The sequence below is a fragment of the Paenibacillus sp. VTT E-133280 genome, from assembly GCF_002264385.1.
GTDB classification, from domain to species: domain Bacteria; phylum Bacillota; class Bacilli; order Paenibacillales; family Paenibacillaceae; genus Paenibacillus_AQ; species Paenibacillus_AQ nitricinens.
Window position 1 is genome coordinate 57,672 of record NZ_NFUX01000006.1, and the last position, 57,671, is coordinate 115,342.

Sequence of the window (57,671 nt, forward strand, 5' to 3'; positions counted from 1 at the left end):
TGCATCTAATGCAATCAAATATACCGCCTATGTTATGCTGTTTTTCGGATTCTTGTATTTCCTGATTGCTTACTTGGCACCTATGTTGGAACAATAATGTGATGGATATGATTTTATTAGAAAACGCTTACGGCTAATCACTCTCATGGGAGTAGTGATTAGCCGTTTTTATTTCCATGAGAGTGCTTTGTTCGTCCAGGCTATTGCTGTAGGCGACCATATGCCATTCATTTTGGAATGTAGCCAAGCTATGGCCTCTTCTCTATCGCCTTCAAATGAGGAAAGACCGTTATCTTCCGTCCAGTGGCTTACAGTCTCAAACGAGGTACTGCTCCAGCCATTTTTCTCACCTTCTGCATTTTGGCGTTCTTTTACACCTGAAATAACGATGTCCAGCGATGCCTGAAGCTCCGTAACTGCATTATCGAATGCCGTCTTCTTTTCCTTAACCTTCATATCAGCTTCAGCACGAAGGATGCGTGTATCAATCCCTTGACGTTCACGGATAATTTGCAGTAAAGTTACTGCTTCTCTGCTGGCCAATCCGTCATTATAACGTTCTTCTATAGATTTTGTACTTCCAACAGCTGCCACAAATGCTGGAAACCACCCGCTAGAGACCAAGATCGCTTTTTTCTTAATAAACTTGCCGTATCCAGCCAGTCCTTCCCCGGGAAACCTTACACGCCATGACCAAGGATCTAGCTCTGTTCCTGTATGCCAATTTTCTGCTTTCGTTAATCCGTTTAAAGATGGGTGATCAGGAATCAGGTTTGCAAGCGGTAAAATCCCAACCTTGGCAACAATGCCTACAGCTTCCTCAAAAGTGGTGACACTACCTTCTTCATATCCCTCATGCATCACTACATCATCTCCTTATGTACTCCATTATTTTGATTTCATATTTCCAATCCCAGCAATGAATGTACCGATGAGGCGAGATAAACTTACATTAGTATCAAGCGCCATTCCGAAACCGCCTTTTTGTTCCAAAGAGGCGAAGCCATGCAAAATGCTTCGTAACCCGCGGACTGCATGAATTTCACCCTCCTCACCTAACTGATAATCCTTCATCACTTGAATGATAAGCTTCAGTATATGTTCACTTGCTGCTTCTAGCTCCGTATTGGCCTGTTCAGGCGCTCGCAGCGTGGTCTCATATAAACCAGGGCGACTTCTAGCAAAGTCCACGTACGCTCGCCCCATCGCCTGTACAGCATCATCTCTACTAAGTCCTTTAGCTGCGCTAATCATGGCCGTAGAAAGCTCACCTAGTCCATAAATTGCTAGTTGTGTACGCAAATCCTGTAGCCCGTTAATGTGATTGTATAGCGACGGAGATCGAACACCTAGTTTATTAGCCAATGCAGCTAAAGTTACGGTCTCGATTCCTTCATGATCGGCAATTTCTGCTGCTGCAATAACTAGCATACGACGATCTAATCCCGCTCTAGGTGACATTTAATTCCTACTTCCTTGATTCATTTGTGCTTTGTGTATGGCATTCTCCATGGTTTGAACTGGATTTCTAAGCAAGTCTCCATGTCCAGTGGCCAGTATAGTCGGAGAAGCCTCTAGAAGCTTAATGGCACTTTTTAAGGCTTGATCTTTATTCCAGGTGGCCATAGCCGGAAACGGAAACCAAGGAATTACGGTTCCTGAAACTGCGGTTCCCCGGAAGGTTTGAAAAGCATCGCCAACAATAACAGCTTTGCTTCGTGAATCAATAAAAGACATAGAGCCAGGGGTATGACCGGGAGTTAGAATGGCTGTCAACGAACCAATGACATCGCCATCATAGAGTAATACATCTGGTCTTGTTGTTACCTTATCGGGTACACTTCCCTTAATAGGGGTCTGAGGTTCTCCCTCACGAAGGGAACGATCTCCGCTTAATAAAGAGGAATCCCTTTCTGAAATGTACACCTGAGCCTCTGGAAGCTGCTTTTTTAGTTCATCCAGTGCACCAACATGATCACCATGAGCATGCGTTAATACAATACGAGTAATCTTCTTATTTAACTTTGCTGAAGTATCCATAATTCCCTTTACACTAAACGGCATGGCCGCATCGATCAAAGTTAATTCATTTTCTTCCTCTATGATGTAACAATTCACAGGAAACACTTTTGGCATCCAAGTCAGCTGTAATAAATGACCTTCACGAGTTACTCTCATCATTATCCCTCCACAAAACTAATGGTATTAGCTTAAATATAAACTAATGGTATTAGTTTTGCAATAGCGATTTATCCATTCCTCTACCCACTATCATAAACCCGTATGTACTAATCTTCTGACCTTCTGAGATAATCCGCTCATCCTTAATCCTTGTCCCTCTCACCTTAATCCTCCCAAAAAATATCGTTTAATGATCTATCCAATGCCTTGCAGATCGCTAAGCATAACTTAAGTGTCGGGTTATAGTTTCCAGCTTCAATTAGGCCAATCGTCTGCCTTGTAACCCCTACTAATTCCGCTAACTGTTCTTGGGAAAGATCTTTTTCTACACGAGCCAGTTTCATCTTGATGTTCTTGTTCTCCCCCACGCTTTTCCCTCCTTATACAGATTGTTTCATTACACTAAATTGTAATCTATACTAATCATTATGCACAGTATATATTGCTATAAACATTTTCGAAACTTCTTCAACTCAACTTTACTCATCCTCGATTCATCTTTACTCGACTTTCCTTATCTTTTCCCTGCCTCTTCCCTAGAGATTCTAAGCAAGAAAAAAAGCACCCCAATGGATGCTTTAAACGATTACTATTCAAATCCCTTATAGTCTTCTCTATTCCACTACATCGTTCTCTGGATAGCTATCAACGATCTTCAGTAGTTCAGAAGCATCCGTGCGTGGACGGCTGTCTGGCACAGTCTCGGGGTATCCAGCATGGATCATAGCTATAATCTTCTCTCCTGGCTTCACACCAATTTTGTTACGGAATTCAGGATTATTGATATAAGGATCGGTCTTCCAAATCGTTCCCACGCCTTGCTCCCAAGCAGCTAGCTGGAAGTTCTGCACAAGTGCTGACGCTGCTGCAAAATCCTCATCCCACTCTCTCTGCCGAGGATCTTCAGGCATCACCACAATTAACGTTAAGGGAATATTTGAGATATATTCTTTGCGCTTGGCAGCCACTTCAGGATCAGCTATGGCACGTTTCACGAAGGCAAATGCTGCTTCAGCCAAGAACTTTGTACCTTCACCTTGAAAAGCAATGAATCTCCACGGCTCACGAACCCCATGATTAGGCGCCCATACCGCTACATTTAACAGTTCCTCTAATAGTCCTTGTGGCAGTGGATCTTTTTGAAAAAGTTTAATAGAGCGCCGTTCTTTAATTAGTTCTGCTACGCTATTCTTTTGAGTCGATTGAGTTTGTGTCATAAGATCCACTCCCTATAGTAATAATGATAATCATTATCATTATCATTAATGATACAGTATCGATCTGCCTTTTGCAAATAATAGAAAAAAAACACCGTTCCCTAAAGAACGATGTTAAAAGGCCTCAGCCGAAACGGCCCATGATGTATTCTTGTGTCATTTGATTCTCAGGATTAGTAAAGACCTTATCCGTTTTATCATATTCTATAAGGGATCCAAGATAAAAATAGGCCGTATAATCAGAGATCCGTGCAGCCTGCTGCATGTTGTGCGTTACGATTACGATGCGAAGCTCTTCTTTTAACTCCTTGATGAGCTCCTCTACTTTACCAGTGGAAACCGGATCTAGTGCGGATGCGGGTTCGTCCAAGAGCAGAATTTGTGGGTTAACCGACAACGCCCTTGCAATACATAAGCGCTGCTGTTGTCCACCGGATAGAGCCAATGCTGAATCTTTTAACCGGTCCTTCACTTCGTCCCACAAGGCTGCTTTGCGAAGGCTGCTCTCTACGATCTCATCGAGTGCTTTTTTCCCTTTAATTCCATGATACTTAGGACCAAAAGCGATGTTATCATAAATGGATTTGTAGAACGGATTCGGCTTCTGCCACACCATACCAATCTTCTGACGCAGTTTGATAACGTCTGTGCCCGGAGCATTAATATCCACTCCATCAATCCAGATGCTTCCTTTGGTGGTTGATCCGGAGATTTCGTCATTCATCCGATTCAGTGAACGAAGAAAGGTTGATTTACCGCAGCCGGATGGGCCGATCAGTGCAGTAACCGTATTTTCAGCAAAAGGAAGACTAATCCCCTTTACTGCCTCATATGTTCCATAAAAAATACTCAGGTCCTCGGTTTGAAAAGATTCTCGCACTGCTGTTGCCGACGTTCCCATCGATTACTCCTCCTACATCTCTACTTTATTTTTAGGAATTAGTTCATTCTTTTTGAAGCTGTAAGCTTACGATAAATAAATCTTCCGAAATAACGTGCTGCCAAGTTGAAGATCAACACCATAATTACAAGTACTGCTGAAGCTCCCGCAGCAATTTGCGCGGCATCAGGAGCAAGGCCTTCACTATTTACCTTCCAGATATGAACAGCCAGTGTTTCAGCTGGACGGAAAGGATTCAGTGGTGAGTTCGGACTAAGTGGATTCCAGTTAGTGAAATCTAATCTTGGGCTACTCATTCCTGCAGTGAACATCAACGCGGCTGCTTCCCCAAAGACACGGCCAGCGGACAAAATAGTACCGGTAATAATCGTTGGTAATGCTACTGGAAACAACACAGAGGTTACGATTTTCCACTTGGACAATCCTAGTGCAAAACCTGCCTCTTTTTGTTGCTTCGGAACACTACGGAAAGCTTGCTCAGTAATCCGAACCATCAGCGGTAGATTAAAGACCGTCAATGCCAGTGCTCCCGAGATTAAGGAAAAGCCAAGATTAAAATAGTTAACAATCAGCAATAGACCAAACAAGCCGACTACGATTGAAGGGAACGAAGATAATACTTCAACAATTAAGCGAATAAAGCCGGTGATTTTTCCTGGACGAGCATATTCAGCCATATAAATACCGGCACCCAGTCCAAGCGGTACTGTAATTATTAGCGTGAGTACCAAAAGGAATAAGGAGTTGAATAACTGAGGACCAATTCCTCCACCTGCTCGAATTTTTTGTGGTGCAGAGAATAGAAAATCCCAACTAATGTGACTAAGGCCTCGAAAGAGGATATATCCTAATAGACCAACCAGAATAGCTACGATGAGCAATGCGAAAAACACAATAAGGCTTGTGGCAATTTTATTTACGGTTCTCGGCTTCAAATTTTATTTCTCCTTTCAAGCAGTCTCACAAAGAAGACAAATACAAAGGTCATCAGCATAAGAACCAGTGCCATACTCCACAGAGCATTATTGTGCGCAGAACCCATGGTTGTGTTCCCCATTCCAAGCGTGATTACACTCGTCAAGGTAGAAGCTGATTCAAAGAGTGATTTTGGTACGAATGGCGCATTCCCGATAACCATCTGTACAGCAAGGGCTTCACCGAATGCACGTGCCATCCCCAGGACAATACCAGTCATAATAGCAGGAAACGTTGTCGGAATAATCACTCGAGAGATCGTCTGCCACCGGGTGGCACCAAGCGCATAGGAGGATTCCTTTAAATTTTGCGGCAATGAAGCCAGCGCGTCTGCAGCCACGCTTGTAATCGTCGGAAGAATCATGACCGAGAGCACAAGCGCGCCTGCAGCTACCCCGATGCCTTGACCAGGCAGGTTGTTGCGTAGAAACGGTACAATAACACTTAATCCGATGAAACCATAAACAACTGAAGGGATACCTGCCAACAGCTCGATTACGGGCTGAAGCAATTTTTTGCCCCATCCTGGGACAATCTCCGTCATAAACAGCGCAGCGCAAAGGCTAAGTGGACTAGCAATCAATGCTGCAAGTAGAGTAACTAAGAAGGATCCCGTGATAAACGGAAATGCACCAAAGGATGGCGTATCTGCTTCAGGTGACCACTTTGTTCCGAACAGAAAATCTGTAACGCTAACATCGCCACTTGTGAAAGTTGAAATCCCTTTAGACGCCACAAAATATACCATCGATACAATGATTGTTATCAATAGCAGTACACAGAAGGACATATATGTACGTCCCACAAAATCTTCAATATGATGTTTCTCGATGCGTGAGTTCTTTATTTTCACCCTCAATTGCTCCCTCTTTCTAAAGTGAAAAGAGAGGCAGATGTATCCGCCTCTAATCACTTGAGATTCTAATCCTTACAAATTACTTAGAAGTGAATTACTTAGCTGTAACATTTCCTGCAACGTCACGAGTAACTTGCATTTTTACTGCTGGAATGTATCCAAGCTCAACAACTTCACCTGTTTGTACTTCGTCTGTCAAGAAAAAGTCAAGGAATGCTTTTACAGTTTCATTTGGTTCGCCGTTTGTGTACATGTGCTCGTAAGCCCATACTGGATATTTACCAGAAACAACATTGTCTACAGATGCTTCTACACCATCAAGGCTAAGTGTTTTGATTGAATCATCAAGGTATGAAAGAGCCAGATAACCGATAGCCCCTGGAGTTTCTCCGATCATTTTCTTAACAGTACCGGAGGAATCTTCTTGAATCGATCCTGGGATATCTTCCGTTTTAGTTCCAAGTGCAAAGCTTTCAAAGGTTGCGCGAGTACCGGAGCTGCCTGGACGGTTGATGATTTGGATTTTTTGATCCGCTCCGCCAACTTCTTTCCAGTTTGTAACCTTACCTGTGAAAATATCGATAAGCTGTTGCTTAGTCAAGCTGTCTACACCAGCATCCGGATGAGTTACTGCTGCGATCGCTACTACTGCTACTTGATGATCTACAAGAGCTGCTGCTTTTTCTGCATCTGCATCCTTTAGTTTTTCTTCTGCGAATACGTCAGAGTTACCGATATCTACTTGTTTCTCAGCTACTTGAGTAAGACCAGTACCACTGCCGCCGCCTTGAACTTGAATGTCCACGCCAGCATTTTTATCCATGAAATTCTCTGCTACCAGCTCAACCAATGGTTGTAGTGCTGTTGAACCTGATGCTAGAATAGAACCACTTATTTTAGCGCCGCTACCTTCATTTGTAGCTGCAGCGTTTCCTCCCGTGTTGTTTGCCCCACCATTACCGCAGGCCGAAAGTGCCAGTACGCTTGTTAAAGCCAAAGTCATAACCCAAGATTTTTTGAATTGCATTGTTTTGTCTCCTCCTAAATGTTTTGTTAGCACGGCTTCCGCATACAGTTCATATGGAACTGGCTTCGAAAGCTTTAACATGGTGTTGTGGAGCTTTGGCCCCCATATGCTTGTTTACTGTAAAAGTGCATTGTACGCATATGTTATTGTTGTTGTCCGGAGCTTCTTGGCCCCTCTGACTCTTCTTATTCTAGAGCTCGTTCGTTAGAGAAACTTCTTAACTTTGTAAAGCCAACGATAAAAATACCAATAGAAACTATATATATGTATAGATTTAATCTATAATGGAGATATAATTTGTTATCCAACTTAGCATTGTGCGGAGGAAAGTCATGAATATTATGAAGTTAAAGATCGTTATTCTACTTGAAAAATATAAGAAAGTAACCGATGTAGCTGCTGAATTGGGCCTTAAACAACCCACTGTATCTTTTCATATGAAGAATTTAGAGAATGAATTTGGAACTCCTTTATTCCTGTATCGAAGTGGAAGAGTCCTGCTCACAGATGCGGGTAGAGCCCTTTATCAATATGCGCTCAAGATTGTCTCACTTACGGCCGAAGCTGAACGTACTGTTAAACAGTTTTCTTCCCCAACACATGGTACTTTGAAGCTGGAAGCAAGTTATATACCTGCAACTTATATTTTACCTAAAGCGCTAATCCAATTCATGAAACAATATCCTGGTATTAATAATTCGATGACGATCCAAAGTGATACTTTGTTAAAGGAACGACTCCGAAGCCGAGAAATTCAAATGGCTATTTTACACACTTCAGATTGGCATGATGAATCCTTTAACTTTCAGCTGATTGTCCGCGACGAGCCTGTGCTGATTTTTGCCCCTAGTCACCCTTTTGCAACTATAGAGAAGCTAACACCAGAACAGATCGCGCTTGAGCCTTGGATTCAGTATGAGGGTGGTTCTTGTTTACGGGGATTTGCGGATCAATGGGCAGAAATAAATCATATTCGCTTGTGGAACCGATCCGAGTTAAATTCACCTGAATCCCTAAAGAAGTTAGTTAGCGAGGGAGATGGCGTAGGCATTTGTTCTAGAGTCAGCATTGAAGCAGAACTTGCATTAGGTCGTCTTTGTTATGCTCCTCTACCGGGAGTTTTGCCTGAGAGCGGCGGTTTTGTACTGGCTTGGCGAAAAGATCATATATTAACACCCTTACAGCAGTCTTTTGCGGAAATATTAAACAACGTTTAGACCTTATATTTTATATTAAAAGGGAGCACCCAAAGCCATTACGGACTTGAGCACTCCCTTTTTTAGGCTTATTCTATAAACGGAAACATTAACTTCTCATTCTCACTTGTGTACATATTTTCCTTCGTAATGAATTCGGAGCCTGTATCCATAACAGGAGCTACTTTGTGGCCTGAAACGGCTTCAAGTGCAGTTTTCACAGCCAAGTACCCCATAGTAAAAGGTTTTTGAATCACCGTCCCCAGCATAATTTCATTCTCCAGCAATTGAACCTCACTACTGGAATTGTCGAACCCCACCAGCTTCACTTTGTCTTTTAAGCCCATATCCATAATTGCCAGTCCCGCACCTAATGTAGAGGGCTCATTGAGACCAATGATTCCCTTTAGTTGTGGCTGATTCCTTAGAAGATCAACAGTTAATTGATATGCCTTCTTCGAAGAACCGTTACTGTAAAGGGTATCCTGCACAAGATTAACTCCATTCTGAGATAAAGCATCCCTAACCCCTCTCTCTCTCTCGATAGCTGTAGCGGAGCCTTGTACAAAATTCATAATGGCGACTAGATCGTCGCTATGAATATTTTCAATCAACCTCTGCGCTGCTTTTCGGCCTGCTTCATAATTATCTGTGGCGATAAAACTCTCCGATACACCGCCGTTCAGTCCCGAGTCTACCGTAATAAGCGTGATACCCGCAGCTTTAATCTGCTCTGCAACCGGAACAAGACGATAATAGTCGGTAGCAGCCAAAATAATGGCATCAGGCTTCTCCTCAATCGCCTGTTCTAGTATTTGAATCTGCTTATCCACATCTAACTCGGTATCTGTTCCTACCGTATGGACATCTGCACCGAATTCCTTGGCAGCAGTTGCCACACCTTGTTTCATTACCTCCCAGAATTCAATGCTGGTATCGATAGTCTTAGGAACGTAGATAATGGTTCTGACTTTTGGATCAAGTTCATTCGTAAACATACGATAACCTACCCACCCGAGCGCTACAATAAAGAATAACAGTAGAGCAGACAGGCCTATTTTTGACCAAAGTGAACTCATGGACTCTCCTCCTCATAGAGCGCAGGAATTCTTAAAGTGACCGTCGTCCCTTCTTCCATTTCACTTGCAAAAGACAAACCGTAATGGTCCCCGAAATAAAGCTGAATGCGATGGTTTACATTCGCGACGCCTACCCCACTGCCAATCCTGTAATCTGGCTTTTGAAGCAGTAACTTCCCCATCTGATCTGGATTCATACCGACACCATTGTCAATAATTTGAATAGTAATATCTTTTTGCTCTCTTTTGCCTTTAATCAGGATGTGACCTTGCTCAGGATTATGCTTTATCCCATGATAAATCGCATTTTCAACTAAGGGTTGAAGGACCATTTTCAAAATACTGCATTCAAGAATGTCTTCATCCACTTCTATCGAATATGTGAATTTATGGCGATAGCGCATGTTCTGAATCGTTAGATAGTGCCGAATATGTTCTAGTTCTCTAGCGATCGGGATCAGCTCCTCGCCCTCACCAATCGTAGAACGTAGCAGCTTCGATAATGAAGAGGTCATTTCGACTACCTCCTCCATCTTACCGGTCTCTGCCATCCAAATAATCGAGTCCAGCGTATTATACAAAAAGTGGGGCTTAATCTGTGCTTGTAAGGCCTTAAGCTCACTCACACGCTTCATCTCTTGCTCCATGACGATCTGACTCATCAGCTCTTTAATCTTCAGGATCATCAGGTTAAAGGTACGGGCTAGCTTACCGATTTCGTTCGTGCTCTCAATCTCCACGCGAATGTCGAACTCACCGCGTTCAGCCTTTTTCATATTCATTTCTAAATTCTTGAGCGGTTTGGTTAATGCGTAGGACAGCAGCACAGAAATTGCCATAGCACAGATCAGACTTACGGCTCCCCACAAGGCGGCGGTCCCTTGCATCTGCTGTTTGTTAGCAACCAGATCATCTGGATAAGTGACCCCTACAATCTTCCAGCCAAAGCTAGTGGTATCCACGGTGTACAGTTTCTGTTCGTTCCCTGCTTTCACCGTAACTGACCCGTTCTTAATCCCAAGAACAGTATCCAATTGCTCAAACTTGAGCTGCGAATAAATCAACTGCTGTTGAGGATGATAAACTAAACTCCCTGACGGATCTACGATAAATACATAACCGCGTTTTCCCAGTTCGATTTGTTTGCACAGATTGTTGATTACGCTGTAATTAAGATCTACGAGTAGCACACCCTGTCGATCTGCTTCCATTTTAGAAAAAGAATCGGAAAGCTTTCTACTGATCGACACTACCCAACGGTATTCATTCTGAAATAAGTGCTGCACATGTGAAGAGGAGACAGCCACTCCCGTCTGGTTCAATGCTTGCTGATACCACTCTTGAGCAATCAACTCGGGAAGCGGTTTCAAAACTGCATCCAGTCGATCTGAAACGGTTATCCCTTCCGAGCTTGCATACACAATTGAAGAAATATCCGAGCGGGATTGGACTACAGATCGTAGATATTGGCTAGCTAATTGCTTATCCTTGGTCTCCCCTTCTTGTCCAGAACTCGAACCTCTTACATATTTCTCAAGATCACTGCTAGTTAACACCAGAGCAGCAATGCTCTCCATGTTGCTAATATAATTCTCGATGTTCAGTTTTACTTGTTCTATTAATTGTGAGGTATAGGCTACGGAATTCCCCATGACGGCTGCTGAGGAGAGTCGATATGAAGTATAGGTAAGTACTATAGTGGTGCAGAGGATAAGAAGCGAAAAAGAAATCGCGATATTATTATGAATACTTCGACTTCGGAAGAAACGATGAGGTTTCATAGAAGAAGATTCTCCTTCTGTCGCTGTCGATATTCCTTAGGTGTGATCCCAACATTTCGTTTAAAAATAACACTGAAATACTGAGGATCAGCATAGCCCACTCTAGCAGCGATATCATAAGTCTTCAGCTGTGTGATGGTAAGCAGTTCTTTAGCTTTTTCCAAACGGAGGCGAGTCAAATACTCAATAAAAGTCTCACCAGTATGCTGTTTAAACGTTGCACTGAAATAACTGATGCTCATAAAAATATGGCTACATAACTCATTGAGTGAAAAACTGTCATTATAATAATTCTCCCGGATATAAGCTTCCGCGGCTTTCATCTGAGAAGCCCTTACCGTAGTTCTTTGTTCCGATAGCTTGAGGATCAGCTCATGGCAAGTTCTCTCCAAATAATTCCTCGCTTCCTCTAAAGTCTTTAGAGCAGCAACTTCTGCGAACATATTATGCGAAACAAGCTCAGTATTGGGGAATCCAATATCGGCCACATAATTCATTAGAGAAACGAGCATCTGGTAAATGATACTGCGGCAACCTTCTATAGAAGAGCTATTGCTCTTTAATTCCTGAAACCATTGTGAGAGAACCTCTGAGATCGCTGATGCTTTCCCTGTCTTCAACGCGGATATAAATTGCTTTTCCCAAGAAGTGAAGTGCGCTTGATCCAACCCTTTGCCAAACTCAAGATCCTGAATGGAGATCACCTTATCGATGCCTAAAAGATAACGATATTCTAAGGATGAAATCGCTTCCTGGAAGGATTGTGGAATTTGTTGCATGCTAGCGTATTTTCTACCGATGCCGATGGTGGCGGTCAGCTTCAAATACTTATTCAAGCTGGTCTGAACCTGATCCGCGAGAAGCTGTGTTGTAACTTCAATTGCTTCTGAATCTCCTGATAATATCGCAGCGAGTTTACCATCTCTAGTCTGAAACACCACCCCGCACTGCCCCTTCTCAAGTTGCTCCTGCACAATGTTAAATGCAGCAAAACGTAGTAGCTCAGCATCAGAAGCAATGTCCTGGCTTCGACTCTCCATTTCTATCTCGATTACGATTGCAAGGTAAACCGCGCCCTGAAGCTGTATATGAAAATAATTCATTTTATTCTCGATCTCATCGTTCTTCATTCGAGTCGTAACCAGTTTCTCCAGAAAACGTTCGCGCAGTAAAGGTAAGCTCTGATTTAATTGCATGCGAAGCTTAGCGATATTGGCCTTTTGTAAATACTCTTCATCCAAATCCTGCTTCATTTTGCTTAGAAATTCTGCAAACTCACGAGCATTAATTGGTTTTAACAAATATTCTGTCACCTTCAAGGTTATTGCCTGTTTGGCGTAATCGAAGTCTTCATATCCAGTTACGATAATGACCTTCATGTCGCGGTACCGTTCCATAACAGCTTTTGCCAGTCCTAAACCATCCATAAAGGGCATGCAAATATCTGTAATAATCACATCTGGTCGAAACTGCTCGATCGCATCAAGGGCATCTCTGCCGTTATCGAAATCTCCAACGAGCTCAAAACCATAATTATTCCAAGATATCTTCTGTTTAATCGCTTCCCGAACCTCATCTTCATCATCAACCAGAATAATCTTATACATCCAACACCTCCTCAGCTATGAACTTATCGATCGCTTACATGTAAATGTTTACCTTTTTAAATAAGGATAATAGAGGTTACCTCTTTAAGGCAACCTCTATTATTAATAGCTTCTATTCGTATAGCAGAGGTTTGATCTCATCGGAATCCATATTGTTCTTATCGTACCAATGAAACCCGGTGTCAATATTCTTTTCAACGGTTTCCCCTTTAATCGCCTGCACAGCCGCCTTCACCGCTTGATAACCAATCCCAATAGGGTCCTGTGTAACCGCGCCAGCCACAACACCACTACGAATGGCATCCATTAACTGTTTACCAGAGTCAAATCCGATGACCACAATCTTTCCACCCATCTGCAATTCATTTACGGCATTAGCCACACCTACCGCAGAGCCTTCGTTTGAGCCATAGATCCCTTTAAGATCCGGATTGGCCTGCATCATCGCTTTTGCAAGATCCGTGGACTTCAACTGGTCTCCACCGCCATATTGCGGCTCTAACACTTCAATATCTGGATATTTCGCTTTCATTTGTTCTAAGAAACCATCACGACGTTGTTGACCTGTGCTGCTTGTTTGGTCATGTACGACTAGACCTACTTTACCTTTCTTGCCAATCAACTCCGCCATTTTATCAGCTGCTAAAGCGGCGGCTGCTTTATTGTCCGTCGCTGCTGTTGCTACAGGGATATCGCTGTCTACTCCAGAGTCAAACCCAATGATGGGGATATTGTTTTCCTTTGCCTTTTCCAGATATGGAATCGCTGCTTTGCTGTCCAGAGCCGCTAAAGCGATTGCTGCAGGTTTCTTGTCTAGCGCCGTCTGCAACATTTCAATTTGTTTATCTACCTGACTCTCGTTTTCAGGGCCTTCAAACGTAATCTCGACATTAAACTCCTTGGCAGCCTTCTCGGCTCCTTGCTTCACCGCTTGCCAGAATTGATGCTGGAAGCCTTTTGAAATGACTGGGATATAGGGTTTGTCTGAACCGGATGCACTCTTTTTGCTATCACTGTTGTTACAAGCACCAAGTAAGGTAGTAGCCAGTAACAAACTGGCAAGCATAATAATCCCTTTTCGACGTTGTTTCATTTAAATCTTCCCCCTCGTCATTTGCTTTGTATATCACTCCGTATGGAGATAATACCTCTTTCATTGCTTCCGTCTGCGAAGAATATCAGCATACACTGCGATGATGATGACAACACCGACAATGACTGTCCGCCATTCCTGAGCAACGGACATAATTTGTAAGCCATTCGTAAGTACACTCATAATCAGCGCACCGATAATCGTACCTAGAATAGATCCTACGCCTCCACTTAAAGATGTACCTCCTATGACGACGGCTGCTATAGCCTCTAGTTCATAACCAGTACCAAGTGACGGCTGAGCTGAATTAAGTCGTGAGGCCATCAGGATACCAGCGATTCCACTGAAGATCCCTGTGATGGTGTAGATTACAATCTTCCATTTGACCGTATTTACACCGGATAAGCGAGTCGCTTCTTCATTGCTGCCAAGCGCAAAATTATAACGTCCAATAATGGTCTTCGACAATATGATGCTTGCGATAATTCCGAGCAATAAGAAGATAATGATGGTATTCGGAATGCCTGGGATCATCTTACCCATAGCAATCTTGGCAAAGATCGGATCATCATTGAAATAAATAGGCTTTGCGCCCGTTATGACCAGTGATAATCCTTTAGTGATCATCATGATCGCCAGCGTAGCAATGAAAGGTGGAATATTCATTTTCGCCACCATTAAACCGCTGATAAAGCCACATAGTGCACCAGCTAGAATCCCGCCTACAATACCGAGTGGAACGGGTAGACCCCAGAATGTAATGAAGACGCCAACCATCACGGAAGAGAAGGTCATCACCGTACCCAAAGCAAGATCGATCCCACCTGTAATAATTACAAAGGTTGCGCCTAGAGCTAATACTCCAATTACAGCAGTAGAGACCAGAATTCCAACTAGATTAGAGAATTGAAAAAAGTTACTTGAGGCTACTGAAAATACGATGACCAATATGATCAAACTTGCGAATGCCAATAATTTTTGTTTGAACCCTGATTGCGCCCCGGTTTGCTTCGAGCCGATAGGTTGGCTTATCCCTTGATCTGCGATCTTCATGACCTTGACACCTCCGATAAACTCTTGAACGATTATGAACGCATCGTCGCATATTTCATAATTGCTTCTTGCGATGCTTCTTCTGCGGTTAGTTCTCCGGTTATACGTCCTTCACACATGACAATAATGCGATGGCTCATTCTTAGAATCTCTGGGAGATCTGAAGAGACTATAATGATCGCTTTTCCTTCGCTGGCCAGCTGATCAAGCAACTTATAGATCTCACTTTTCGCCCCTACATCAATTCCACGTGTCGGTTCGTCGAAAATCAGCACATCGCAGTCTCTCGTCAACCATTTACCGATAACCACTTTTTGCTGATTACCACCGGATAAGAATTTGACTTTTTGACTTATACTTGGTGTCTTGGTTGCTAGTGCTTCCGCATGCTGCTCCGCTGTCTTTCGCATCTCGCGATCCCTCATCCATCCGAAGGCATTGCGGAACTTATAGAAGGAAGCCATCGCATTATTCATGCTAATGTCCATCTCTACAAGCAGTCCGTAGCGTTTGCGATCTTCGGACAAATAGCCAATACCCTGCTGCACTGCTTGATGAGGATGTCGTATACGTACCGTATTTCCATGCAGCTTAATCTCACCTTTATCGATAGGATCAGCCCCAAATACGGCGCGAACAACCTCAGTACGTCCAGCTCCCATTAATCCTGCGAAACCCAGAATCTCACCCTTATTCAGATGAAAGCTGATATCCTTCAACAACTGCCCGCTAGAAAGATTTTGAACCTCCAGAACGACTTGCTGCGTCTGTTTGGAAATCGTCGGCTTTGACGTTTGATAGAGTTCTCTACCGACCATCATGCTAATAATCTGATCAATGGTTATTGAATCCGTCCGAACAGTATCCACGTAACAACCATCCCGCATGACTGTAATGCGATCTGTGATCCGTTTCAACTCATCCATGCGGTGAGAAATGTATATAATACCTACACCTTCTTCTCGTAATTGCTCAATCATACGGAATAACTCGTTAATTTCCGTATCTGTCAACGCTGCAGTTGGTTCATCCATAATCAGTACCTCCGCATTGAAAGACAAAGCTTTTGCGATTTCAACCATTTGCTGATTAGCAACTGTCAGATCTGAGACCAAAGTCTTCGGATCCAGTTTTAGATTCATCTGATCAAACAGTTCCTGCACCTTACGATTAAGCTCCAGATCATCAACGAACCATTTCAGTGCCTTACGCGGCTCACGACCAATAAATATATTTTGGGCCACTGTAAGATGCGGCATTAGATTCAGTTCCTGATGGATAATACTAATCCCAAGTTCCTGCGCAGCGCGAGTATTGGCAATCTCCACCTCAGATCCCTTGTACCACATCTGCCCCGCATCCTTGGAATAGACTCCTGTTGCAATCTTCATTAATGTAGATTTTCCTGCGCCATTTTCACCAACTAATGCATGCACTTCCCCACGCTTCAGCTCAAATTGACATTGATTCAATGCGTGAACACCGGGGAAAAATTTATCAATCCCCGCCATTCGTAGTAATAATTCGTCCATTTCATCTCCACCTCAAATCCTTTAGGAGTGCTTTTTTATTGAAGTAATCGCTTTCAATATTGAATGTAAAATTATTGTATTGCCTATAGGCTTCAAATGTAATGGAATATTCTCCGCAAAAAAGTTTAAAATTTTATGTTTTAAAGCAAGCAAAAAAGACTGCACCGTCTTTTCATGGACGATGCAGTCTTTTATAAGAATTATTAATTCAACCCTTTCCAGCCACCAAGGTGTACGTCTTTGGGATTCCTTTATCAAAAACATCCGAGGATAGATTGGGCTCTTCGGCCAATTGGCGGATCACAAGTCCAGAACTAGCAGCGGCTGTAACGATTTCTCCAAGCGTCCAGCGGCGCCAATAGACAACGCTATGTTCCTGTTCGCCTACAGGTTTGCCTGTGGAAGGCAAATACTTGGAATACGAGACCTTCTTTTCTTCCAATGTTGTATCGAAATAATCCCCACTAACTTTGTGCTTGCGAATCTTAGCCGTAGATCCCTTCGAGGTTATAAGCTTAGTTGTCACTGGATGGAAATCACGCAGAACAAAAATCCCGCCAGGAGAAAGTAAACGACGGACGGTTTCCATAAACGGTGCAAGATCGGTAAAGTAGTGCATGATTCCTAACTCAGCAAATACGATGTCATATGAACCATCTAGGACGTGATCTGGAAGCTTAAGAACATCTGATACGATGTAGGTAAGCTGAACACCCGCTTCTTGTGCGAGATCAGCGGCATAACGCGCATTTGCTTCCGAGAAATCGGCAACGGTTACGTCCGCTCCAAGTAAAGACAAAGCGACGGCCTTCATGCCATTTGATCCCATGAGATTCATCATCTTTTTACCCTTTACTTCTCCAAAATAAGAAGAGAGCGGGTACAGCTTCGCACTTGGTTCCTTGATTAATTTGGCTGCTGCTTCTGAAGGTGTACCAAATCGAATAACCCAAGCTGTGTATGTGTCTTCGTTCCATAGTTCCTCACTGGTTGGCCCTGTGCCTTTTCCAGAAGGTAGTTCTACATTGTGATCTTGTTCTTCCATTCCTTGTGACCCCTTTATGATTAAAATATCTGTTATGAAGCATTCTGAATGGCATCTGCCACCCGAATAGTTTTCTTTCTTCCAGCGTACAAATATACACCGAGTCCAAACATGACTAAAAGTCCACCAGCCCATTGCAGCGCTGTTAATTGTTCACCTAAGAGCAGAAAAGCTAGGATGCTAGCACCCACGGGTTCTCCTAAGATGTTCATGGATACCGTAGTTGCGGATACATACTGAAGTAGCCAATTAAATAAAATATGCCCAAATACCGTGGGTACCACAGCTAGCAATATGAAAATCCCCCACTCATTCGCAGGATAATTAAAGAAGGAAATCCCCATGAACAGATTGTATATGGCAAACACGCCAGCTGCTGACAAGAAGACTATCAAGCTATACAAATAGGAAGGCATACGCACCACTAGCTTTTGACCGATAAGCATATGCACAGCTACCGCTACAGTACCTCCAACCGATAACAAATCGCCTTTAAGATTATCCGCAGAGATTCCAATATCTCCCCAGCCGATAAATATTACACCACCAATAGCAATACTCAGTCCCAGAATAGCAGACGCAGCCGTTTTTTCCTTATACAAAAAATAAACGCCCAGCATAATAAATACGGGCTCCAGCGCCATGATCATCGTTGAACTAGCTACCGAAGTATACTTCAAAGAGCCCATCCAAAGCAAAAAATGTAGAGCAAGCATAGTGCCTGAGAGCACTAACATGATCCAGTCCTTTTTACGAAGCGCAACCGCTGCTCCACTATATGGTCGTGCAAAAGGCAACATCAATAGCGAGGTGAATAACAGCCGATACATGCCTTGAATAGACGCTGGTGCTGCAGACCATTTAATAAAAATAGCAGAAAATGAGATGGCCACAATCCCAATCAACATTAATATTGGAATAGGAAATGGCGGTTTTTTAAGATTCACATGGTACGCGTCCTTTCAATATCTAAAGTCACTTATGTTAATTTAACGCAGACCGTAAAAAAATGCATCTATTTTCATTAGATTTCACTAAAAAAAGCATAAGCCACGTCATTTCTGACGAGAGCTCATGCTTCTATAAGGTTACGGCTTTAGAACAACCTTGATACAATTCTCTTTTTTCTCACTAAAAACGTCATAGCCATGCTCTGCTTTACTGATTGGCAGGCGATGCGTAATGATATCTGTAGGATCAAATTTATTCTCTTTAATCATCTTATAAAGCAAAGGCATATAGTGAATAACTGGGGCTTGTCCCATCTTTAAAGTAATATTACGTTCAAATAGATGACCCAGCGGGAACATATTGTAATTAAGCCCATAAACCCCTACCAGCTGAATGGTTCCGAATTTACGCACAATATCCGAGGCCATCCTAAATGCGCTGAGTGAGCCGCCTTGTAGCTTTAGTGTGGTTTCCACTTTTTCCAAAGCAGATATTTTGGCATCCAAACCTACGCAATCAATAACTACGTCTGCTCCCCCATGAGTAATCTCCTTCAAATGCGCCTCAATATCCTTGATCTCTTCAAAATTATAAATTTCAACCTTATTGGTTTGCTTCGCATGCTGCAGCCTGTAACCAACATGGTCAACAGCTATGACTCTAGAAGCACCTTTCATCCAGGCGAATTTTTGAGTTAACAGACCAACAGGTCCACAGCCAAGAACAATAACTGTATCCCCTGGCTTCACGCCTCCGCTTTCTACTCCCCACCAGGCTGTAGGTACAATATCTGATAAGAAAAGAATTTTCTCATCTTCCATTTCTGCATCCTCAGGAACCACAAAGGGGCCGAAATTACCATAAGGTACCCGCAGCAACTCGGACTGCCCTCCAGCAAAGCCACCATAAGTATCAGAATAACCTAGGTAACCACCTGTGTCCTTAGCATCATTAGAATTGTCACATTGGCTCTCCATCTCATGCTGGCAAAAGAAACACTGACCACAGGCCACATTAAAGGGAATAATGACACGATCGCCTTTCTTGACTTTAGTTACGTCAGGGCCAATTTCTTCAACAATCCCCATAGGCTCATGACCGATAATATAATCATCATGCATACCTGGAATCTCACCGTTATAAATGTGTAGATCTGAGCCACAAATCGCTGTAGTTGTAATCCGAACGATAATATCGTCCTTTTTCTCAAGCTTCGGATCAGCTACCTCTTTAACCTTAACTTTTTTCTTCCCTTGGTAGGTTAGTGCCTTCATACTGTTCATCCGCTCCTTTAGAGTATGGCAAAGGGTGTAACGATAACATCATCTATGTTATAACCCTAAGACCTATCTTCTTATCCATGAAGAAGCGGGGAATACATCATAAGCGCATAATTATCGGTTACATCTTCATCTCCAATTAGGTCGCCGGTACGTGTATATACTTTTCGACTAATCTTGTTACTGCGTATATAGCCTCCCCAAGGTTCTAGACTAATTCGATGATCACTTTCGTACACTTCATATTTATAAAGGGATTGCTCCTCGCATCTCCATTCCCCATGTAAATGGCTGTCATCCAGCCAGAGCTTTAATTGATAGGCTTGATTCGTATTATTCTTCACTTGAAGGTCCAAATAATTATAAGAACAGGTGGCCCCGCTTCCAAATGGCTGTGTACGCTGTTCATCTGGAAAAACATCATAGCTGTGCCGATGCCGTTCCGTAACCGTAAGAGGTGTATGCAGTGTCATCCAGTAGATCAGATTGGACAGCTGGCATAAGCCTCCGCCAACCCCGGAATGGAACCCACCATAATGCAGCACCATTCCCTCCAGATACCCTTTTCGCTTCGTGGGCTTTCCAATGCTTCTCCAGTAAGAAAAAGTCTCCCCCGGCCGCACCATAAGTCCATCCAGTTTCGCTATCGCCAGACGTAAATTGGTTATTTTATTGTATTGAAGCACCATATCTACATTCCGTAGACTTCTTAATAACGGTGTAGCATGAGTCATCACTTCATTAGATAAAACTTCACTAGTGCGTTGCTTCGCCACCTTGCTGCGGCTAGTACACCATTTCAGATATCTTTTGTAAATAAAATATCGCTTTCCGGCAAATAGTCTAAGTCGAGAACGCTGAATAGGTTTCATGGCAGCCTGAGAGGTATTCATCTAGAACTGAACCTCGCTTTCAGCTCGTAACTGGGCGAATCTCCCTCCAAGCAGTGCATTATGATGCTTAACGATCTGTTCACTATTCAGCATTTTGTTATCAAAGGTGCTATGAGCGTCTGAAACCAATACACTTTTATAGCCCATGCTGTATGCGCGTCTTATCGTCGTATCTAGACAGAACTCACTTTGCATTCCACAAATCACCAGATTCGTGATCCCCAGCTTCTGTAGCTCATCTTGCAGTACGGTTCGGTGAAAAGCATCCCAAGTAGGCTTCTCCACAATAACTTCGCCTTCCTGCGGTGTGATACGATGACTAATCTGCCACGTGGGCGTTCCTTTTGTATATTCCTCATCTTCTGTATGTTGGGCATAAACAATTGGAGTGCCTGCCACCCTAGCTTTGTGCTGAAGGGAAATAATTCTCTCCATCACCCCCTCTTCATCGTACAGCTTTTGATCAGGGTAGGAGAACATAGCTTCTTGAACATCAATAATTAATAGTGCAGTTGAATTTTCCAAGTGGATAACCTCCTAGAGCTTTTACAAAAATAATACCAGATTATGGGACACTCTATCTACCTATTTAAAGACTCCAATCAACAAAAAAAGGGCATCTGCTAAGCAGACACCCTCATCATTACAATCCTTTTTACTTACCGCGTTTATTATGCCAGATCAAAGCATGCAACTGTGGAAGTACTCGCACTCTATTCATTTCTGAATCCATGATCACTTTATTAAACAGCCACTCCAGCCTTCCCAAAAGTCGAGCAGAAATGTCTCCTTCTTCAGTGACATCATCATTCCCAGGCTGCAGGAAGAGCGGCACATTGGGATATCGCTGGTGAACGTCTTTTGCATAATCAAAATCCTTGTCATCAAACACAACGACTTTCAGGCTATGTGTAGAACGGCCCCGATTCTCCATCTTACGCATGATGGTATCTAGCATCTCCCAATTTGTCGTCATCCCTGAGCTTGGTGGTTTCGGACTGATGGTCAGCACATCCACATCATTGAACCAGTCCTGCCATTTACTGCCCTGAGTTTCTATAGCCGCTTGTTTCCCTCGCTCATGAAGCTGGTTAATAAAAGTGCCCATCCCATCACCAATTAAAGCAGGATTACCGCCGGAAATCGTAACACAGTCGAAATTATCTCCAGCTATAGCTAAAAGTTCATTCATAATTTCATCCGAGGTCATCATACGAACCTTGTCTTTCGCCGTGCCATCCCAAGTGAAGGAGGAGTCACACCAGCCACAGCGATAATCGCAGCCATAGGTGCGGACAAACATCGTCTTTACACCAATCACCGCACCTTCCCCTTGAATGGTCGGACCAAACATTTCAATTACGGGAATCTTACTCACAGTCACAGCCTCCATACAAGCGGTAAGATGGCCCATCCTCAGGGATATCTTCAGCCAGTACCTCTGCCCAGGAGGTTGGTGTCTCCCACAGCTTTACAGCGTAGAGCGGCAGCCCCGCTTGCTTCAGCTTATAGGCAATATAGGAGGACATATTCTCAACCGTGGTGCGGAAAGACAATAAAGCTACTTTGGAGCCAGTATTCACTAACGTCTCTAATACAGGTTCATTCCCCATAGCGAGAAAAGCGTGATCTAAACGATCTACAAGGCTTTGTTGTACTGTCATTTTGATATCGCTGAAATCAATAACAAACCCTTCATCCGAATGGCCTTCCGCGGTCATAGGTTTACCCTTGAGCACTACTTCAAGCTTATAAGTATGTCCATGCAGATTGCTGCATTTCCCCTTGTGGCCCACTAATTGATGCGCCGCGTCGAACGTGAATATTTTGCAGACTGAAACCTCGTTTAGCATTAAGAACTAACCTCCGTTCTTTCTGCCTCATACTGTTCAAGACCACGCTGACGTAAAAGACAAGCTGGACAAGTTCCACAGCCACTCCCAATTATGCCGTTGTAACAGGTTAATGTGTGTTCACGAACATAATCAAAATAGCCCAGTTCATCGGCCATCTTCCATGTTTCTTTTTTATCCAGCCACATCAGTGGAGTGTGTACTGCAAACTCATAGTCCATAGATAAATTCAGCGTAACATTTAATGATTTCACAAATACATCACGGCAGTCCGGATACCCGCTAAAGTCCGTTTGGCAGACACCCGTAACGATATGGGAGTAATCCAGCTGTTTAGCTAATATTGCCGCAAAAGATAAAAACAACAGATTCCGTCCGTCTACAAACGTGCTAGGAAGCTCATCGCCTTCGCCAGCAACGATATCAATATCTTGGCGGGTTAGTGCATTGGGTGCCAGCTGATTCAGCAGCCCAAGATCTAGGATATGCTGTTGTACATTAAACTTAGCCGCTATTTCTGTAGCCACTTCGATTTCGGCCGCATGCCGCTGATTATAATTGAAGGTAACAACCTGCACTTCCTCAAATTGCTTCAAAGCCCATACCAGGCAAGTGGTGCTATCTTGTCCGCCGCTGAATACGACGAGTGCTTTCTTATTCATCTAAATCTCTCCTTATCAACTTATTGGGATTAGCGGTTGTCCACTTTTTCCGGATAGAGGTCATGATTGATTAAGCGGTGCTCCGCTATCGCTTCATACTTCGTACCCGGTCTTCCATAGTTGCAATAAGGGTCAATAGAGATACCTCCACGCGGAGTGAACTTCCCCCACACCTCAATGTAACGAGGGTCCATCAGTGCGATCAGATCATTCATAATAATGTTGACACAGTCCTCATGAAAGTCACCATGGTTACGGAAGCTAAACAAATATAGCTTTAATGATTTGGATTCCACCATTTTCTGCTCAGGAATATATGAAATATACAATGTAGCAAAATCCGGCTGGCCTGTTACAGGACATAAGCTTGTGAACTCAGGACAGTTGAATTTAACAAAATAATCACGCCCAGGATGTTTGTTATCAAACACCTCTAAAATATCTGGATCATAACCAAACTGGTACTGCGTTCCCTGATTCCCAAGCAAAGTAACCTCTTGCATTTCCTCTTTCATTCTTCCTTCTGACACGACAAAAAACCCCTCTCTTTTCCTTCGGCCTTGGCCGGTAATGGAAAGAAGAACGAGATTTCGAAAACTTGGCTCCACTAAGAAGAAACGGAAGCAACGTCCCGATAAAGGAGCGCATCCGCTTATATGATTTAATATACTCTTAGTTTTTTATAGAGGGAGTTCGCGAACCTCTCCTGCATCATCCGTGCAGACTTCTTCTTTAAGCATATTGCGTCTTGAACTATACCATGGGTAACCTGCTCCTGACAAGTTCTACGCTTTGCCTTAGCTTTTCCCTTGTCAAACAGTTGAAGTTTCCATGACTTCAATCACTCAAATTGGTGCTACCTTACAGAGATCAGCGAACAGCTCCAGGTTATCTCGGATAGAACAACGCATGTACAGATTGGGAAGCTCAAAAACAACACCAATTTGGTATGGATTTCTTTTTTTATGATGTTAAATATTCATGCCATTAATTAAAATTTCTCCGCTTGTAGACTGAAGTAGACCTGTCATCATGCACATTGTTGTTGTCTTCCCAGCACCCTTGGGACCTAGAAACCCAAAGGCCTCGCCCTTTTTTACAGCAAAAGTAATTCGTTCTAATATAGCAGAAATATGGATTCAAATCCTAAGAAAAGGGTAACTTAAACTTAATAATCTTCGAGGTAAAGGTGGGCTCATCTAATGGAACAAAGTATACAGAAACTTATGGACTGGATTAACAGTCATGTGAATGAAACTATTGTAATTGAAAAGAAAGAGCTTCGTGATCTGGATAAAATTCATTTTAATCTAGAGGCCGTTGAGTTTCGGAGTGCGGAGGATGTTATCGATGATTATCTAGGGAGTGCAGTAATATTAAAAGGATTTGGCAGCACTTTAAACGCCGATGGTGAGCTAGTATCGCTACCACACTCCACCTATGACTTAGCTATTGACGGGCTTCGGATTGAGGACATAGGGGATCGTAAGGCGGAAATTACGACAGATCGAGCTAAATATACCCTCTCAATAAATTAAGCAAGATGTAATAACAGCAAAAGAGCCCACAGTAAATCTGGGGCTCTTTCGATTTATACGATCAATAAGTTACTCTTCTCCAATGATCTCCACTTCAGTTTCCAGCTCCACACCGAATTTATCCTTCACAGTCGCCCTTACATGGTGAATTAGCCCAATGTAATCGCTGGCGGTTGCATGATCTGCATTTACAATAAACCCTGCATGCTTCTTGGATACCTCAGCACCACCGATTCTTGTTCCCTGCAAGCCACTCTCTTGAATTAACTGACCTGCAAACCGACCTGGAGGACGTTTAAAGACACTACCACAGGAAGGATACTCAAGCGGTTGCTTGGATTCACGCAGGTAAGTAAGTTCATCCATTTTCGACTTGATAACTAATGCATCACCTGAAGTCATAGCAAAATTGGCCTCAAGTACGATGTATTCACCGCTTGCGAACACGCTTTTTCTATAACCCCATTGCAGCTCATCCCCTTGCAGAGTCACCAATTGCCCGCTCTTAGTTATAGCTAGCGCACTATGCAGTACATCTTTAATTTCTCCGCCGTAAGCGCCTGCGTTCATGTATAACGCTCCACCAACCGTTCCTGGAATGCCACAGGCGAACTCAAGACCCGTAAGCTCCATATCCAACGCATATCTGGAAACATCAATAATCTTAGCGCCGCACTCCGCATATAAGAGATTGTCTCGAATCCCCACATCCGTTAGTCCTGCCGTTTGCAGAACGATTCCACGTACACCGCCATCGCGGATAATCACATTCGAACCGTTCCCAAGTACCGTAAGGGTGATCCCATTCTGTTCCGCATATGTAACAATCTTTTGAATTTCCTCATAAGTAGCTGGTGCTGCCAAAATATCTGCTTTACCGCCCATTTTGGTATACACGTGATCTTTTAAGTTCTCATGACTCTTCACAATTCCTGCAGTCATTAACTGCTCTAGGTCATTTTGAATTTTGTCAATATTCATGTTTCATGCTCCTTTAACCATGTATAAATGATGGTCCTTAATCTATTTTTAGTAGTGGTATCATGGATTTGTAGGCAACCCCAACTGTAACAACGAACAGGCTCCCTTGTCAATGACGGGAGCCTGTTCGTTGTATGATTCTCGAATATGATTACACCGCTTTATAGGCAGCAAGCTCGTAAGGAAGGCACAGTGGCACTCCCGTACGTGGATCTGGAACAATATCTGCTTCAATGCCAAACACTTCGCGCAATACATTTGGGGTCATAACCTCAGTAGGTGATCCTTCACTAATCACAGTCCCCGACTTGATAGCTACCATATGCTGCGCATAACGAGTAGCATGATTCAAATCATGTACGACCATGATAATGGTACGCCCTTCTTCCTCATTCAGCTTTTGCAGAAGCTGTAGGACTTCAAGCTGGTGAGCCATATCTAGAAATGTTGTTGGTTCGTCTAAGAACAAAATATCCGTCTCTTGTGCCAATGCCATAGCGATCCAAGCGCGTTGACGTTGTCCACCCGATAGACGGTCAATCGGACGATCATGGAATGGTTCCATCCCCGTAACGGAGATTGCGTTCGAAATAATGTTGCGATCCTCTGCGGTCATTGTACCGAAACCTTTTTGATGGGGGAAACGACCGTAGCTGACAAGCTCAGAAACCGTTAGACCGTCTGGAGCTGTTGGGTTTTGCGGTAAAATCGCAAGTTGACGAGCTACCTCTTTCGTTGAAAAGTTATGGATTGATTTGCCGTCCAGCATTACACTGCCGCTCTTAGGCTTCATGATCCGAGCCATCGTTTTGAGGATTGTAGATTTACCGGAGCCGTTAGCGCCCACTAGTGCAGTGATTTTTCCCGTAGGGATAGTCAAGTTCAATCCTTTAACAATTGTAGCCTCTGCATACCCAATACTTAATTCTTCTGTATTCAAACGTTCTGACATGATAACAACTCCTTATAAGTTTTATGGAGCTATGCTCCTAGAATGAACTACATAATAAATTTCGCTTCGTAAGCACGCGCTACGTTGTATGGAGCTATACTCACGCTTTTGATTTGGCGAGTAAATATAAAAAGTAAGGTGCGCCAATAATTGCAACCACAATGCCCGTGGGAACTTCTGCAGGTTGTAATACCCATCTGCCGATCGTATCGGCAGTAATCATAAGGAGTGCCCCTGTCAACGCACTAGCCGGCAATAATACCTGATGACGGGGCCCTACGAGCCTGCGAGCCAAGTGTGGTGCTATCAGTCCAACGAAGCCTATACCTCCGCTTACAGCAACGCAGGAGCCGGCAAGCGCCACTGCTGTCATGAGTAGAAGAATACGCTCCTTCTCCACTCTCATTCCAAGCCCTAGTGAAGTATGATCGCCTAGATTCAATACATTAAGAATCCGTGCTTTATAGAAGGCAAACGGTAACAAAATCACTATCCAAGGTAACAGAGCAAGGACAAATCTCCAATCCCCACCCCATATTTTACCGGCGATCCAAGTCGCTACAAATTGATAATTATTTGGATCAAGCCGAAGTGCCAACACAAGCTGGCAAGCATTAATTCCGGCAGCGACCGCAATCCCGATAAGGATCAACCTTGTTGGAGATAGACCATCTGCTTTCCGATAAGCGAGAAGATAGATTAAAGCGGCGGTTAAGCTAGCCCCTCCAAGCGCTAAGAGCGGCAAGACGAATACCGGAGCTGCTGTTGTAGCCGGAAAAAACGAGATGAAAATGATTACCGCAAAACCTGCACCCGCACTTATGCCCAGCGTAGCCGGCTCAGCAAGTGCATTTCGTGCGAGACTCTGTAAGATACAGCCTGACACTGCAAAGCCCGCTCCAACCAACAGTGAAATTACGATGCGAGGTAATCTAAAATCAAATAAAATAAGCTTTTGCTGATGTGTTCCATCTCCCAGCAGTGTATGTAATACCTCCAATGGGGATAGGCGCATAAACCCTGTATTCATACTGATAATAAACATGACGACGATCAATATAGCTAGGAGCGATAATACTGTAAGCACGCGTTTGCGGCGTTCTTTTTCATTTGGAGAAAGGGTTAATCTGTGCATTACAGCTCCCCCTTCCGCTTACTCGCCAAGTAAATGAAGAAGGGTACCCCGATAATGGCAATTAAAGCGCCTAGCGGCGTTTCATAAGGTGCATTGATCATTCTAGCGGCGATATCCGCAAAGATAATCAATAAGCTCCCAAGTACTGCCGAGCAAGGAATAATCCAGCGATAATCTACCCCCACGAAATAACGCGTAACATGTGGAATAATTAGTCCTATAAAAGCAATCGGGCCAACCATCGAGACTGCACTTCCGGCAAGAACGACTACAACAATCATACATGCCAACTGGACTAATCGAGTCCGCTGCCCCAGACCAACGGCCACTTCCTTACCTAAACTGAGCAATGTGACGGAACGCGATAACATCATCGCTGCAATTAATGCCATAAACACCCAAGGGAAAATGATTTTGATCTGAGTCCAGCTAGCTCCTCCCATTCCACCAGCTAACCAAAAAGCAATATCCTGAGATAAGTTAAAAAGAATCGCTATGCCCTGGCTAACAGCAACTAGTAATGCGCTGACAGCAGAGCCCGCAAGTGTCAACCGCAACGGTGTCAGGCCATTAAAGGAAAGCGACCCAATTCCGAATACGATAAAAGAAGCAACTGCGGCACCAATAAAACAAAACAACATAAGTGTAGTGAAGGAGAGCGAAGGTGCAAAAGCAAATACTATAGCAAGCGCTACACCCGCTCCCGCATTCAAGCCGAGCAGACCTGAATCCGCAAGTGGGTTCCTTGTCATCCCCTGCATGATTGCCCCGGCTACTGCGAAGCAAGCACCGACCAAAGCACCTGCGATCACGCGTGGAAGTCTTAGTTCTCTAATCACCTGATGTTGCTGTATATCTGGATTGAATTGAAATATTGCTTCCCATACCGTAGCTAGCTTGATATTTGCCGCACCCACCGAGACTGAAAGTGCCAGTCCAAAGGCAATAGCAGCAAGTCCAAAAATCAGAATACCTATTGCAGCTGCCGGACGGGTATGTAGAGCTTTTTGTGTATCATTTTTATTGCGATGTGCGAAATCTGAGGGTGAAACCATGAGTCGTCTCCTTAATCGATAGTTACAATAGTCTATATGATAACAACAATCATTCTCATTATCGCAAAAAAATTAATGTTGTACAATTGCAGGAGCCATTTTCCCGTAATATGGGCGTAGTTTATAAAAAAATGGTGCAGATCTTTGTATCTAAGATACTGATCTGCACGCCCTTCCCCACCCAAATGAGCAGTCTCATTCATGGTGAATTACAACTTTTATTTCACAAGACTTGTTAACACATCGTCAATGATTTTGCCACCAGCGTTCGCACCACTGTATAGCCAACTGCTTGTTGAGCTCATTTCATGCACATTACCAGCTTTTACAGCCGGGATGCCTTTCCAAATGGCACTGTCCAGAATCTCCGAACCCTCAGTCTTATCACTATTTACAAGGATAATATGATCTGCAGTCAGCTCAGAAAGCTTCTCCAGCGAAATTGGATTCCAAGTAGCTCTTGTACCCACAGGAATTTCTGTTACTAAGTTAGGTAGCTTTACACCAAGGTCTGTATATAATACAGCACCACTGCTGCGAGTTTCGTCTACAATATAGAAGTTTTTTTGTACCAGCCATAAAATCGCCACGGACTCTTCTCCAATAGCTCCTTTAAGCTTTTCTTTCGCAGCCGCCGCTTTGTCTTCATAATCTTTAATGGCTTTCTCTGCTTCAGGGGTTTTGTTCAGAATTTCACCAATCTTGAGTAGCGATTTACGCCAATCTTGATTTAGCTTATCCCCGATCACATAAGTCGGTGCAATCTTATTCAATTGGTCGTAGATACCATTCTGTACGGAAGACTCCGATGGGATAAGAATCAGATCCGGAGCGAAGCTGGTTACTGCCTCCAATGGAAGATCGTAGCTAATGGTAGGGACATCTTTCAATTCAGCAGCCAGATAATCCTGAACGCCATTTGGCACAGACCATTGGGCTACTGGAGTCACACCCAGCGTTACCAAAGAATCTTCCAAATAAGAACCCAGAACACGCCCAGGATTAGCAGGGATCGTTACTTCATGCCCCATCGCATCCGTTAACGTTTTTGGTGCTGCCGGTGCTTCTGTAGCTTCTGCAGTAGGCGCTGTTGTAGGCTCCGTTCCTGCATTGGATGAACTTTCAGCATTATTATTACCGCAAGCGGATAGGAATAGCGTCATCACTATTAGTCCGATCATCGTCAATTTCATGCTTCCAAATCTTTTTCTGTTTAACGAAAACATTAAATACCCTCCTAATATATACCTGCTTTGATATTCAAAGGTGTTGTTTACCTCTGTCTCACTTTTAAATGATATTGATTCTCATTCTCTGTGTCAACCTATAAATTTAAAATTTTGTTGATTTGCAGCATTTTCCTTCAAGAAAAATACAAAAGAGACTATATTCCGAACGTTCCGGATATAGCCTCTCCTTAATAATCCATTATTTATTCAAATGATAGGGGACAGTCGCAACTACAACATCTTTTGAATTCATTAGATACGAACGGATTAAAAAGCTGGTCTGATTATGAAGTACAGCTTGCCACCAATGCTTAGTAATAAACTGCGGAATCAGAATCGTAATATGATCCGTCGCTGCGGTCTTCCACTCCACGGTATCAATAAATTTCACTAACGGACGAATAATACTGCGATATCTGGAACGAAGTACAATCAGGCGTACACCCGGATTCCATTCCTCCCACCGTTGCTCCATCTTTTGAATGTCCTCTTCATCAAAGCCAACATACACGGCTACAACATTATCTGTTAGAGACTTGGCATAGCTGATGGAATGCAGTACAGCACGTGTTACACCAGCAACAGGGACAACAACCGTACTTCCTTTAATTAAAGGTTTATCCGTAGCCGGACATATACGAAGCTGATCTGCAGTGTTCAAATAGTGCTTGTGAATGCGGTGGAACACAAACATTACAGCAGGTAAGAAAATGAACGCCATCCATACGCTTGAGAACTTAGTAATGATAAAAATAAGCGTAATTGTCAATGTAGTCAGCATACCGATGGTATTTACAACAAATCTTTTTTTCCATCCCGCTGGTTTGGTTTTAAACCAATGAACCATCATTCCAAGCTGGGACAATGTGAACGGAATGAAGACACCTACCGCATAAAGAGGAATCAAGCTTTCTGTATTTCCGTGAAATGCAGCTACAAGTACAGCAGACAGAACACCTAGAAAAATAATACCATTTGAGAAACCTAGACGGTCACCACGAACCATAAAAGCATGTGGCATATATTTATCTTTTGCAAACATAAAGGCGAGCAGCGGGAACGCTGAGTAAGCTGTATTAGCTGCTAAGAATAAAATGACTGCTGTAATCCCTTGAATGAAAAAGTATAAAGTTCCGCGACCAAAGGTCGATTCAGCGATCTGAGAAACAACCGTTGCCTTTTCATCAGGCACTATACCGTACCAATAGGCCAGTAATGTGATACCTGTAAACATAAATCCAAGTATAACCCCCATGACCATTAAGGTCTTGGCTGCATTCTTTTCAGCCGGTGCTTTAAAGTTTGGAATGGCATTAGATACAGCCTCTACACCCGTAAGTGCCGAACAGCCAGAACTGAAGGCTTTTAATAGTAGAAACAAACTAACATTGGAGACGGCGCTGCCTATTTCAGGGACATTCGCATGTACGCCACCTGCTGCATATTTAATAACACCGGAGATAATCAAGACTACAATCGACACCACAAACAAATACACTGGGATTGCGATAAATGAAGCCGATTCTGTAACTCCGCGAAGATTAATCAATGTTAGAAGAATAATTACGGATACTGCAATAAGAACCGTGTGATTATGAAGAATTGGAAACGCTGATGTGATCGCATCTGTCCCTGCCGAGGCACTAACAGCTACGGTCAGGATGTAATCCACTAACAAAGACCCTCCTGCTAAGAGCCCTGTCGGAACACCAAGATTACTCTTGGCAACGATGTAAGCTCCGCCTCCCTGAGGATAAGCGTAAATCGTCTGCCGATAGGATAAAATCAGGATGGCCAGCAGGCCCAATACGGCTAATGCAATTGGCAAGGAATACCAGATGGCAGTAAACCCCGCAGCCACCAGTACAATCAGAATTTGTTCCGTTCCGTAGGCTACAGACGAGAGCGCATCAGAAGACAGGACAGCCAGTGCTTTAACCTTGGATAACTTTTCATGATCGAGTTCGTTCGACTTCATCGGACGCCCGATCAATAGTCGTTTTACCTTGCTTACCATGGTGGATACAGTTCCTTTCTTTGGGAGCTGAAACGGAATTTCCGCGCGCTGTTTTCATTGGTGGATTTCATAAATGCAGACACAAAAAATAGCATACGGAAATGATCCGCATGCTATGCATGGTCATTATCCCACCTTGCTTACGAGGTTAGCTGGCGGATTCGGGCTGTGGTTTAGCCCTACGGTTAAGTCTAATCGACCCTTCCGATTCACCCCATTGGCATAAATGCCAAGTTTGGTTCCCCCGTTTTTCCTAAGAAAATTCAGCGCATATTCAACTTCTCACAAGGTCTAATATTAGTCTACAAAGTGTATGCAGTAAAGCGTTGAAAAAAATGAAAAAAGAATGAAAAAACATCCAAAAAGCGCAAATACAGCGTCTAATTGGATGCTCTCTTTCATTCTCTTCAATTATCCCTCTGGGTCGTGTTTTTAGTCACTTTTCACATTTTTTCGTTCCTTCAAAGTTGAAAAATCAAAATCCTAAACTTTCTTCTGTTTCTAATTCCATCACTTCTTCTTCCTTGCGTCCGTACCAAAGTAAAATACTTATTAAAGCAAACGCGATTAAAGCAAGAAAAGGAATCGTAATGAATCCGAAATAGTTCAAGTAATCCTTATTACAAGGAACACCAATTGTACAAGGAAGCACTTTACTTAACGCAGGAATCTTCTGCTCCGCATAATGATAAATCGAGATACTGCCACCAATCAAGCTTAATGGAAGTACATATGGGATAATCCTTTTATCTCCTCGAAACGTCGCAATTCCCAAGAGGAATAACTGAGGATACATAAAAATTCGCTGGAACCAGCAAAGCTTACAAGGTTCATATTTCAATACTTCGCTCAAATACAAGCTACCAGCTACAGCAACTAAAGAGACGAACCAGGCCAGATACAGGCAGTTACGCTTGCAAAAAGATAGGAACTTTGTCACTTTGCCTCCACAGCTTTTGCGGCGTCGTTAATTTCAGTTGAAATCGCTTCAACGTTAAAAGGATCCGCAATCATTACTCCATTGATGTAAAGGGATGGTGTAGTCGTCACCCCAGCTTCACTAGCTAACTGCATACCCTTATTCAGCTCATCTGCATACGTACGATCCTTAATATCTTTACGAAGCAGTTCGTAATCGATAGCTAACTTCTCTTTCTCCGCAAGGCTTACTAAGAAATCTTCAGTCGCCCATTCTTCACTTTCATCACCTTGCTGAGCATATACAGCATCATAGAACTTCCAGAACTCATCATTATTCTGATGATAAACAGATAATGCAGCAAGTGAGGCCGTTTCAGAGTCTGGACCAACGAAAGCCATATTTACAAAGTAGAGCGCTGCTTTTCCCTCGTTGACAAAATCTTGAACAATTTTCGGTTTAACTGAAGTTGCAAATTGGGAACACGCTGGACATTTTAAGTCTCCAAATTCAACAATTTTAACAGGTGCATCCTCTTTACCAACTCTAGGTAGCTCACTGTAATTGAATGCTACTGGTTCTCCCGAAGTGGCATTTTTTGTGGCATCTTTCGAAGCTAACATAAACAATCCAACAAAAATAATGACTACTAAAGCAATTGAACTAATAATTAAAATTCTCGTCTTCTGCTTTTGCTGCTCCTGTTCTACCCGCCGTTTCTCTTGTTTGCTAAGCTGGGGAACGCTTGTACTTTTATTAGGTTTACTCAAGGAGAGTTCCTTTCTGTCCTCTGTGGACTAATGTAGTTTTTATCATATACATTTAAAATTATATAATTTTTAGTCTCTTTTTGGCAAACAATACTGTAAAAACTCTGTAAAAAAAGACACAGCACTATAGCACTGTGTCCTAATCATTCTAATAAGTTCGTTATGCACCAGCTTCTTCAGTCAATAGCTGTAACTTCAGCAGTTTAATTCGAGAAATCCGCTTATGATCCGTTTCTTCCACAATAAACAGATGATCATCAAATTCTACAGACTGTCCTTTTTGAGGTGGATTAACCTCCAATTTAGAATACAGCCAACCGCCTATCGTATCATAATCCTCAGTATCCATATGGAGCCCCAAAAGATCATTGATCTCTTCAATAAGCATCAAGCCGTCGATGGAGTGTTCATCCTCCCCCAGCTTCTCAACACCAGGACGTTCTTCATCGAACTCATCCTGAATTTCTCCTACAATCTCCTCCATGATATCTTCCAGCGTAACCATTCCTGATGTTCCACCGTACTCATCAATCAGAATGGCGATTTGTGTCTTTGCGCGCTGCATGACTTTCAACAGAGCACTAATCTGAATAGATTCTGGTACAGTTAGTATAGGACGGATCAATTTATTATAGCTTTGTTCACGATCCCTAATTAAGTCCTTGATATGGATGAAGCCAAGGATATGATCCTTATCACCATCACAGACAGGATAACGCGTCCTCATTCCATCAAAAGCAATCTCAAGGTTCTCTTCCGTTGAAAGATGATTATTCAAGCAGATCATTTCTGTTCGAGGAATCATGATCTCGCGGGCCATTGTATCCACAAATTCAAAAATATTGTCAACCAGCGCCATTTCGGTATTATCAATAAAGCCGCTTTTATTACTTTCTTGCATGATAATACGGATTTCTTCTTCCGTATGCGCCGTTCCCAGCTCTGAAGCAGGGGATAAACGGAAGATCCGTAATAAACCACGTGCCAGCCCGTTTACGATCCAAATCACTGGATACATGATCTTGTAAAACACATTCATCGGCCCCGATGTTAGCAAAAGGACAGATTCAGCCTTGTTAACTGCAATAGTCTTAGGTGCAAGCTCTCCTAGCACGATATGCAAGATAGTGATAAACATTAGAGCAATAATCAAAGATACAACATTAACAGCGGTTACTCCAAAACCTATACTTCCTAATAAGGGCCCAACAAGGTTAGCTATAGCGGGCTGCCCCAACCATCCTAACGCAAGTGAAGCCAATGTAATACCAAGTTGACAGGCGGATAGATAACCTTCCAAGTTGCGTACAATGCTTCTCGCTTTTAAAGCTTTTTTACTACCTTCTTCAATAAGGGTATCGATTCTACCGCTTCGTACTTTCACCATTGCATACTCAACTGAAACAAAGAATCCATTTAATAATACCAACAGAATAATAAGACCTACGTGTAATATACCGGGTAAAGGGTCGCTCAATTTATAATCCTATCCACCATTCTCCGTACGGATGGATAGGCCCACCTCCTTCGTTTTTTAAGAGTATTGGCAAATCGCTTGCCAGTTGTTCCTTTCAGTATCAATTTCCCAATGCTTTCATCTCCAGTCTAGAATCACGTTTTTGAATATATACTTTATTATATTAATATATTGGGGCAAACCGCAAGCATGCGTGTCCTTTCGAAAAAAAATAGGCCTTTATTCCCCTTATTATTCCAAAATATCAGCATAAATAGAGAAAACCCCCTCACGGTTAAGTGATGGGGTTCATACCAAATATAAGACCTTGATTAACGACAGTTTCTTGTTGTAGGAGGATTACCGATCACACCAGGGTACTGATAAGTAAGGGGCTCATCAAATGTAGCATAATCAAAATAAATCATAAGTAATACAGTACGTTGACCAGTTACTGGGTCACTAATAATAATGTGGTCACGGCCCGCAGCTTCCAGCACACCCTTGTAAACTTTGGCATTCCACTCTTTGTTATTTTCGTAAGTAAAATAAAATGTACCTACTTTGCCTAAATTCAGTCTGAAAATATTTTCGATATACGATTGTTCAAACTGTTGAGGCGGGTTTTGAACTACAACCCCTCCTGGTGTCATCGGACTTCCGCTGCTAACTTGTGGTGGCATGCTACCCATGCCTTGCATTCCTTGCATCCCTTGCATTCCTGTAGACATTGGCATTTGCATACCTGAAGAAGAAACACTGCCAATAGTGTAAGTAACGGGACGGTATGGTTGAACGATCATTTAATGAAACCTCCTAAATATTTATCGGAGCAGTTGCTCCCTTTGGATACAAAAGAACCTTTACACTAGCTTACTGAGAGAATTACTCATAATAATGAGTAATTCTCTTTTACACAGTTACCCTGTTAATTACCAATAAATACAGCCGGGCAATCTTCTCCAGTCGGAGTAAAGAAACAATGAGCTTTAAAGCGGCCAGTGTTTTGTTGGTTATACCAGGTTGGAGGGCAATCTCCTACAGGACGGAAGAACCATAAAGCATTGGTCGCTGGCCATGTTCTTTCACCTGCAATTGCACGTTTAGCAAGACGGATGTCTGCTTCTCTTGCTCGTTGATAAAAGTAGCTTTTTTGCGGGGCTTCGAATCCTCCCGGACTTTGATAGACCATGTCATTCACAGTACGAATGTTCAAAAAATCAAGGCAATTGCCAAGAATCCGGTTGACACCAACATTGCCAACCATAAGCATACCGAGATCTCCATCTTCCTCTGCTTCCGCTCTCATCAACCGCGCTAGCACCCTCACATCTTCCGAGTTCGTTTTGATGACGGCCACGCTGTCTCCTCCTTGGGGTTGCTTCGTAAACAACCTCGTTCTTAACTGCATGGTGTATTGTATGTGCATTAGCCCAAGAGGTGACAGTTCCCACCTAATTTTAAAGCCATTTACATTCCGTCTAGTTGCTTATTAGACCGCAAATAAAAACCATCCCTCTGCTCCGTTGAATAGAACAGAAGAATGGTTTAAGAATGAATGCTAATGACTACTCCGCTGTGGAGTATTGTGGTTGTCGCTCAAATCCGTGATATCTAGTTCCTTGATAGGTAAGCATGCCTTTATCGCCTTCTGCACTCATTCCATATTCATGGCCATCTACTTTAAATTCAATTCGACTGCCTCCATTCAATTCGTACGTTAAGTAGTATGTTGTACTTGTACGACTTGAACCATTATCTTCTTGAACCTGCTGCTGCCTTATTTCACTCCGTTTGCTGACGATACGGGCAGGGATGGTTAGCATGGGTGAGCTATTGTTCCGGCTCCATTGAAGCAAACCCCTGCCTGCTGAAACTGCAAGAATACCAACCATTACAATGAGAAATATTGGCATCACTGTTCCAGAGAAATCAAACATCCATGAAAGATCCGGGCCCATTCCCATGACATTGTCCCCCTTCATACCCATTAATTCAACCCTTAGCTTAACTTCAGGCACTTCTGTACATGTATATGCCTCTTCTAGTCCAGAAAGCATTAAATTAGTGAGACTTCATGCAAAAAGACCACTTCGTTTTCTTAGAAATCAAGAAATCGTGTGGTCTTTAATCATAGTTTTGAGTGTTCAGATTAAGCATGAACGAGGTCTAGCAATTGCTTCGTTTCATCAGTCTCAACATCTAACATACCATTGTCTGCCCAGCATGCTCTGCATTGTTCTTCCGTTTCACACAGGTGAGCATCATCACAGTTGTAGCAAAGTTGCAGTAGGTTTCTTGTCATATAATCTGTTTCAAAAGTTTTCATTGTAATCTCTCCTATTCGAAAGTTAAGTTTGTGAAAATTTGAACTTGTTCTATGTGTTAAATATATCACACGATCATTTAAATGTCATGTGATTTTTTTCACATCTTTAAAGAAAATTTTAATTAAGTTTTTTCCTTATATTCAATCAATCAAAAACAAATTGATTTGGAAGTTCATTCTTGTTTATTTTTTAAAGAAAGCTGTTTCAAAAGTAGTATCTACTACTTTTGAAACAGCTTCACTTTACATCACACGCCAACTAATCCCACCATTTGTAGTTTGTAAGAGGAGCGAGCGTTTTTGTTCTTTTTTCTCAAGCAAAAGCCATCCCACCTCTGCGGAAATAAACTGCATCTTAATCGTCTCAGGATATTCCTCAAGCTTAGACTGCAGAACACTGCTCTCCTTAAGAGGGAGCCAAGTTTTCCCTTGATTAACGGTATGGTAAAGAGTATCACCAATAATGGCCCAACCAACTTGCGAATCCAGAAATGTCGGAGCGCTCTGATGATTCCCTCCGGTTGGACTCTTTAATTCAAAAGGGGTGAATTTCCAGTTGTCTCCACCATTAGCAGTAAAGTAACCGTGGTAAGTAATCGTCTTATCTTTATCATTTTGGCAGCCCACAGACATCCAACCATTAGTCTTACTAGCATCGAAGAACTCTGGTTTGCCAGTAATGACTCTGTCACAGCTTTCCAGTTGTTCATTTACCAGAAAAGACTGTCCTGGATTCCAACTCTGCCCGCCGTCCTTAGTTATAAAGATCTTAGGAAGGGCACCGGTTTGCAAAGTCACAAATCCTTCTACATGATTCTTGAAGATCATTCCAGTACTTACTCCTGTGAACGGGATCGAATGATTTGGAAGGTTCGGATTATACTGTTCATTCTGCATCACTTCTTCCCATGTGGCCCCACCGTCTGTCGTTGAATAAATCGCCTTGCTTTCCTTATTAGGAGTAGCGTTCGCAGAGGTCATTAGCCATCCCTGAGTTGGTGAATTAAAATAAACGGAAGATACATTATTATCATCACCTAATGAAGAGATTTTCCAGCTCTTCCCTCCATCTGTGGTTCGTAACACTATATTTTCTGTCGTACCAAAGGCACTTCTTATAATCCAACCATGATTAGAGTCAGTGAAAAAGATGCCTTTTCCATAGACAGGTGTGGAAAGGAACTGCACATTGGGTGCAGGAGAGATATTAGCCCAGGTCGACCCGTTATTATGGGTAACGTACAAACGAAGTTCATTTTTTGTTACACCCCATACCATGCCCTCTGTCTCACTAAGCAGATGAAAACCCGTAATTCGAGTTTGAACCTGATATTTCGGGCCACTCTCTTTGTTAGTATTGTTACTAGGTGGTGTAATGAGAGTAATCGTCTGTCCTTCTTCCGGTGCTTCTGTAGGTTGTGGCTGTGGAGAAGGCTCCGGTGGTGGTGAAGAACATGCTGAGACTATCCACGCTAGAAAAAATAGCATCATAAACATTCTTAGAGTTTTCAATCCAGCGGTTCTAGATGTCAATGCCCTCTCTCCTCTCAATTGGAATCTTATTTATAATTTAACTTACTATTACGGTAGCCGTATAGAAAATAGATCAGAAGCCCAAGACCTGTCCAAATCAGAAATCCAATCCATGTCTCACTTCCTAGATTATACATCAAATATCCGCATGTTGCCGCACTTAGCAATGGAATGAAGGGTACCCAGGGTACTCTGAATCCTCTTTTCATATTAGGATGAATAACCCGCAGGGCAATTATCCCCAATGAAACGACAAAGAAGGCAAACAGTGTTCCAATGCTTGTTAAGTTAGCCAATCGATCCAATGGAATAAAGCCCGTTAATACAGCTATAATGATCCCAACCATCCACGTACTCCGAATAGGTGTCTGTGTTTTAGCATTGATCTTAGACAATCCTCGTGGTAAAAGACCATCACGTGAGATTGCAAATAACAATCTAGTTTGACCGAACAGCATTACGAGCAGTACGGTGGTCATTCCCGCAATAGCTCCAACAGAGATTAAACCCGCTATCATATCTTGATTTACAACACGGAGCGCATAAGAAACGGGATCACTAACATTGAGATCCGTATAAGGTATAATCCCCGTTAATACAAGTGAAACTAGGATATACAATACAGAACATATAGCAAGGGATGAAATAATCCCTATAGGCAAATCGCGCTGAGGCTGCTTTACTTCTTCTGCAGCAGTCGATAACGCATCAAAACCTATGTAGGCAAAGAAGACAGTTGCCGCACCGTTCACAACACCTTGATAGCCAAAGGGCAGGAATGGAGTCCAGTTCTCTGGTTTAACATAGAAAAATCCAGTTACGATAAACAAAAGCACTACAGCTATTTTGATAATAACCATAATCGCATTAAAACGAGCCGTCTCTTTAGTTCCCCGTGTTAGTAAGTAGGAAATTAGTAAAATGATTATTACTGCTGGTAAATTAATAATGGTACCTGCTTCCGCATTATACGCCCCGGATAGTGCTGTAGGAATATGGATACCAAAGCCCTCTAAAAGTCCCTGTAAATAGCCTGACCACCCGCTGCTCACTGCAGCTGCTGCAACGCCATACTCTAACACAAGGTCCCAGCCCAAAATCCAAGCGAGTAATTCTCCAAAAGCTACATAACTATAAGCATAGGCACTTCCGGAGACTGGGATGCTCGATGCAAACTCTGAATAACAAAGGGCTGACAGCACGCAGGCAAACGCGGCTAACAGGAATGAAATGACAAGGCCAGGACCAGCGTGTTCTGCTGCCGCTACTCCTGTCATTACAAAAATACCAGTACCAATAATCGCTCCTACACCTAACATGGTTAGATCCAGCGCACCGAGTGTTTTATTTAACTTGGTTGTACCGGAGTTTGAAGGTGCGATTAGCGGTTTTTTGCGAAATAAATCCATTCTTACATTCTCTCCTGTCTAGTCTTGTTGTCAAATTGATTAGAGAATTTCTATTAAGTATGCCCAAAATGGGGTAATGCATTAAATAAGACCTGCTTGAAAACAATATCGTTAGCGATTATGATGGACAAGATTAAAAGCTAAAAATTTTAATTACTGAGGAGATGGAATCATGGCCCCCCCGAAACCCAATCGTGTCGTAGTCATTGGTACTGGAGCAGTTGGTACAACAACAGCCTATACATTACTGCTACGGAGACGTATGCCTGAGCTTGTACTTATTGACGTTAATCAAAAGAAAGCCCTTGGAGAAGCATTGGATATGAATCACGGTATGCCTTTTGTTGGTGGTGTGAAGCTATGGGCTGGTACATATGAAGATTGCCGGGAAGCGGATATCATCATTGTAACTGCCGGTGCATCACAAAAACCGGGTGAAACCCGGATAGATCTTCTCCGCAAAAACATTTCAATTTTCAAAGATATCGTTCAAAAGATCACCAAATATAATCAACATGCGATACTACTTATTGCTACTAATCCTGTAGATATTTTGTCATATGCCACTTTGAAAATAAGCGGTTTTGATCGCAGAAGAGTCATCGGTTCCGGAACGGTGCTGGATAGTGCACGTTTTCGCTACCTGATTGGACGCCACAAAGAAATTGATCCACGCAGTATTCACGGTCAGATTATCGGGGAACATGGAGACTCGGAACTTCCAGTTTGGAGTCTAGCGAATGTTGCCGGGATTGATCTCGGTTTTGACGAAGCAGAACAAGATGAAATATTCCAAGATACTAAGAATGCCGCTTATGAAATTATTGATGCCAAAGGCTCAACCTCTTACGCAATAGCATTAGCACTAGATCGTATTGTAGTCTCCATTCTTCATAATGAAGGCTCTGTATTGAACGTATCTACTTTATTGAATAATTATAACGGAGTTTCGGATGTCTACCTTGGCGCGCCTTGCGTCGTAGATCGGTCCGGTGTACGAGAAGTACTAGATCTTCCATTGAATGAAACAGAACGAGCTCTATTCCAGAAATCTGCCGAGAAGCTTAAAGCTGAGATAGCTAAGCTGGAACTATAAGCAAAAGAATACATGGGGTTCTCCCTACTGTCATGATACAATGGCAAGGGATAGCCCCTTTTTCATGAAAAGAATTGCACTTAGAATTCTATCAAATCTGGATTTGCAATTTCGACATGGCTTCTTCCTTCTCACGGCTCGTGATATGCGTGTAAACCGTTGTTGTCTGAATGGAAGAGTGTCCCAGCAGCTCTTGAACCGTCCGCAGATCCGCACCTTTTCGTAGCAGCATGGTAGCGAAGGAATGTCGTAGCTTATGGCTGGAATAGGGTCGACGTTGTGCAGCAGGCACATCCCTTTGGAAACGATCGAAGGTGTCCGCAGCGATTTGCTGAATGCCACGTATGGACAGCCTGCGTCCTTTTTGTGAAATGAACATAGCTTCCTCTTTACTGCGCCAAGGATTTAATCGTTCTTCAATCGCCAGATCGAGAAAAGGTACCACATCCTCTGGGATCGGTACATTACGCCATTTACGTCCCTTACCGAACACTCGAAGGGAATGTCTTTCTACATTATAATCACTTAAATTAAGCGTGTGGACTTCCCCCACCCGAAGCCCCATATAGGACATCAGTAAAAAGACTGCTAAATTACGGCCTTTGTATTTCCCATCTATAGAAGACAAAAATCGCCCCAGATCACCCTCATCTAAGTAGACCGGCTCGCGATTGATCTCCGTTTTAGATTTCTTAATCCCAGCTGCAGGATTGGTTAGAAGCAATTCCAGCTCAATTAATGCCTTGAAAAAACAGTTAATTGAGGCATGCTTCCGGTTACGGGTAGCATCACTTACTCCACGTTCACGCACTGACGTAAGAAAAGAAATAACATGCAGCTTCTTTACGGACTCTAGCTTTTTACCATTCAGACTTTCTAAAAACTGTCTTACATCTACTAAATAGGATTTCTGCGTATAGGGAGTGTAACCGGCATCCTTCATCCAGATTAAAAAAGCCTCAAGCCCCTCTTCGTAGTCTTCACTCCACTCATTCATGGCTTCGAGCCTCCCTTGATTTCGACAATCTATTGTACCATAGAATGGCTATATGAATTAAACTTAGCTGCTCCATTTTTCAGCATGCTTTTGCACAGCTTTTAAAAACTCTGTTAGAACAGGAGATTTCCATTTCTTATGATGATAGGCTATTTGAGTTGCAACCCGCTGGGATTCATCATTCCAATTCAACCTGGCTAACTTCCCTTCCGCTAATTCGTTGTTCACTGTAATCATTGGAATAAAAGCGATGCCTAGACCGGCCATAACACATTGCTTGATTGCCTCGATACTCCAAAACTCTAGTGTAGGGTCAGGAAATACCCCGTGGCTGTTTAAATGATGCTCGAACAAAGTACGGTAGCTACAACCGGTTTCCGTATGCAGTATCGTTTCTCCCTTAAGGTGTAGAGGCTCTACCTCCGAAAGATTAATTAGAGGGTGTTCCGGCGGGGCGATCAGGGTCATTTGTTCATGCACCAGAGTTTCTATATTCAGATCTTTATCTTCCGTTTCGGGTTGCAGTAAGAAAGCCAGATCCAGTTCACCGGAACGAACTAGATCTGTTAGCTCCCAGCAGGCTCCAGGCTTCAGAAGAATTTGGACCTTCGGATATTTAACACGAAACTCCTTGATAATGCCTGGTAAACGAAAAGCAGCCAGAGATTCAGGTGCGCCAATTCGTAAAGACCCTGTTAACTCACTCTCGGAGCGAAGAGCATCTTGCGCTAGAGAGTGCATTCTGGAGATCTCTTGTGCGAATGGAAGCAGACGGCGGCCTGCATCGGTTAGGATAATCTTTTTACTGATCCGATCAAATAAAGGCTGACCTATTTCAGTCTCTAGCGCTTGGATCTGTGCGGTAATACTGGATTGTGCATAATCAAGCTTCTGTGCAGCACGGGTGAAGCTTCCAGTTTCCACTACAACTATAAAGGTAAAAAGATGACGTGATTCCATAGATGCCCCCTGAATAATAGTTATCCATCGGAATTTCGAATGGATACTATTCAAAAAATCTGTTTTTCCAATGGATCTATTATCTGCTACTCTATAACAAAAGACAATGAAAGCAGGATTAAAAAATTATGAAAGATTCAAGTTCAACCACTTTACGAAGAAACATCGGCATGCCGCAAGCCATAGCTCTTTATATCGGTGCTGTATTGGGCTCAGGAGTCTTAATCGTTCCCGGGCTGGCTGCAGAAATGGCTGGTCCCGCTTCATTACTGGCATGGGGATTTATGACGCTGTTGATTTTGCCAATGGCCTTATCGATGGGCCTGCTCTCTGCCAAATTCCCTAACGCTGGAGGCGTGTCCCACTTCGTTACCCTTGCTTTCGGACCTAAAGCCGGATCTTTAGTGGGCTGGTTCTTCCTAATGTCCGTTCCGATTGGTGCGCCTGTCGCTGCGCTGACTGGAGCTGGTTATATGACAGCCGCCATGGGCTGGGATGAACCCGCGAGAATTACTATTGCTGCGGTGATGTTGGCCATTGGGCTAATTACAAACTGGATTGGTATGCAAGTGGCGGGAAAGGTACAAATTGCTGTAGTGATTGCGATTGTAGCTGTCCTCGTCTTCTCGTTTGCTACTGCGCTTCCGCGGATGGAGGTTGAACACTTCACTCCCTTCGCCCCACACGGTTGGATGAGCATTGGACAGGCTGCAGCGATCCTATTTTGGTGTTTTATTGGTTGGGAAGCTGTCTCACATCTCTCTGAGGAGTTCAAAGATCCACAACGTGCTGCAGTTAAAGGTGTGACCATCGCTGCTATTATTGTAGGTGTTCTATATTTCTTATCTGCTTTAGCGACGGTTGGCACACAAAGCTACCTTAAAGGTGGGTCGAGTACTTCACTTGTCTGGATCATCAGCCAGCCTCTTGGACGCTGGGGAGGATTTATCGCAGGACTTACAGGTCTCTTCATCTGTACCGCCACCATTATTGCTTATGCTGGTGCCGCTTCGCGAGTGGCTTATGCCTTATCACGTCAGGGCTATGCCCCGCAATGGATGGGCAGACTATCCAAACCATATCATACCCCTATCGGAGGGATAGCTTTCCTGCTCCTCTGTTTTGTAACGGTCATATCACTCTACAGCAGCGGATTGATATCTATCACTACTTTGATCCAGTTTCCAAATGCGACATTTATCCTGACTTATATCGGAGGCTGTGCCGCGGGGATACGCCTTCTTAAAGGAAGCAGATTAGGCGTAACGATTAGCTGGATCTCTTTTCTAGCTACCGCTGCTGTGTTTCCTTTTACAGGCTGGGCGATAGGCTATCCGTTGCTTATTACGTTGATGTTTATTTTGATCTTCCGTATCAAACATAAACAAGCGGTTGCCGGAAAGAAGGATTTAAGTCGTGAAAGGTATGAAGGTCAACGAAAAGTATTATAAATTATAAAGATCAGCAACCCGTAACTCGTCCTTTGCCAGGATTAGTTACGGGTTGCTTCTATTTCATTTTCGTTTCAGCAGCTCCTTAGATGGTTATGGAATGAAGAGGGTAAACTATACTATGACCAGACAAAGGAGACGATACATCATGCCAAATCAACCAAAGATTGTTCTTGAGCCAGCAGCGCAGAAATTTGCCGATGCTAATTCAAAGCCACCGTTTCTTCCTGACCTTGGGCCAGAAAAAGGCCGAGAAACAGTAGATAGCGTACAATCCAGTGATATATATAAACCTGAAGTAGATATCGAAGATCTAATGGTGCCAGGTGGACCTAACGGTGATGTTTCTGTAAGAATTGTTCGCCCTCCTAGTTCCTCTTCCGCGCCGCAGCCTGTCATCCTTTACATTCATGGTGCAGGTTGGGTGTTTGGCAATGCACATACGCATGACCGTCTGATACGTGAACTAGCAGTCGGAGCGGAGGCTGCTATTGTTTTTCCAAATTATAGCCTCTCTCCGGAAGCAAAATATCCTACAGCCATCGAAGAGATCTATGCTGTTCTGAAATGGATCGCTGAACAGGGAAGTGATCATGCCCTTGATGCTAGCAAGCTATCCATAGGTGGTGATAGTGTCGGTGGGAATATGGCAGCCGCCATTACGCTTATGGCAAAAGAACGCAGTGGCCCAAAGATAGAGAAACAACTTTTGTTCTATCCGGTAACGGATGCCTCCTTTGATACCGAATCCTATCATGAGTTTGCCGAAGGATATTTCTTGCAGCGTGATGGAATGAAATGGTTCTGGGATCAATATACAACTGACCCCGAGGAGCGGAAGCAGATCACAGCCTCCCCGCTTCGAGCTAGTGTTGATCAGTTACGAGATCTACCCGAAGCACTAGTCATAACAGGTGAAGCAGACGTTCTACGTGATGAAGGTGAGGCTTATGCTGCCAAATTACGTGAAGCTGGAGTCACAGTCACGGCAGTTCGTTTTCAAGGGATCATACATGATTTTGTGATGCTAAATCCTTTAGCTGAAACCAATGCCAAAAAAGCCGCCATAAAGCTGGCGACGTCATGGCTTCGTGAAGGCTTCTAAACAAATATGTTCTTTCACCAAATTAAAGAAAGCCTGCACATTTGCAGGCTTTCTTTAATTATGAGTTTAATGTTGTTTCTATAGCAGAATACCTTTGATGGTCCTCCTTTTCGTAGCTCGAAGCTCCCTTATTTGTGAAAAGTACTTTCTTATAGGACAGTACCTTTTATTAGTTTACATAATAATGATTATGTGAACTAATTTATTTTTATAAAATAAGTATCAACAAATATGCCAAATTACCCCTCATCTTCTGAAGCTATTTCTCGCTTGAACTCACTGGTTCGACTCTCCAGATGAACAGAGCCACCATTTCCAATCTGGAAGGTCGTCCCAGACCCAATCGATAAAATCCTAATACATTGCATATTAATCGTTGATTCCTTGGAATCATTCAAAATCTCAACTTCATCTTCATTCACTTGCTTCGCCCATGCCATGAATGGGATCTCTAAGGGTGAAGCCTCTCTATTACTGCTATTAATCTCTTTTATGTTATATAGGTAATTTTCTTTACTACCCACAAATTTAGACTGAATCCGCTCTACAGATCCACAAATGAAAATCGAACTGTCAGACAGATTATTGATATACACATCTAGTATACGTGAGGTGTGCATTTGTTAACTGCCTTTTTGGACTTGTTCTGAAGCACCCGAAGCATACTCTATCACGCTTTCAAACGCCGAAGAACAATTAATCATCTGTGTATCCCCTACTAAAAATACCGAAGAACCTGATATCGAAACCACTTTTACTGCGTTTACATTTATCTCTCTGTTAATCACGATTACTTTCATGCGGCTCCCGCCTTCCAGTTATGTTTATTTCCAAATGCCGTTCTACCGCCGTAACAATATCTCGTTTGATTTGCTCAACAATAGAAGTACTTTCCTCTTCTGTGTATCTACGCCCTTCTTCTGCGGCAGGAAGCTGGCTTACATACTCGTTAATCCGGCCATCCATCTGATTCAGCAGATCCTGGGTTACCATTTGGATATACTGCTCATCAATACTTAAGTTCTGCTCTTTTTCTAAGCGTGAAAATTGAGAAGGAACTTCCTCTTGTACATACTTCAGAATTTCCGGACGAATCTTATCCGATAAGGCGGTTGCAGTTGGTGCCCCTTCCTCTTGCTGACCGATAGGTTTTCCATTGACGATCGCTTCATCCAGATTATTTCCCTCATTGGGTGTTATGCCTATATTTAAAGTGCCTTCCAGCTTCTCGATTTTTAATTGTTCAAAATGATAATTTATAGGTCCTATACTTGCAGCTTTATTATTCTTTATGCTGTCCACATCCCCTTTTAAATCTTGGAGCTGCTTCTCCAGCTGCTGAATCTTTTCTGATTGTAATCTTAATGTATTAAAGACTTGTTGAACATAATACGGGTGCATACAACCCCCTCCTATGGTTTATTGTATGCGAAGGATAAGAGCCTAATTCTAGCGTGTATATAGTTCAGTTGGCGGAGGCAAACGTACAAGAGGCGAATCACTTACCCCTGGTGATGGTGCAGGAGGAGATTCTGGAACGTCACTAGACTGATAACTATGAGACAAGGCATTAATTCGGCCGGAAGTGCCGATCTGCAGAACCGATGAATTAGAGATCGTACCAATTTTCAGATGATTGACCGATATGCACTGATACACCGTAATATTCATGTAAACCCACCCTTAAGGAGGCGATACTTGATCCACCACATCTGAATCCATCGTGTTCGTACTGCTGGCTGCATTATTCGTAATGTTTGTACCTATGGAGTCACCTATCGAGAAGGAGTTGGCACCGGCATAGATTTTGGAGTTACTGCTCAAGATGACGGATGCCGTATTTCCTACTAAAACTGTGGAACTAGGGCCCACGCTGTTGATTTTAATGTTGCCGATGATTGAAACCACCAAACCACTCCTCCCTTCGGAATGATAACCTATTCTATGTAGATATCCGCCCAGATGTCACTGAATAAGTCATACGCCCATACAATGGATAAAAAATGAAGGAGGTTCAGCATTCATGAGTCCGAATAAATCGAACCCTTTAGATTGGATGAACGAAGATCCCTTTTTTAAGAAAAAGTTATCCTTAAAGTCGCTTGAAGAGCAATGGAAGCTGGATCCAAGCCAGATCGATGGTTATGTTGAAAAAATAATCAGAGAAGCTACCGCAGCCACCTCTTCATCTTTTACCGAAGAAACCTCAAGTCTGCATGTGGAGCATTTGGACACACATAATTATCTAATTACTAAAATTCGTATTCCAAATGGTATTCACCCCGAAAGTGTATGGGCACAAATCAACCGAACCCAAATCAAATTAAGTGGTCTTGGAAAAGATCATAGCGAGATCATCCCACTCCCCATTCCAGTCAATCCGGATCAGAGCAGAGGCACTTATAAACAAGGCTCATTACAATTCAGAATGCTAAAAATGTCAGCAGGTAAATTTAGAGATATAGATATCCGTTATTTATAAAAAAATCCTTAAAATCCCTCCTTTTCGCTCGTCCAAGTGGCGATCTCTCCTCAAAAAAACGTCTTAAAACTAAAACAGCGTATAATTTAAGTTATGCGCTGTTTTTTTAGAGCATTTTTTGCCCTTATTTATCCTTTATTTCATCTGCAATTACAAAGGAATTTATAAGCTTCATTCTCCGAACTTTAAGGTTCCCTCGCTCATAAGATAGGGTATCAATCGCAAAGGTGGGCTATTTATGTCCAAAAACAAGCGCGGCAAAGCACTTTGGCGTATGCCATCCCGAGGCAGAGGAACATGTCTGATCTGCGGCAGCACTCGTATTAAGCTTTTGTATATCGGAAAAGGACTTTCAGGCGAAAAGGTTAACGTGTGTAAGAAATACGAGGGTAAACAAGTAACTAACAATAACTGAACAAAATTGTTCAGAGGTTCCAGTCATCATTTATTACAAGGCGAACGGATTACTAAAAAAGTGCAATCCTGTCATCGAGCCTCGATGAAAACGAATCACACTTTGCTTAGTAATCCTCCACTTCAAAAACTATAGGAGTTCTATAATTCTATACGATACCGTCTTTCTTCACTTGATAAACTGAATCCAACAGATTCATAAAGATGCAATGCAGAATCATTATCTGTTAACACCATTAAATAAGCTTCTTCAAGTCCATGTGTTCTGAAATAGCTTAACGCTTGAGAAAGCATGTACCTAGCAATTCCAAATCTTCTCCACGGCTCTAGTACAAAAACATTTTCAATATACCCACTTTTCTCTTCTTGCCATACCATCAAGCTGCCTACAACCCTCTCCCCTTCTCGAACAACCAAAGAATTCCAAAGCAGATTTTGCTTAAACTGAGATAGTCGTTCTTTCCCGAGTGGGGTTTCTGGCCAAACCTTTGCTTCCAATTCTAAATAAAGTTGTTCTTCTTGTGGGGTCTCCATCATCCAAGTTGCAAATTCAAATCTCTCATTTAGTTCAGGTACGGAGAAAGTATCATTAAGATTATGATTCATTTTAAATAAGCTATTGTACTGACAGAAGCCCTTTTCTTTTTCAAAAAACTGCGTGTTCGCGATCTCCGATGCGTTATTCCCCACACATAGCGTCGTTTTATACTCTGCTGGTAAAGTTTCCTTTAATTCTAGTGCTCTCAAGAGGAGCGTTTGATACATGCTCTCTAATAAATCATAGTCTTCTTCTCGTTCAGGTATTGTTTTCAAATTCAAATAGATCGAATGTCTGCTTTCCTTTGAACGCCCAGTCGGCACAATATTTATGATCTCTACTTGACCTTTGGCAATCATTTTCCCATTTTCAAAGGCGCAGTACACATTCTTCCAGTTTTCCTCATCACCAACCCACCAAAAAACAGCATTTCCCCGCGAAGTAACCGAGTTATATAACTCACCCAGTAATGGCATGTCCCCTTGTTCAAAATGACGAATCATTATTCCCTCTGATGAAAGAATCGTTGATTTTGTCAAAACAAAACCCCTTTTCAAATAAATTTTGGCATACATTAAGGGTAGCACATCTCTTCCAATTTCACTTGTTAATGAATAGTTATAATTAATTCTTATATACTGTAACATTATTCGAATGAACCCTGTCTTACTTACATAGGGGGACTGCATGATGAAGAGACGATTTTTAATAGGTATTTCTATATTTTCAGTGGGTATTGTGATAGCTTTAGGGATCGGTACGATATCAAATATCCTAACTCCATTTAAGAGTTTCTTGCTCACTGTAGATAATCAGTCGGATAATGATATTAGCTCTATTGAAATAGGTTTAGTCCTTACGGATTCCAAGGAATTATTTATAAGTCCCATCAGGAAAGGACAAACGAAAAAGTTTAAGCCTACACTGAGCTTAAGTGGTGAAGGTTCTATATACCTAAAGTATACTGACGCAAAAGGACGATCCACCCAAGAAACTGTATGCGGTTATACAGAGTATCTATCTGGTTATTCAACTGTCACGATTACTAATAAGGGCACAACTATTGTTCAGCAATGTAATTAAATCCGTTTCTTATATTTTCAAAAAAAGAGGATGTAAACCCTATTAGGTTCACCTCCTCTAATCATTTATGTAGCTTGCGATTATACCTCTTAACCAGAAACTCTCGAAATCATATAATAGTCGTAGAAAGACACCAGTGCATTGCCCTCAATTTTTGAATAACCACTATTTAATAGTGCAGTAATTCTTTGCTTAGCGGCAGGAATGGCCTTGGTAATCATCGCATCAACCCCAAAACAATCATAGAACTCCTTCTCAATCATAGAGAGGATCTCTGTAAGAACCCCTTCATTCTCCAATCTCGAGATCAGATCAAGCCTTAGAACACCAATCACTCCTACCCCTTCAACACTCTCATTTCTCGCAAAAAATTCAATAGTGCCAACAGCCTTATCACTATCTTTCTCTACAATACTAAATCGAACGTAACTATGCCCTGCATATTCATCCAGCCAGAATCGTATACAGCCACTCATCTCTTCTATCATTTGAAAGTTAAAATCGTTAGTACAGTTATCGCTATTGAAGAGCGGGATAGAAGCAGCGTCAGAATAACATTCTAGTAGGTCCTCTGCGTCTTCCTCTTGAACCAATCTATAGATTAAACACTCACTCTCAAACACCGGACATACCTGATACGGATTAATGATGGATATCTCAAAACCTCCATTATAATAGCTATGCTCATTATAATGGAGGTTACAGAACAATAGTATGATACTACTTATAGAAGATTTAATTGCCAGGTCACACCAAAACGATCCGCTACCCAGCCAAATTTCGGACTAAACGGATAGCTTCCAAGAGGCATTAGGACCTGTCCACCTTGTGCTAATGATTCGTAGACCCGATCAATTTCAGCTTCACCCTCACAATTCACATATAAGGATATCGCTGGAGTAAAGGTAAAGCCGTGCTGAACATAACTATCTATACACATAAATACTTGTCCATGTAAAGAAAAGGAGGCCTGCATTACACTCCCTTCAGGTCCTGTTTCGTTCGCTCCATAGCGCTTAATGCTAATAACTTCGGAATCATCAAACAAGGACGTATAGAAATTCATAGCTTCTTCTGCCTTACCCTCGAACATTAGAAAAGTCATGATCTTTTGATTCGTTTCCTTCATCATTGTCCAGCTCCTTATTGTGATTTAAAGTAGATCAGTTCATATCATTAACGCTTTCGTATACTTTCAAACGGGCATACACGGTTTCGAGAACCGGATACGCGCCTTGACCTGGAACAGCCATAGCCAGAAGTGCCCCATGCAGATGGTCCGCTTCTACAGGTAGTAGCTTATGCATATCCCGATGCATGGATGAAGTAAATTCAGGTAACACAGAAAGCATCTTTCCCATCGTGGAAGCTATATTTTCCGGTCCCACAGGCATTCCAGCATTCTGAGCCAAGCTAACAATCTCTTGAAGAAGCTGCTCATAGATTGCACGTGCTTTTGGGGAAGCAAAAATAGGCCCAACAGAGCTATCCATTAAAGTGGTAATCCCACTTAGACTAGCTACAAATATATATTTCTGCCACACTTCGCGCTGAATGGCAGAACTTAATGATACAGTGAAGCCAGCATGATCCAAATGACTCAGCAGCAATCTTGTTCGTTCTGACTCACCGCCTGCCCATTCACCAAACACAATACTATGAAACGAACTGCTATGAACGATAGTACCTGCTGAATCTAGAGTTGTTTCTATATAACAAAGACCACCCAGTACATGTTCTGGGCCAAAACGCTTCTGCAAAATGCTAAATTGATCATAACCATTGAGGAGCGGGAGGATCAGTGTATGTTCACCGACGTAGGGTTCAATGTCATTCATCACCTGAGGCAAATGGTATGCCTTGACCGCTATAATAATGCAGTCGAAAAGCTCTGCTTCTTCCCTATTAGAAATCGTTCGTACAGAAGTCTGAAAATCCCCATGAACACTTTTTACAATCAAACCGTCCGCTTCTAACTGAATCTGTTTGGCATTTCGGACGAGAAATGTAACATCTTCTCCTTTTTGAACTAGACGACCTCCGAAATATCCACCTATAGCTCCTGCACCCACGATAAGAAAACGCATAATAGTCTCCCCTTCTTTTCCCTTAATTTAAACAAACAAAAAGACCTTTTAGCTATCTGCTAAACAGGTCCGAAAGGCAAAAAAAGAGTCAAGTACCGACCGTTCTTTTGTCTCGGTCCTTACGGATCTGAGCAAAATCCAACGAGTTCACCTCCATGGCTACAAGTTAATTAATATTCATTTTTATTAAAACCTATTAGAGCACCATTCGATAATTTATCGATACAGCCTCCCTGGAAAGTATAGCAAAAGAAAACATTCCTGTACAAGCATATTTAGGTAACTCTCCTTAAAGACTAGTAGTTTTGATCCATAGTTTTGAGATATCCAGAAATCCGAATGAACTGGTGTGAAGTCCAAACAAGCTTTGATTTAGCTGCGCTTTTTTATTCATATGACAACCATATAACACCCAATAGTTGTCCCTAAGCACACCTTCTGCCTGATCCAGCAGCTTGATTCTCTCTTCCTTTGGGGATTGCGTGAAATCGGTAAGTACATCTGAGAATAACAAGATCTGTTCATCTCTCAGCAGAGAAAAAAGATAATTAAGTTTATTATTAAAGTAGTTAACCATTCCCCACTGCCAATCATCTTCAAGAACCTCTTCAGCAAGGAGGATTTCGGCAGTGTTCTTTATATCTGCAGAGTTAAACTCGTTGAATAAATACAGCTCAATATGCAGTCCTACTGAAGCAGCTCGTGCTTGAAGCCACAGGGCTTCTTCCCGCTCTTCTTTTTTATCTTTTGTAGCTAATCTTAAGGTCTCCCCCTGGTATCCACTTGCCACTAGAAGCTCTCTCGCGTGTTCCAGGGTAGGCTCAATAATACTTCTCTTACTGCTCTCCCAAGGTAAAAAGCTATCAGCAGGGGTACTACGGTTCCCTCCTAACTCCTTAATTAAGGCTTCTCGGCTGTAAAGGATTCGTATAGCCTGCCGGAATAGTTGGTGTTGATGAATTCCGTCTTTATGGAAATTGAACAAGAGATATCGGCATCCCAAGGCAGGGTAGTCAATACTGTGGTTACAGATGATATTAGGTAATAAACCTTCCTGAGCAGATTCAGGGAGTTCATACAATCGTTCATTTGAAGCTTGTTCTGGCAAATACCAGATTTCCACACGATCTAGTAGCGGGCGTATACCGTAATAATAGTCAAATGCCGCGAGAACTAGCACATCTTCATTAAGATCTAGTAAACGATAGGGCCCTGTTCCACTCACTTCTTTTACAAGATCTACGTCATGAGGAAGAATCGACATATGAATACAACTGAACATATGGAGAAAAAAGAGATTCGGACGAGACAGCTCAAACCTGATTCTGTGATCTCCTTCTATCTCTACTCGCTCAATATCTTTGTACAAGCTCAACGCCGGACTGTTCAAATCTATAAGTCGCTGAAAGGTTTCTTTGACATCTCTTGAAGTCATAATCTTACCATGATGGAAACGTACACCTTTACGGAGATAAAAAATATAACTTGTGCTGTCTTCATTGGTTTCCCACATATGAGCCAATCCGGGGAGAAAGGTATCACTTGCCGCATCATAGGTAACTAATGTGCTATAAATTTGTCCGAGTAAATAGGATTCAAACGCGGTATATACATAAGCTGGATCCAGCACTTCCATATGCCGGTTTCGTGTAATTCGTAACACATCCAAGCCTGATGTCGACTCCGTTTCACTACGGAAGCCCATCTGCTTATTTAACACCATTAATAACCGTTCCTTTAATGTGTCGCTAACCTGGCCACGACTTAATAACTCTATAGCTTCCTTAAGCTTCCCCTTATTAACCAGTTCCTGAAAGCTGTCCTCCAGCACCTCTTCAATCGTTCGTAGAAAAGTTAGCTGCGAGATATTTCCACGCCCTCTTCCAGGCTGCCAGTGTATAAAACCCTGCTCTTCAAGTTTTCGCAGAATAAACTTTACGTTACGAGGAGTGCAGCACAGAATAGAAGCTAGTCTATCTATGGTCACAGGATTACCTTCCCCTATATCTATTGAGGATGGGATGGCTATTGCTAAACATAAAAAATGATTACTAATATGGTCCACGATCGCTCACTCCTTTAAAGGTGAAACACTGTAAGTAAATCTTACACTTTTACTTCCCCCTTTTATCATTATAATTATACATATATCGTTAATGAATATGCAGTACTAAATTATAGCTATCAGATTAGGAGACCTTTTCAATTATGAACCAGCATCTTAGGCATATTCACCCATTAGCTTGGACTATCATCGTCGGTACGATGTTCGGACGTTTGGTAACTTCAATGAGCATTCCATTCTTATCCATCTATTTAACCCAAGTCCTTGGAGCCACCCCCACACAAACTGGGATTACGGTAGCCGTCAGCTCTTTGGCGGGCGTAATGGCCAGCTTCTACGGAGGATATATCTCGGATATTGTAGGCCGCAAAATCGTCATGTTAATCTCCGTATTTGGCTGGGCAGCAGTATTCTTCGGATTCTCTGTTGCCCAACATCTGTGGGTATTTTTCCTGGTCAATACGTTGAACGGATTATGCAGATCTGTGTTTGAGCCCACCTCACGGGCACTTTTATCTGACATAACACCAGCTGAAAGTAAGCTGCTAGTATTCAATCTTAGATACGCTGCGATTAACCTTGGTGTTGTCTTTGGTCCGATTATTGGAGTACAGCTCGGTTCTGCCGAATCTACGTTTCCTTTTATGATCGCTGGTATTGTATATGTTGCATATGGGCTTGTGTTATTCGTACAATTCAAATTGCATCGCTCAACCATGGAGAGTCATACGCAAGCCGAACCACCACGTTTACTTGAAGCCTTGGCAACAACCGGTAGAGACCGTGTATTCTTGCCAGTTCTACTCGGTACTATCTTTTGTGTACTTGGATACGGACATTTTGGTTCAACTATGGCGCAATATTTAGCAATGAACACCCATTTCACAAATGGTGGGCAATTATTCTCCTATATGTTGTCGCTCAATGCCATCACGGTATTAGTGGTGCAATATCCTATTGTACGTACGGCTAGCAAATTCTCGCCTATTATTCCATTGATTCTCGGAAATATCTGCGTTGCTATTAGTCTTCTCTTAGTAGGTTTAGCCGAAGGTGTAACCCTGCTTATGTTCAGTGTGATCCTGTTTACTATAGGGGAAGTTCTGCTCTTTACGATGATGGATATGTTAATCGATCGGATTGCGAAGCCAGAAATGAAAGGTACGTACTTTGGAACGATTGGCTTTAATAATTTGGGGAGTGTAATCGCGCCTATCTTCGGCGGAGTGTTGTTGGATCATTATGGAGCTCAGAACGGACTTACGATCTTCCTGCCACTCGCTTTAACCACGGCTATAGGTCTTCCATTTCTATTCTTAGCGCACAAGAGGCTTACTGCTAGAGAGAAGTTATCGCATGGTGATGAGACCAACACGGTTAATGGATAATTTAGTATTTCTGGTCTCTAAAGGTTTTTTATGGACTCAATATTTTCAGGGTAAATACCTAAATCGCCCGCTACTTTTAAGAATAAAGATGATATTAATTGGATCTCACCAAATAATTGATCTACATCTCCTTCTTTTTGTGATCATCATCATTTAAGTAGGTTAATACCTTACCTATGCCAGTCTACAACTTTATTTTCTGAGTTTATCAAGACATAAATTTAAGAAAGATAGATATATTAAAGGGTTTCACATATTAGTCATGACTAATATGTGAAACCCTTTATGTTCAACTATCGTGTCCCGTTAGTTGAACAAGCACGCTTTCTTTTATTACACAATATCTTCGTACTGCGCAGTAACTAACGGACTCGTTTCTGTCAAAAAGAAATAATATTATTATCAGTCGTAGCAATTAAGCAGGGCAGGATATTTTATTCCAGTTCACGAATATCTCAGTATGAAATTCGCTATCTATAATCAAAACGTTTTGTAAAAATACAGAGAACCTGATTAGGAGACCGACATGATAAGGATGATAATAACTTTTTTTCTAGCCATGATACCAAGTGTATTAGCCATTTTTTTATTAATCCAATACTTTCCATATACAGGTCTTGCAAGAATAGGGAGTATTCCAACAACATTTTTTTTAAATACTTTAATTTTGTTACTTTCTCTTCATTTCACTAAAAAAATAAAATCAAGAGTATACAAAAGTTTGATTTGGATTACAGTTATATCGATAAGCATATTGCTCGCAATTGGGTTACATCCACAAGAATACTTACCTAGCGTATTAAGTCAAATCAGCAAACTGATATTTCCCGATACTATCAAATGAATACTTCCGAATTTCCACCTTTCCTTATGTCGCAATTTGCGTCAAATGGGACATAAAACCTCCACTTATCTTGTTCAACTAAACTGCCCGTTAGTTGAGAAAAGCCAGTGCGGTAGACCTTTCGGTATTGAACTATCACGTCAATCTTTCGGAGATAGTTTTACTTATTTCTTCAGGGTTTTTAACATCAATGATTAACTTTGATATTTTAAATTTACCTACAAGAAAATTATTCAAGTCAAAATGAAGGGTATCAACCTCATTATTAAAAAAGTAGAGATGATAACCTCCATTAAATCTAAATAATCCATTTCTTTTTCCTCCAAAAGAAGCACCATAAAGCTTGAAAGCATTTGGTATGGGTCTACCTGTTGTTATTCCCTTAATCGAAGAGTATGGAATTTGCAACCCTTTATCTAATTTTAAAAAGGGCGAATTTCCAAGATCGATATTTAAATGGGTTTCCATTAATTGAATTGTATTCATTCGTTTAGTCCACCATTTCATAACGCTTTAGTATTTTTAAAATATATTTACATATTATACCATAGATAATCTTATGTATAGAATTTATTGAGCTAATTTACCCAATAACTGAACATGCAACCCATTATGGAATATTACATTATCCTGCCCGTTAGTTGAATAGGGCGGCA

63 protein-coding genes and 2 riboswitches (1 of these 65 only partly in view) are annotated in these 57,671 nt (G+C 42.3%); of the genes, 10 read left to right on the forward strand and 53 right to left on the reverse strand.

Annotated features, from left to right (window positions below):
• Positions 1 to 97 carry the 3' portion of a hypothetical protein gene (locus tag CA600_RS04355; protein ID WP_042128123.1) on the forward strand. Its footprint begins 86 nt before the window's first position, so 97 of the gene's 183 nt are visible here — the last part of the coding sequence; its start codon lies off the left edge, out of view; it ends in the stop codon at positions 95 to 97.
• 71 nt (positions 98 to 168) lie between these two features.
• On the opposite strand, the gene CA600_RS04360 is transcribed toward CA600_RS04355, so the two are convergent.
• The 9 genes from CA600_RS04360 to CA600_RS04400 all read right to left on the reverse strand — a co-directional run bounded on the left by CA600_RS04360 (position 169) and on the right by CA600_RS04400 (position 7,157).
• Positions 169 to 861: an AlkZ-related protein gene (locus CA600_RS04360; protein ID WP_094869096.1), complete on the reverse strand. Its 693-nt coding sequence runs from the start codon at positions 859 to 861 to the stop codon at positions 169 to 171.
• Between the two features lie 27 nt (positions 862 to 888).
• Positions 889 to 1,461 carry a TetR/AcrR family transcriptional regulator gene (locus CA600_RS04365; protein ID WP_094869097.1) on the reverse strand — a complete coding sequence of 191 codons (573 nt, stop codon included), beginning with the start codon at positions 1,459 to 1,461 and terminating at the stop codon, positions 889 to 891.
• A complete protein-coding gene (locus CA600_RS04370; RefSeq protein WP_094869098.1) occupies positions 1,462 to 2,178 on the reverse strand; it encodes an MBL fold metallo-hydrolase in 717 nt (238 codons plus the stop codon).
• Positions 2,179 to 2,345: 167 nt separating this feature from the next.
• Positions 2,346 to 2,525 carry a helix-turn-helix transcriptional regulator gene (locus tag CA600_RS04375; protein WP_094869174.1) on the reverse strand — a complete coding sequence of 60 codons (180 nt, stop codon included), beginning with the start codon at positions 2,523 to 2,525 and terminating at the stop codon, positions 2,346 to 2,348.
• Between the two features lie 270 nt (positions 2,526 to 2,795).
• Positions 2,796 to 3,398, reverse strand: a complete 603-nt coding sequence (locus tag CA600_RS04380) for a nitroreductase family protein (RefSeq protein ID WP_094869099.1) — start codon at positions 3,396 to 3,398, stop codon at positions 2,796 to 2,798.
• Between the two features lie 124 nt (positions 3,399 to 3,522).
• A complete protein-coding gene (gene pstB / locus CA600_RS04385; RefSeq protein WP_076120520.1) occupies positions 3,523 to 4,299 on the reverse strand; it encodes a phosphate ABC transporter ATP-binding protein PstB in 777 nt (258 codons plus the stop codon).
• Positions 4,300 to 4,337: 38 nt separating this feature from the next.
• Positions 4,338 to 5,234 (reverse strand): phosphate ABC transporter permease PstA, encoded by an 897-nt coding sequence (pstA, locus tag CA600_RS04390; protein WP_042128135.1) that lies wholly within the window; start codon positions 5,232 to 5,234, stop codon positions 4,338 to 4,340.
• Complete coding sequence (pstC, locus tag CA600_RS04395; RefSeq protein ID WP_094869100.1) at positions 5,231 to 6,133, reverse strand: phosphate ABC transporter permease subunit PstC; 903 nt, start codon at positions 6,131 to 6,133, stop codon at positions 5,231 to 5,233. The genes pstA and pstC overlap by 4 nt, the downstream gene beginning before the upstream one ends.
• A 91-nt stretch (positions 6,134 to 6,224) precedes the next feature.
• Positions 6,225 to 7,157, reverse strand: a complete 933-nt coding sequence (locus CA600_RS04400; RefSeq protein ID WP_094869101.1) for a phosphate ABC transporter substrate-binding protein — start codon at positions 7,155 to 7,157, stop codon at positions 6,225 to 6,227.
• 332 nt (positions 7,158 to 7,489) lie between these two features.
• Between CA600_RS04400 and CA600_RS04405 the strand changes: the two genes are divergently transcribed.
• Positions 7,490 to 8,374, forward strand: a complete 885-nt coding sequence (locus tag CA600_RS04405) for a LysR family transcriptional regulator (protein ID WP_094869102.1) — start codon at positions 7,490 to 7,492, stop codon at positions 8,372 to 8,374.
• Positions 8,375 to 8,442: 68 nt separating this feature from the next.
• Here CA600_RS04405 and CA600_RS04410 read toward each other — a convergent pair whose 3' ends face one another.
• The 16 genes from CA600_RS04410 to CA600_RS04485 form a co-directional block, all read right to left on the reverse strand.
• On the reverse strand, positions 8,443 to 9,432 hold the full coding sequence (locus CA600_RS04410) for a substrate-binding domain-containing protein (RefSeq protein WP_094869103.1): 990 nt from the start codon (positions 9,430 to 9,432) through the stop codon (positions 8,443 to 8,445).
• Positions 9,429 to 11,213, reverse strand: a complete 1,785-nt coding sequence (locus CA600_RS04415; protein WP_094869104.1) for a cache domain-containing sensor histidine kinase — start codon at positions 11,211 to 11,213, stop codon at positions 9,429 to 9,431. Before CA600_RS04415 ends, CA600_RS04410 begins: the two co-directional genes overlap by 4 nt.
• Positions 11,210 to 12,820 carry a response regulator gene (locus tag CA600_RS04420; RefSeq protein WP_094869105.1) on the reverse strand — a complete coding sequence of 537 codons (1,611 nt, stop codon included), beginning with the start codon at positions 12,818 to 12,820 and terminating at the stop codon, positions 11,210 to 11,212. Before CA600_RS04420 ends, CA600_RS04415 begins: the two co-directional genes overlap by 4 nt.
• A 112-nt stretch (positions 12,821 to 12,932) precedes the next feature.
• A complete protein-coding gene (locus CA600_RS04425) occupies positions 12,933 to 13,913 on the reverse strand; it encodes an ABC transporter substrate-binding protein (protein ID WP_094869106.1) in 981 nt (326 codons plus the stop codon).
• Positions 13,914 to 13,973: 60 nt separating this feature from the next.
• Positions 13,974 to 14,966: an ABC transporter permease gene (locus tag CA600_RS04430; protein ID WP_094869107.1), complete on the reverse strand. Its 993-nt coding sequence runs from the start codon at positions 14,964 to 14,966 to the stop codon at positions 13,974 to 13,976.
• A 32-nt stretch (positions 14,967 to 14,998) separates the two neighbouring features.
• Positions 14,999 to 16,498 (reverse strand): sugar ABC transporter ATP-binding protein, encoded by a 1,500-nt coding sequence (locus tag CA600_RS04435; RefSeq protein WP_094869108.1) that lies wholly within the window; start codon positions 16,496 to 16,498, stop codon positions 14,999 to 15,001.
• Positions 16,499 to 16,706: 208 nt separating this feature from the next.
• Positions 16,707 to 17,543, reverse strand: coding sequence for a class I SAM-dependent methyltransferase (locus CA600_RS04440; protein ID WP_094869109.1), 837 nt, complete (start codon positions 17,541 to 17,543; stop codon positions 16,707 to 16,709).
• A 32-nt stretch (positions 17,544 to 17,575) separates the two neighbouring features.
• Positions 17,576 to 18,490 carry a DMT family transporter gene (locus tag CA600_RS04445; RefSeq protein ID WP_179281524.1) on the reverse strand — a complete coding sequence of 305 codons (915 nt, stop codon included), beginning with the start codon at positions 18,488 to 18,490 and terminating at the stop codon, positions 17,576 to 17,578.
• A 141-nt stretch (positions 18,491 to 18,631) separates the two neighbouring features.
• A complete protein-coding gene (locus CA600_RS04450) occupies positions 18,632 to 19,768 on the reverse strand; it encodes a zinc-dependent alcohol dehydrogenase (RefSeq protein WP_094869110.1) in 1,137 nt (378 codons plus the stop codon).
• A gap of 80 nt (positions 19,769 to 19,848) precedes the next feature.
• On the reverse strand, positions 19,849 to 20,667 hold the full coding sequence (locus CA600_RS04455) for a VanW family protein (RefSeq protein WP_256989728.1): 819 nt from the start codon (positions 20,665 to 20,667) through the stop codon (positions 19,849 to 19,851).
• Entirely contained in the window at positions 20,668 to 21,192 is a 525-nt protein-coding gene (locus CA600_RS04460; protein WP_094869111.1) for a cysteine hydrolase family protein, read from the reverse strand.
• Between the two features lie 130 nt (positions 21,193 to 21,322).
• Positions 21,323 to 22,045: a 7-carboxy-7-deazaguanine synthase QueE gene (queE, locus tag CA600_RS04465; protein WP_094869112.1), complete on the reverse strand. Its 723-nt coding sequence runs from the start codon at positions 22,043 to 22,045 to the stop codon at positions 21,323 to 21,325.
• Positions 22,038 to 22,520: a 6-pyruvoyl trahydropterin synthase family protein gene (locus tag CA600_RS04470; protein ID WP_094869113.1), complete on the reverse strand. Its 483-nt coding sequence runs from the start codon at positions 22,518 to 22,520 to the stop codon at positions 22,038 to 22,040. Before CA600_RS04470 ends, queE begins: the two co-directional genes overlap by 8 nt.
• On the reverse strand, positions 22,520 to 23,182 hold the full coding sequence (queC, locus tag CA600_RS04475; protein WP_094869114.1) for a 7-cyano-7-deazaguanine synthase QueC: 663 nt from the start codon (positions 23,180 to 23,182) through the stop codon (positions 22,520 to 22,522). Before queC ends, CA600_RS04470 begins: the two co-directional genes overlap by 1 nt.
• A 29-nt stretch (positions 23,183 to 23,211) precedes the next feature.
• Positions 23,212 to 23,697, reverse strand: a complete 486-nt coding sequence (queF, locus tag CA600_RS04480) for a preQ(1) synthase (protein WP_094869177.1) — start codon at positions 23,695 to 23,697, stop codon at positions 23,212 to 23,214.
• Between the two features lie 151 nt (positions 23,698 to 23,848).
• Positions 23,849 to 23,892: riboswitch (PreQ1 riboswitch) on the reverse strand.
• 261 nt (positions 23,893 to 24,153) lie between these two features.
• Positions 24,154 to 24,321, reverse strand: a complete 168-nt coding sequence (locus tag CA600_RS04485) for an ATP-binding cassette domain-containing protein (protein WP_094869178.1) — start codon at positions 24,319 to 24,321, stop codon at positions 24,154 to 24,156.
• A 63-nt stretch (positions 24,322 to 24,384) separates the two neighbouring features.
• Here CA600_RS04485 and CA600_RS04490 point away from each other — a divergent pair, with 63 nt between their 5' ends.
• Entirely contained in the window at positions 24,385 to 24,720 is a 336-nt protein-coding gene (locus CA600_RS04490; RefSeq protein ID WP_094869115.1) for a hypothetical protein, read from the forward strand.
• Positions 24,721 to 24,789: 69 nt separating this feature from the next.
• On the opposite strand, the gene murB is transcribed toward CA600_RS04490, so the two are convergent.
• The 15 genes from murB to CA600_RS04560 all read right to left on the reverse strand — a co-directional run bounded on the left by murB (position 24,790) and on the right by CA600_RS04560 (position 40,505).
• Positions 24,790 to 25,701 (reverse strand): UDP-N-acetylmuramate dehydrogenase, encoded by a 912-nt coding sequence (gene murB, locus CA600_RS04495; RefSeq protein ID WP_094869116.1) that lies wholly within the window; start codon positions 25,699 to 25,701, stop codon positions 24,790 to 24,792.
• Positions 25,702 to 25,852: 151 nt separating this feature from the next.
• A complete protein-coding gene (locus tag CA600_RS04500; protein ID WP_094869117.1) occupies positions 25,853 to 26,653 on the reverse strand; it encodes an ABC transporter ATP-binding protein in 801 nt (266 codons plus the stop codon).
• Between the two features lie 100 nt (positions 26,654 to 26,753).
• Entirely contained in the window at positions 26,754 to 27,788 is a 1,035-nt protein-coding gene (locus CA600_RS04505; RefSeq protein WP_094869118.1) for a FecCD family ABC transporter permease, read from the reverse strand.
• On the reverse strand, positions 27,788 to 28,843 hold the full coding sequence (locus CA600_RS04510; protein WP_094869119.1) for a FecCD family ABC transporter permease: 1,056 nt from the start codon (positions 28,841 to 28,843) through the stop codon (positions 27,788 to 27,790). The genes CA600_RS04505 and CA600_RS04510 overlap by 1 nt, the downstream gene beginning before the upstream one ends.
• A 218-nt stretch (positions 28,844 to 29,061) precedes the next feature.
• Positions 29,062 to 30,069: an ABC transporter substrate-binding protein gene (locus CA600_RS04515; RefSeq protein ID WP_094869120.1), complete on the reverse strand. Its 1,008-nt coding sequence runs from the start codon at positions 30,067 to 30,069 to the stop codon at positions 29,062 to 29,064.
• Positions 30,070 to 30,271: 202 nt separating this feature from the next.
• Complete coding sequence (locus CA600_RS04520; RefSeq protein WP_094869121.1) at positions 30,272 to 32,089, reverse strand: APC family permease; 1,818 nt, start codon at positions 32,087 to 32,089, stop codon at positions 30,272 to 30,274.
• A 123-nt stretch (positions 32,090 to 32,212) separates the two neighbouring features.
• A riboswitch (cyclic di-AMP (ydaO/yuaA leader) is annotated at positions 32,213 to 32,368 on the reverse strand.
• Positions 32,369 to 32,564: 196 nt separating this feature from the next.
• Entirely contained in the window at positions 32,565 to 33,029 is a 465-nt protein-coding gene (locus CA600_RS04525) for a disulfide oxidoreductase (RefSeq protein WP_094869122.1), read from the reverse strand.
• Positions 33,026 to 33,778, reverse strand: coding sequence for a DsbA family protein (locus CA600_RS04530; protein ID WP_094869123.1), 753 nt, complete (start codon positions 33,776 to 33,778; stop codon positions 33,026 to 33,028). Before CA600_RS04530 ends, CA600_RS04525 begins: the two co-directional genes overlap by 4 nt.
• 160 nt (positions 33,779 to 33,938) lie before the next feature.
• Positions 33,939 to 35,255, reverse strand: coding sequence for a hemolysin family protein (locus tag CA600_RS04535; RefSeq protein ID WP_094869124.1), 1,317 nt, complete (start codon positions 35,253 to 35,255; stop codon positions 33,939 to 33,941).
• A gap of 311 nt (positions 35,256 to 35,566) precedes the next feature.
• Positions 35,567 to 35,977 carry a spore coat protein GerQ gene (gerQ, locus tag CA600_RS04540; RefSeq protein ID WP_371916527.1) on the reverse strand — a complete coding sequence of 137 codons (411 nt, stop codon included), beginning with the start codon at positions 35,975 to 35,977 and terminating at the stop codon, positions 35,567 to 35,569.
• Positions 35,978 to 36,162: 185 nt separating this feature from the next.
• Complete coding sequence (locus CA600_RS04545) at positions 36,163 to 36,594, reverse strand: cell wall hydrolase (protein WP_094869125.1); 432 nt, start codon at positions 36,592 to 36,594, stop codon at positions 36,163 to 36,165.
• Between the two features lie 208 nt (positions 36,595 to 36,802).
• A complete protein-coding gene (locus tag CA600_RS04550; RefSeq protein ID WP_042194012.1) occupies positions 36,803 to 37,195 on the reverse strand; it encodes a DUF2500 domain-containing protein in 393 nt (130 codons plus the stop codon).
• A 191-nt stretch (positions 37,196 to 37,386) separates the two neighbouring features.
• Positions 37,387 to 37,563 carry a hypothetical protein gene (locus CA600_RS31115; RefSeq protein ID WP_179085723.1) on the reverse strand — a complete coding sequence of 59 codons (177 nt, stop codon included), beginning with the start codon at positions 37,561 to 37,563 and terminating at the stop codon, positions 37,387 to 37,389.
• A 243-nt stretch (positions 37,564 to 37,806) separates the two neighbouring features.
• Complete coding sequence (locus CA600_RS04555; RefSeq protein ID WP_094869126.1) at positions 37,807 to 39,096, reverse strand: WD40/YVTN/BNR-like repeat-containing protein; 1,290 nt, start codon at positions 39,094 to 39,096, stop codon at positions 37,807 to 37,809.
• A gap of 26 nt (positions 39,097 to 39,122) precedes the next feature.
• Complete coding sequence (locus CA600_RS04560; RefSeq protein WP_094869127.1) at positions 39,123 to 40,505, reverse strand: amino acid permease; 1,383 nt, start codon at positions 40,503 to 40,505, stop codon at positions 39,123 to 39,125.
• A 172-nt stretch (positions 40,506 to 40,677) separates the two neighbouring features.
• Between CA600_RS04560 and CA600_RS04565 the strand changes: the two genes are divergently transcribed.
• Complete coding sequence (locus tag CA600_RS04565) at positions 40,678 to 41,601, forward strand: L-lactate dehydrogenase (RefSeq protein WP_042188714.1); 924 nt, start codon at positions 40,678 to 40,680, stop codon at positions 41,599 to 41,601.
• A gap of 91 nt (positions 41,602 to 41,692) precedes the next feature.
• Here the strand turns inward: CA600_RS04565 and CA600_RS04570 are convergent, their stop codons facing one another.
• Positions 41,693 to 42,598 carry a tyrosine-type recombinase/integrase gene (locus tag CA600_RS04570; RefSeq protein WP_094869128.1) on the reverse strand — a complete coding sequence of 302 codons (906 nt, stop codon included), beginning with the start codon at positions 42,596 to 42,598 and terminating at the stop codon, positions 41,693 to 41,695.
• A gap of 63 nt (positions 42,599 to 42,661) precedes the next feature.
• A complete protein-coding gene (locus CA600_RS04575) occupies positions 42,662 to 43,558 on the reverse strand; it encodes a LysR family transcriptional regulator (RefSeq protein ID WP_094869129.1) in 897 nt (298 codons plus the stop codon).
• A 128-nt stretch (positions 43,559 to 43,686) separates the two neighbouring features.
• On the opposite strand from CA600_RS04575, the gene CA600_RS04580 reads away from it, so the two are divergent.
• Together CA600_RS04580 and CA600_RS04585 are read left to right on the forward strand one after the other, a co-directional pair.
• Complete coding sequence (locus CA600_RS04580) at positions 43,687 to 45,009, forward strand: APC family permease (protein WP_094869130.1); 1,323 nt, start codon at positions 43,687 to 43,689, stop codon at positions 45,007 to 45,009.
• 148 nt (positions 45,010 to 45,157) lie between these two features.
• Positions 45,158 to 46,114: an alpha/beta hydrolase gene (locus tag CA600_RS04585; RefSeq protein ID WP_094869131.1), complete on the forward strand. Its 957-nt coding sequence runs from the start codon at positions 45,158 to 45,160 to the stop codon at positions 46,112 to 46,114.
• A 239-nt stretch (positions 46,115 to 46,353) separates the two neighbouring features.
• Here CA600_RS04585 and CA600_RS04590 read toward each other — a convergent pair whose 3' ends face one another.
• The 5 genes from CA600_RS04590 to CA600_RS04605 are packed head-to-tail and all read right to left on the reverse strand — an operon-like array spanning position 46,354 to position 48,022.
• A complete protein-coding gene (locus CA600_RS04590) occupies positions 46,354 to 46,734 on the reverse strand; it encodes a hypothetical protein (protein WP_094869132.1) in 381 nt (126 codons plus the stop codon).
• Between the two features lie 3 nt (positions 46,735 to 46,737).
• The gene (locus CA600_RS30810; RefSeq protein WP_143812096.1) at positions 46,738 to 46,914 is read right to left on the reverse strand and encodes a spore gernimation protein GerPD; all 177 of its coding nucleotides are present in this window, start codon (positions 46,912 to 46,914) and stop codon (positions 46,738 to 46,740) included.
• On the reverse strand, positions 46,895 to 47,515 hold the full coding sequence (gene gerPC / locus CA600_RS04595) for a spore germination protein GerPC (RefSeq protein WP_094869133.1): 621 nt from the start codon (positions 47,513 to 47,515) through the stop codon (positions 46,895 to 46,897). Before gerPC ends, CA600_RS30810 begins: the two co-directional genes overlap by 20 nt.
• A gap of 48 nt (positions 47,516 to 47,563) precedes the next feature.
• Positions 47,564 to 47,785 (reverse strand): spore germination protein GerPB, encoded by a 222-nt coding sequence (locus tag CA600_RS04600; protein WP_094869134.1) that lies wholly within the window; start codon positions 47,783 to 47,785, stop codon positions 47,564 to 47,566.
• A gap of 12 nt (positions 47,786 to 47,797) precedes the next feature.
• Entirely contained in the window at positions 47,798 to 48,022 is a 225-nt protein-coding gene (locus CA600_RS04605) for a spore germination protein (protein WP_036687577.1), read from the reverse strand.
• A 115-nt stretch (positions 48,023 to 48,137) separates the two neighbouring features.
• Here CA600_RS04605 and CA600_RS04610 point away from each other — a divergent pair, with 115 nt between their 5' ends.
• Positions 48,138 to 48,596 carry a hypothetical protein gene (locus CA600_RS04610; protein WP_094869135.1) on the forward strand — a complete coding sequence of 153 codons (459 nt, stop codon included), beginning with the start codon at positions 48,138 to 48,140 and terminating at the stop codon, positions 48,594 to 48,596.
• Between the two features lie 238 nt (positions 48,597 to 48,834).
• Positions 48,835 to 49,011, forward strand: a complete 177-nt coding sequence (locus CA600_RS31120) for a hypothetical protein (protein ID WP_179281526.1) — start codon at positions 48,835 to 48,837, stop codon at positions 49,009 to 49,011.
• Positions 49,012 to 49,151: 140 nt separating this feature from the next.
• Here the strand turns inward: CA600_RS31120 and CA600_RS04615 are convergent, their stop codons facing one another.
• Positions 49,152 to 50,087 (reverse strand): GNAT family N-acetyltransferase, encoded by a 936-nt coding sequence (locus CA600_RS04615; RefSeq protein ID WP_306440377.1) that lies wholly within the window; start codon positions 50,085 to 50,087, stop codon positions 49,152 to 49,154.
• A 148-nt stretch (positions 50,088 to 50,235) separates the two neighbouring features.
• Between CA600_RS04615 and CA600_RS04620 the strand changes: the two genes are divergently transcribed.
• Positions 50,236 to 50,631 (forward strand): hypothetical protein, encoded by a 396-nt coding sequence (locus CA600_RS04620; protein WP_179281527.1) that lies wholly within the window; start codon positions 50,236 to 50,238, stop codon positions 50,629 to 50,631.
• A gap of 89 nt (positions 50,632 to 50,720) precedes the next feature.
• Here the strand turns inward: CA600_RS04620 and CA600_RS04625 are convergent, their stop codons facing one another.
• The 4 genes from CA600_RS04625 to CA600_RS04640 form a co-directional block, all read right to left on the reverse strand.
• Positions 50,721 to 51,254 carry a GNAT family N-acetyltransferase gene (locus CA600_RS04625; protein WP_179281528.1) on the reverse strand — a complete coding sequence of 178 codons (534 nt, stop codon included), beginning with the start codon at positions 51,252 to 51,254 and terminating at the stop codon, positions 50,721 to 50,723.
• Between the two features lie 101 nt (positions 51,255 to 51,355).
• Positions 51,356 to 51,760 carry a VOC family protein gene (locus CA600_RS04630; RefSeq protein ID WP_094869180.1) on the reverse strand — a complete coding sequence of 135 codons (405 nt, stop codon included), beginning with the start codon at positions 51,758 to 51,760 and terminating at the stop codon, positions 51,356 to 51,358.
• Between the two features lie 34 nt (positions 51,761 to 51,794).
• Complete coding sequence (locus tag CA600_RS04635) at positions 51,795 to 52,718, reverse strand: ketopantoate reductase family protein (protein WP_094869138.1); 924 nt, start codon at positions 52,716 to 52,718, stop codon at positions 51,795 to 51,797.
• 289 nt (positions 52,719 to 53,007) lie between these two features.
• Positions 53,008 to 54,783 (reverse strand): ABC transporter substrate-binding protein, encoded by a 1,776-nt coding sequence (locus CA600_RS04640; protein WP_094869139.1) that lies wholly within the window; start codon positions 54,781 to 54,783, stop codon positions 53,008 to 53,010.
• A 143-nt stretch (positions 54,784 to 54,926) separates the two neighbouring features.
• On the opposite strand from CA600_RS04640, the gene CA600_RS04645 reads away from it, so the two are divergent.
• Positions 54,927 to 56,171, forward strand: coding sequence for an MDR family MFS transporter (locus CA600_RS04645; protein WP_094869140.1), 1,245 nt, complete (start codon positions 54,927 to 54,929; stop codon positions 56,169 to 56,171).
• A gap of 979 nt (positions 56,172 to 57,150) precedes the next feature.
• On the opposite strand, the gene CA600_RS04655 is transcribed toward CA600_RS04645, so the two are convergent.
• Entirely contained in the window at positions 57,151 to 57,501 is a 351-nt protein-coding gene (locus CA600_RS04655; protein WP_094869142.1) for a hypothetical protein, read from the reverse strand.
• Positions 57,502 to 57,671 lie beyond the last annotated feature (170 nt).

Coding starts and splice junctions, on each gene's coding strand:
- CA600_RS04360 (WP_094869096.1), bottom strand. CDS start 861: ATGCATGAGGGATATGAAGAAGGTAGTGTCACCACTTTTGAGGAAGCT.
- CA600_RS04365 (WP_094869097.1), bottom strand. CDS start 1,461: ATGTCACCTAGAGCGGGATTAGATCGTCGTATGCTAGTTATTGCAGCA.
- CA600_RS04370 (WP_094869098.1), bottom strand. CDS start 2,178: ATGAGAGTAACTCGTGAAGGTCATTTATTACAGCTGACTTGGATGCCA.
- CA600_RS04375 (WP_094869174.1), bottom strand. CDS start 2,525: ATGAAACTGGCTCGTGTAGAAAAAGATCTTTCCCAAGAACAGTTAGCG.
- CA600_RS04380 (WP_094869099.1), bottom strand. CDS start 3,398: ATGACACAAACTCAATCGACTCAAAAGAATAGCGTAGCAGAACTAATT.
- pstB (WP_076120520.1), bottom strand. CDS start 4,299: ATGGGAACGTCGGCAACAGCAGTGCGAGAATCTTTTCAAACCGAGGAC.
- CA600_RS04400 (WP_094869101.1), bottom strand. CDS start 7,157: ATGCAATTCAAAAAATCTTGGGTTATGACTTTGGCTTTAACAAGCGTA.
- CA600_RS04405 (WP_094869102.1), top strand. CDS start 7,490: ATGAATATTATGAAGTTAAAGATCGTTATTCTACTTGAAAAATATAAG.
- CA600_RS04410 (WP_094869103.1), bottom strand. CDS start 9,432: ATGAGTTCACTTTGGTCAAAAATAGGCCTGTCTGCTCTACTGTTATTC.
- CA600_RS04415 (WP_094869104.1), bottom strand. CDS start 11,213: ATGAAACCTCATCGTTTCTTCCGAAGTCGAAGTATTCATAATAATATC.
- CA600_RS04420 (WP_094869105.1), bottom strand. CDS start 12,820: ATGTATAAGATTATTCTGGTTGATGATGAAGATGAGGTTCGGGAAGCG.
- CA600_RS04425 (WP_094869106.1), bottom strand. CDS start 13,913: ATGAAACAACGTCGAAAAGGGATTATTATGCTTGCCAGTTTGTTACTG.
- CA600_RS04430 (WP_094869107.1), bottom strand. CDS start 14,966: ATGAAGATCGCAGATCAAGGGATAAGCCAACCTATCGGCTCGAAGCAA.
- CA600_RS04435 (WP_094869108.1), bottom strand. CDS start 16,498: ATGGACGAATTATTACTACGAATGGCGGGGATTGATAAATTTTTCCCC.
- CA600_RS04440 (WP_094869109.1), bottom strand. CDS start 17,543: ATGGAAGAACAAGATCACAATGTAGAACTACCTTCTGGAAAAGGCACA.
- CA600_RS04450 (WP_094869110.1), bottom strand. CDS start 19,768: ATGAAGGCACTAACCTACCAAGGGAAGAAAAAAGTTAAGGTTAAAGAG.
- CA600_RS04455 (WP_256989728.1), bottom strand. CDS start 20,667: ATGAATACCTCTCAGGCTGCCATGAAACCTATTCAGCGTTCTCGACTT.
- CA600_RS04470 (WP_094869113.1), bottom strand. CDS start 22,520: ATGCTAAACGAGGTTTCAGTCTGCAAAATATTCACGTTCGACGCGGCG.
- queC (WP_094869114.1), bottom strand. CDS start 23,182: ATGAATAAGAAAGCACTCGTCGTATTCAGCGGCGGACAAGATAGCACC.
- queF (WP_094869177.1), bottom strand. CDS start 23,697: ATGAAAGAGGAAATGCAAGAGGTTACTTTGCTTGGGAATCAGGGAACG.
- CA600_RS04490 (WP_094869115.1), top strand. CDS start 24,385: ATGGAACAAAGTATACAGAAACTTATGGACTGGATTAACAGTCATGTG.
- murB (WP_094869116.1), bottom strand. CDS start 25,701: ATGAATATTGACAAAATTCAAAATGACCTAGAGCAGTTAATGACTGCA.
- CA600_RS04500 (WP_094869117.1), bottom strand. CDS start 26,653: ATGTCAGAACGTTTGAATACAGAAGAATTAAGTATTGGGTATGCAGAG.
- CA600_RS04505 (WP_094869118.1), bottom strand. CDS start 27,788: ATGCACAGATTAACCCTTTCTCCAAATGAAAAAGAACGCCGCAAACGC.
- CA600_RS04510 (WP_094869119.1), bottom strand. CDS start 28,843: ATGGTTTCACCCTCAGATTTCGCACATCGCAATAAAAATGATACACAA.
- CA600_RS04515 (WP_094869120.1), bottom strand. CDS start 30,069: ATGTTTTCGTTAAACAGAAAAAGATTTGGAAGCATGAAATTGACGATG.
- CA600_RS04520 (WP_094869121.1), bottom strand. CDS start 32,089: ATGGTAAGCAAGGTAAAACGACTATTGATCGGGCGTCCGATGAAGTCG.
- gerQ (WP_371916527.1), bottom strand. CDS start 35,977: ATGCAAATGCCAATGTCTACAGGAATGCAAGGGATGCAAGGAATGCAA.
- CA600_RS04550 (WP_042194012.1), bottom strand. CDS start 37,195: ATGGGCCCGGATCTTTCATGGATGTTTGATTTCTCTGGAACAGTGATG.
- CA600_RS31115 (WP_179085723.1), bottom strand. CDS start 37,563: ATGAAAACTTTTGAAACAGATTATATGACAAGAAACCTACTGCAACTT.
- CA600_RS04560 (WP_094869127.1), bottom strand. CDS start 40,505: ATGGATTTATTTCGCAAAAAACCGCTAATCGCACCTTCAAACTCCGGT.
- CA600_RS04565 (WP_042188714.1), top strand. CDS start 40,678: ATGGCCCCCCCGAAACCCAATCGTGTCGTAGTCATTGGTACTGGAGCA.
- CA600_RS04570 (WP_094869128.1), bottom strand. CDS start 42,598: ATGAATGAGTGGAGTGAAGACTACGAAGAGGGGCTTGAGGCTTTTTTA.
- CA600_RS04575 (WP_094869129.1), bottom strand. CDS start 43,558: ATGGAATCACGTCATCTTTTTACCTTTATAGTTGTAGTGGAAACTGGA.
- CA600_RS04580 (WP_094869130.1), top strand. CDS start 43,687: ATGAAAGATTCAAGTTCAACCACTTTACGAAGAAACATCGGCATGCCG.
- CA600_RS04585 (WP_094869131.1), top strand. CDS start 45,158: ATGCCAAATCAACCAAAGATTGTTCTTGAGCCAGCAGCGCAGAAATTT.
- CA600_RS04590 (WP_094869132.1), bottom strand. CDS start 46,734: ATGCACACCTCACGTATACTAGATGTGTATATCAATAATCTGTCTGAC.
- CA600_RS30810 (WP_143812096.1), bottom strand. CDS start 46,914: ATGAAAGTAATCGTGATTAACAGAGAGATAAATGTAAACGCAGTAAAA.
- gerPC (WP_094869133.1), bottom strand. CDS start 47,515: ATGCACCCGTATTATGTTCAACAAGTCTTTAATACATTAAGATTACAA.
- CA600_RS04600 (WP_094869134.1), bottom strand. CDS start 47,785: ATGAATATTACGGTGTATCAGTGCATATCGGTCAATCATCTGAAAATT.
- CA600_RS04610 (WP_094869135.1), top strand. CDS start 48,138: ATGAGTCCGAATAAATCGAACCCTTTAGATTGGATGAACGAAGATCCC.
- CA600_RS31120 (WP_179281526.1), top strand. CDS start 48,835: ATGTCCAAAAACAAGCGCGGCAAAGCACTTTGGCGTATGCCATCCCGA.
- CA600_RS04620 (WP_179281527.1), top strand. CDS start 50,236: ATGATGAAGAGACGATTTTTAATAGGTATTTCTATATTTTCAGTGGGT.
- CA600_RS04630 (WP_094869180.1), bottom strand. CDS start 51,760: ATGAAGGAAACGAATCAAAAGATCATGACTTTTCTAATGTTCGAGGGT.
- CA600_RS04635 (WP_094869138.1), bottom strand. CDS start 52,718: ATGCGTTTTCTTATCGTGGGTGCAGGAGCTATAGGTGGATATTTCGGA.
- CA600_RS04645 (WP_094869140.1), top strand. CDS start 54,927: ATGAACCAGCATCTTAGGCATATTCACCCATTAGCTTGGACTATCATC.
- CA600_RS04655 (WP_094869142.1), bottom strand. CDS start 57,501: ATGAATACAATTCAATTAATGGAAACCCATTTAAATATCGATCTTGGA.